This window comes from Azotobacter chroococcum (assembly GCF_004339665.1).
GTDB classification, from domain to species: domain Bacteria; phylum Pseudomonadota; class Gammaproteobacteria; order Pseudomonadales; family Pseudomonadaceae; genus Azotobacter; species Azotobacter chroococcum.
Window position 1 is genome coordinate 77,290 of record NZ_SMMU01000012.1, and the last position, 56,617, is coordinate 133,906.

The window sequence follows — 56,617 nt, forward strand, 5'->3', positions numbered from 1 at the left end:
CACGGCGGCGCCATCACCCTGTTCGCCGACAGCGCCACCCAGTTGAGCGGCAAGGACACCGATGGCCACACGGTGTTCACCATCGCCATCGTCGACATCGGCGGCGGCGAACTGCAGCTGCGCACCACCCTGTTCGAGGCCCTCGACAACGGCAACGACACCCTGTTCGACGAGGCCGTGGCGCTGCTGCTTCCCTCCGGCGCGCTGGAGCTGCAGTACCAGGTCACCCGCAGCGATGCCGAGGGCGACACCGTCGTCGCTTCCGACACCATCCTGCTCGCCGACGACGAAAACTCGGTGTTCGGCTTCGACGACGACGGGCCGCTCCCCCTCTCGCCGGTGGCGGGCAGCATCGTCAACGCCGCGGGCAAGTCCGAAACCTTCGCCCTGGATGACGGCTCGCCGGCGAGCTTTGCCGCCAACTTCGGCTCGGACGGCAAGGGCAGCCTGGTGTTCACCGGCATGAACGACCAGACACTGGCGAATGGGGCCCTGCTGCGGGATACGGCCGGCGACGCCCTCACCTCCAACAACGTGGCGATCACCCTCAGTGGCTTCGGCACCCACCAGCTCACCGCCTCCGCCGGGGCGACAACGGTGTTCACCATGACGATGGACAGCACCAGCGGCCAGTACACCATCGAGATGTTCGCCAGGATCGATGATGGCTCGTTCGACTTCGACAACTTCGCCACGGCCAAGGCGGGCAAGTTCAGTTGGCTGGGCGTGGGCGGCGACGAGTTTCCCGCCAAGGATCTGCTGGTCACTGGCGGTATCCCGAACGAGACCACGGTGAACAACGACTCGGACGACCTGGCGGCCAACAACCAGTGGATCAACGCGGCCACCAGCGATACACCGGCAGAATTCCTGCGCCTGGACTTCGTCGATCTGGGGATTTCGGCCAACCAGGGCGGCAGCGATATCAACACCATCCCGACCGCAACGCACTATGACGCCAACAATGTCGGCTTCACCATCATGCAGACCCAATCCAGTCGACCGGTGGATGTGCGGATCACGGCGATCGATACCGAGGAGGGTCGCGGGATCGGCGGCAACGACATCGCGGCGGATCTGACGACCGGCACCCCCGACGAGATCATAGCCGTCACGGTGATCACCAACACCCAGGACCCGGAAAACAACACCAAGACCTACCTGAAACACGACGGGATAGATGACAGCGGCTTCGTCGTCTGGGGAGAGAACGACGTGATCGTGCTCAACCTGGAAGGCGCCAACGCCAACCAGGCCCATCTGCGCGACCAGGTCTTCGTCAGCACCGCCGACGGCTTCAACCGCCTGGAGATCGGCAACGCCGAGGCCGTGGGCAGCAAGGACGCTTTCGCCATCGGCGACGTCGAGGTTGGCGCGGTCGGCCAGGCGATCGATCTCGCCTTCAACGGGCAGATCATCGACGGCGATGGCGATGCTGCTAGCATCGGCCTGGTCGGCGTGACCCTGGAGCCGGCCCCCGTGGTCTGACGCTCATGCCCCCGGGCGCCCGCCGCCCGGAAACGACGCTGGCCGGCGGTGGCTCGTTCCACCGCCGGCCTCTTTTTGTCTGCTCTTTCGCCCACCCACGTCGCCCTGTACTGTGCGTCGATCGGCGTTCCCGCGGGTCCATCAGGCGGCTTGCGGCTCATTCGAGGCAGTGTCATGGAGCAGTTGAAGCAGAAAATCCGCGAGCACGGCAGCGTGCTCTCCGAGCAGGTCCTGAAGGTGGATGCCTTCCTCAACCATCAGGTCGATCCGCCGCTGATGCAGGCGATCGGCCGGGAGTTCGCCCGGCGCTTTGGCGGCCAGGGCATCGACAAGGTGCTCACCCTGGAGGCGTCGGGCATCGCCCCGGCGCTGATGACCGCGCTGGAGCTGGGCGTGCCGCTGGTGTTCGCCCGCAAGCACCGCTCGCTGACTTTGACCGACAACCTGCTGACCGCCCGGGTCTACTCCTTCACCAAGCAGGTGGAGAGCACCGTGGCCGTGTCCGCCAGCCATCTGGCGGCCGGCGAGCGGGTGCTGATCGTCGACGACTTCCTGGCCAACGGGCAGGCCGCGCTGGGGCTGGCCGCCATCGTCCGCCAGGCGGGGGCGCAACTGGTCGGGATCGGCATCGTCATCGAGAAGTCCTTCCAGAGCGGGCGCGGGGCGCTGGAGGAGCAGGGCTACCGGGTCGAATCCCTGGCGCGCATCGCCTCGCTGGCGGGCGGCCAGGTCAGCTTTCTGGAGTGAGCAGAAACGACGAAGCCGCCCGCAGGCGGCTTCGTCCTCGACCAGGTCGCGATCAGAGACCGGACATCTTGCCGATGGCGGCCTTCAGCTCGTCGTCCGAGCAGTCGGCGCAGGTGCCTTTCGGCGGCATGGCGTTGAGGCCGGCGATCGCCGACTTGAGCAGGCCGTCGAGACCGCCCTTGGCATCGGCGCGGGCCGTCCAGGCGGCGCCGTCGCCGACCTTCGGCGCGTTCAGCAGGCCGGTGCCGTGGCAGGCGTTGCAGTACTTGGCGACGATGTCGTCGCCGCTGCGCGCACCACCGCCGGCGGCGCCGGCAGCCGCGGTAGCGACGCCCTTGCATTCCTGACCGGCCACGCAGACCTCGCCGACCGGCTTGAGACGCTCGGCGATTTCCGCGTCGGTCGCGGCCTGGACACTCGCCGCCCACAGGGACAGCACGGCGACCGGGGCCGCCAACATCTTGATCAGATTCACCCTTACCCCCCTCATCGTGGCTGGTTACGTGCGCCCGCGGCCACGGGTTTTCGCGAGCGGGCGGCAGTATAACCTTATGAAAGGCAGGCCGAAACAAGTCGACACAAGGCGGGCCTGCGGCCCGGCGACCCAGCGCGCCGCTCAGCAATGCGCCGGCGTGGCGGCGCTGAGCAGTCGCGCCGGCGCCGCGAAGGGATTGCAGAAGCGGTGCGGCTGGCCGGCGACCAGGTAGTAGCCATCGCCGCTCTCGAGGAGGTAGCGCTGCTCGCCGACCTGCAGTTCCAGGCGCCCTTCGACGAGGATGCCGGCCTCCTCGCCGTCGCGGACCAGCAGCGTCTCGCCGCTGTCGGCCCCCGGCGGATAGGTCACCGAGAGGAAGGCCAGCGCCCGGTCGGGATGGTCCTTGCCGACCAGGCGCATGCTTAGCGGTCCGCGCGACAGCTCGACCTGCTCGGCGGCACGGTAGACCACCGGGGCGCAGGTTTCCGCCTCGAAGTCGAGGGAGAAGAACTCCATCAGCGACATGGGAATGCCGCCGAGAACCTTCTTCAGGGAGCTGATCGAGGGGCTGACGCTGTTCTTCTCGATCATCGAGATGGTGCTGTTGGTGACGCCCGCACGCTTGGCGAGTTCACGCTGGGAGAGGCCTTTGAGCTTGCGTATGGATTGCAGTCGAATGCCGACGTCCAAGACGGGACTCCTCTCGGGGCCTGAACAAGTGAAGTTAATGATGGCAACGGCGTTCAGTATTTACAACGCTCCGCCGCAAATTCCATTCAGTCGTGCCACGCGCGGGCGACCCGCCGCACGTTGCAGAACAGCTGGTAGGCGATGGTGCCGGCCGCCGCCGCCACCGTGCTGGCCGGCACCTGGGCGCCCCACAGCTCGACCCGGCTGCCGAGGCCGGCCCGGGGCAGGTCGGTGAGGTCCACGGTGAGCATGTCCATCGACACCCGGCCGATCAGCCGCGCCGGCCGGCCGTCGACGGCCAGCGGCGTGCCGTCCGGCGCATGGCGCGGGTAGCCGTCGGCATAGCCCATGGCGACTACTCCGACGCGGGTCGGCCGCGGGCTGACGAAGCGCGCGCCGTAGCCCACCGGCTCGCCGGCCGGCAGCTCGCGCACGCTGATGATCTTCGACTCCAGGGTCATCACCGGGCGCAGCCGCGCCGCCTGCGCCTGGTAGTGCTCGAAGGGCGTGGCGCCGTAGAGCATGATCCCCGGTCGCAGCCATTCGCCCTCATGGCCGCGACGGAACAGCTGCGGCCAGCCGAGCAGCGCCGGCGAGTTGCGCAGGCTGTATTCCCCGTCGAAGCCCTCCGTCGCCGCCGCGAACTGCGCCAGTTGCTCGGCGACCCGCGGGCTGTCCAGTTCGTCGGCACGGGCGAAATGGCTCATGGCGACGATCCTCGTCACCTTGCCGCAGGCCGCGAGGCGCGCATGGGCCGCCCGGTAGTCGTCCGGCGCGAAGCCGACCCGGTGCATGCCGGAGTCGAGCTTCAGCCAGCAGGTCAAGGGCCGCGCCAGGGCGGTACGCTCGATGATGTCCAGCTGCCAGGACGAATGCACCACGCACCACAGGTCGTGGCGCTGGATCGGCTCCAGTTCGTCCGCCTCGAAAAAGCCTTCCAGCAGCAGGATCGGCGCGCGGATGCCGGCCTCGCGCAGCTCCAGCGCCTCCTCGATGCAGGCCACCGCGAAACCGTCGGCCTCGCCTTCCAGAGCCTGGGCGCAGCGCACCGCGCCATGCCCGTAGGCATCGGCCTTGACCACCGCCAGGGCGCGGGCGCCGCCCAGTTCGCGGGCCAGCCGGTAGTTGTGGCGCAGGGCGGCAAGATCGATCAGGGCACGGGCGGGGCGCATGGGATGTTGCTCTCGAAGGGGTAAGGGTAAGCCTCAGGGCAGCGCGGCGACGACCGTCATCTCCACCCGGGCGTCATCGCTGTACAGCCGCGCCTCGACGCAGGCCCGCGCCGGCGCGCAGCCGGCCGGCAGCCAGGCGTCCCACACCGCGTTGAGGCCGGCGTAGTCGGCGGCCATGTCCTTCAGGTAGATGGTCACCGAAAGCAGCCGCGACCTGTCGCTGCTGGCCTCGGCGAGCAGCCGGTCGACGTTGGCCAGGGTCTGCCGGGTCTGCTCCTCGATGCCGCCGCCGTAGTCGTCCGCCAGTTGCCCGGCCAGGTAGACAGTGCCGTTGTGGACGACGATTTCGCTGTAGCGCGCTTCAGTTCGCAGGCGCCGGATGGACATGGGTGGAGTTCTCCTGGGAGTTGCCGTAGCGGGAAATGTCGAGGCCTGCGGCGCTGATCTGCGGGCGCTTGCGTGCCAGCAGGTCGGCCAGCAGGCGGCCGGAGCCGCAGGCCATGGTCCAGCCCAGTGTACCGTGCCCGGTGTTGAGGAACAGGTTGCGGTAGCGGGTCGCCCCCACGATCGGCGTGCCGTCCGGGGTGGCCGGGCGCAGGCCGGTCCAGAACTCGGCGCGGGCCAGGTCGCCACCGCGGGGATAGAGGTCGCCCACCACCAGCTCGAGGGTTTCGCGCCGGCGCGGATCGAGCGACAGGTCGAAGCCGGCCAGTTCGGCCATGCCGCCGACGCGGATGCGCTGATCGAAGCGGGTGATGGCGACCTTGTAGGTCTCGTCGAGGATGGTCGAGGTCGGCGCCAGAGCCGGATCGACGATGGGAATGGTCAGCGAGTAGCCCTTGAGCGGATAGATCGGCGCGCGGATGCCCAGCGGCGCGAGCAGCTGCGGCGAATGGCTGCCGAGAGCCAGCACGTAGTGGTCGGCGGCTTCCAGCCGGCCGTCGATGCGCACGCCGCGGATGCGCTCGCCGTCGCTTTCCAGACCCTCGATGTGCCGGCCGAAGCGGAACTCCACGCCGAGCCCGGCGGCCAGCTCCGCCAGGCGGCTGGTGAACAGCTGGCAGTCGCCGGTCTGGTCGTTGGGCAGGCGCAGGGCGCCGGCGAGCCGGTCGGCGACGCCGGCCAGGGCCGGCTCGACGCGGGCGATGCCGGCGCGGTCGAGCAGTTCGTAGGGCACCCCGGAGCGCTCCAGCACGGCGATGTCCTGGGCCGCGGCGTCCAGCTGCTGCTGGGTGCGGAACAGCTGGGTGGTGCCCAGCTGGCGGCCCTCGTAGTCGAGGCCGGTCTCGGCGCGCAGCTCGTCGAGGCAGTCGCGGCTGTACTCGGAGAGACGCACCATGCGCTCCTTGTTAACCGCATAGCGCGCGGCAGTGCAGTTGCGCAGCATCTGCGCCAGCCAGAGGTACTGGCGGGGATCGGCGGTCGGCTTGATGGCCAGCGGCGCGTGGCGCTGCAGCAGCCACTTGAGGGCCTTGAGCGGCACGCCGGGCGCCGCCCAGGGCGAGGCGTAGCCGGGCGACACCTGGCCGGCGTTGGCGAAGCTGGTTTCCATCGCCGGCCCCTCGGCGCGGTCGACCACCGTCACCTCGAAACCGGCCCGGGCCAGATAGTAGGCCGTGGTGGTGCCGATCACTCCGCTGCCCAGTACCAGTACGCGCATGACGGTTTCCCCCTGCGAGCTGCAAACCTTGAATGTCTCCAGTATAAGAAGCCCAAGCCAGTGGCTTACACTATTTGAACGTCTATATTCAGGTGATTTTCCGGAAACGGTCACCTTCGCCCGGAGAAATCCATGTGAGAACCCAGCACCAGAGCCGCCGCGAACTGGACCGCATCGACCGCCACATCCTGCGTATCCTGCAGCAGGAGGGACGTATCTCGCTCACCGAGCTGGGCGAGCGGGTCGGCCTGTCCACCACGCCCTGCACCGAGCGGGTCCGCCGCCTGGAGCGCGAGGGCTTCATCCTCGGCTATGCGGCGCGGCTCAACCCGCAGTACCTGGGCGCCGGCCTGCTGGTGTTCGTCGAGATCAGCCTGGCCTACAAGTCCGGCGACATCTTCGAGGAGTTCCGCCGGGCGGTGCTGAAGCTGCCGCAGGTGCTGGAATGCCATCTGGTCTCCGGCGATTTCGACTACCTGCTCAAGGCACGCATCTCGGAGATGGCCTCCTACCGCAAGCTGCTCGGCGACATCCTGCTCAGGCTGCCCCATGTGCGCGAGTCGAAGAGCTATATCGTCATGGAAGAGGTCAAGGAAAGCCTCGAACTGCCAGTGCCGGAATGAGGAGTCGCCGATGAACGCATCGCCAGCGGGCTCGCCCGCCCCTGCGGACAACCACGCACCGTCCTACTACGCCGCCACGGCCGGCCCGCTGCCGGCGTTTCCGGCTCTGGAGGGCGAGCTGCGCGCCGACGTGTGCGTGGTCGGCGGCGGCTTCAGCGGGCTCAACGCCGCCCTCGAACTGGCCGAGCGCGGCCTCTCGGTGGTCCTGCTGGAGGCGCGGGTGCTCGGCTGGGGGGCCAGCGGGCGCAACGGCGGGCAACTGATCCGCGGCCTCGGCCACGATCTGGAACGCTTCCGCCCGCTGCTCGGCGCGGACGGCGTGCGCGCCCTGAAACTGATGGGGCTGGAGGCGGTGGAGATCGTCCGCCAGCGGATCGAGCGCCACGCCATCGACTGCGACCTGATCTGGGGCTACTGCGACCTGGCCACCCGGGCGCGGCATGTCGCGCACCTGCAGGCGGAGTGCGCCGAGCTGCAGGCGCTCGGCTACCGCCACGAGCTGCGCCTGCTGGAGGCCAGGCAGATGCACGAGGTGATCGGCTCCGAACGCTACTGCGGCGGCCTGCTGGACATGGGCTCGGGCCATCTGCATCCGCTCAGGCTGCTGCTCGGCGAGGCCGCCGCGGCGCAGGCGCTCGGCGTGCGGCTGTTCGAGCGCTCGGCGGTGACGAAGATCGACCATGGCCGCGAAGTCTGCGTGCACACCACCCGCGGCCGGGTCCGCGCCGCCAGCCTGGTGCTCGCCGGCAACGCCCATCTCGGCGACCTCGAACCGGCGCTGGCCGGCAAGGTGCTGGCGGCCGGCAGCTATATCATCGCCACCGAACCGCTCTCCCCCGCCCTGGCTGCCGAGCTGCTGCCGCAGAACCTGGCGGTCTGCGACCAGCGCGTGGTGCTCGACTACTTCCGCCTGTCCGCCGACCGCCGCCTGCTGTTCGGCGGTGCCTGTCACTATTCCGGGCGCGACCCGCGGGACATCGCCGGCTACATGCGGCCGAAGATGCTCAAGGTGTTCCCGCAGCTGGCCGGGGTACGGATCGACTACCAGTGGGGCGGGATGATCGGCATCGGCGCCAACCGCCTGCCGCAGATCGGCCGGCTGCCCGGGCAGACCAACGTCTACTACGCCCAGGGCTATTCCGGCCACGGGCTGAACGCCACCCACCTGGCTGGCCGGCTGCTCGCCGAGGCCATCGCCGGGCAGCAGGGCGGCGGCTTCGACCTGTTCGCCCGGGTGCCGCACCGCCGCTTCCCCGGCGGCCCGCGCCTGCGCGCACCGCTGCTGGCCCTGGGCATGCTGTGGCAGCGGCTCAGGGAGCTATGCTGACACGCAGCGATCGGCGTTTTTCCGGAGGATCGATGTGCGCATCCTCGTCCTGCTGGCCCTGCTCTGCCTGACCAGTTGCATCGGCCAGGTTCCGCGGCAGCCCAGCGCAGCCTTGCCGGCCCAGGGCACCTGGCTCGGCGCGACCGTGCAGGCCGCGGCCGGGCGTCATCCGGCCGGGCAATCCGGCTTCCGTCTGCTGAGCGACGGCAACGAGGCCTTCGCCGTCCGCGCCGAACTGCTCCGCCACGCCCAGCGCAGCCTCGACCTGCAGTACTACATCGCCCACGATGGCCTCAGCACACGGCTGCTCGCCATGGAGCTGCTGCAGGCCGCCGACCGCGGCGTGCGCATCCGCCTCCTGCTCGACGACACCACCAGCGACGGCCGCGACCGCCAGATCGCCGTGCTGACCGCCCACCCGAACATCCAGATCCGCCTGTTCAGTCCGCTGCATCTCGGCCGCAGCCACGGCGTCACCCGAACTCTCGGCCGCCTGCTGCACCTGGCCCGGCAGCACCGGCGCATGCACAACAAGCTCTGGGTGGCCGACAGCAGCGTGGCCATCGTCGGTGGCCGCAACCTCGGCGACGAATACTTCGACGCCAAGCCGCAGCTGAATTTCGCCGACATCGACCTGCTCGGCGCCGGTCCGGTCGCCGAGCATCTGGCGCATGGCTTCGACCAGTACTGGAACAGCGCCCTGAGCGTGCCCATCCAGCAGTTCCTGTACCGCCCGCCCTCGACCCGGGCGCTGGCGCGGCTACGCGCCCGACTGCAGCGCTCGCTGGCCCGCGCCACCGTCGAGCAGCCGGACCTGCACGGCGCCCTGACCGCCTACCGGCGCGAGCCGCGCCTGCGGAACTGGCTGGAACGGCTGACCTGGGCCCACAGCGTGGCGCTCTGGGATGCCCCCGCCAAGGTGCTTAGCCAGGGAGTCCCCGAGCCGCATCTGCTGCTCGGCACGCAACTGGCCCCCGAGTTGCAGCAGGTCTCCCGCGAGTTGATCCTGATCTCCGCCTACCTGGTGCCCACGGCCAACGGTCTCGTCTATCTGACCGGCCTGGCCGACGGCGGCGTGCGCGTCAGCCTGCTGACCAACGCGCTGGAGGCCACCGACGTGCCCATCGTGCACGGCGGCTATGCGCCCTACCGCAAGCCGCTGCTGGAACATGGCGTGCGCCTGTTCGAGCTGCGCCGGCAGGGCGACGGCAGAGGCTCGCGCTACAGCTGGAGCGGCACCTCGGCCTCGGCCCTGCACAGCAAGGCAGCCATTCTCGACCGGCGCAAGGTATTCATCGGCTCGCTCAATTTCGACCCGCGCTCGCTGCTGTGGAACACCGAGGTCGGCGTGCTGGTGGACAGCCCGGTGCTGGCCGAACGGATGCGCGAACTGGCCCTGGCGGGGATGCGGCCGACGATCAGCTACGAGGTGCGCCTGGTCGAGCGCGACGGGCGTCGGCGGCTGGTCTGGATCGCCGAGGACAACGGTCGACGCCACGAGCTGGAACAGGAGCCCGGCAGTTTCTGGCGGCATTTCCACGCCTGGCTGGCGGAGCTGATCGGCCTGGAGAACCTGCTCTGACTGCAGCGATCTTTGGGCGCGCGGCCTTCAGCTCCCTCTCCCCCAGCCCCTTTCCCATGCCTGAGGCCGGGCATTCCTTGAGCCCGCGTACAGTGAAACGGCTCTAGGCGGCCTCGCCGGCAGCCGTGCGGCGCAGTTCCAGCAGGAGAAAGCCGGCCGCGCCGGCAGCCATCAGCAGCGGCAGCGCATGCCCGCTCAGCCACTGGCTGGCCGCGCCGGTGGCCAGCGGTCCGAGCAGGCAGCCGATACCCCACAGCTGGGCCACATGGGCGTTGGCGCGGACCAGCGCCGCATCGCGGAAGCGCTCGCCGACAAGGATCAAGGCCAGGGTGAACAGACCGCCCGCGCTGGCGCCGAACAGGATCAGCAGCCCCCAGATGAAGGCGCTCTGCAGCAGCGCCGGAATCGCCAGGCTGACCAGCAGCAGGACCAGGCCGCAGGTGCGGAACAGGGCCCGGCGCGGCACCCGGTCGGCGAGCCAGCCGAGCGGCAGCTGCAGCAGCGCATCGCCGATCACCACCGCGCCGGCCATGCGCAGTGCGGTCGCCTGGTCCAGCCCCTGGCGCAGACCGTAGACCGGCAGCAGGGTGAGGATCATCGTCTCGAAGGCGGCGAACAGCACCACCGCCCAGGCCACCGTCGGCAGGTGCCGGCAGAATCCACGCAGACCGCGCCCGACGCCCGGGCGGGCATCCATCCGCGGCGCACCGCGCGCGCCGAGCAGAAGCAGCGCGCCGCCGAGTATGAGCAGCACCGCGCTCCAGAAGCCGGCATCTCCGGCGGTTCCCAGCCAGCTCAGCAGCAGCGGGCCGGACAGCTGGCTCAGCGCATAGCCGGTGCCATACAGCGCCACCAGCCGGCCGCGCCAGGCCTCCACGGCCAGCTGGTTGATCCAGCTCTCGCCGAGGATGAACACCAGGGTCAGGGTCACGCCGAGCCACAGGCGCAGCGCCAGCCACAGCAGGTAGCTCGGCAGCAGGGCCAGCAGCGCCACCGACAGCGCCCCGACCAGCAGGCTCAGGCGCATCAGCCGCGCCGCCCCGCAGGCTGTCGCCAGGCCTCCGGCCAGAGACGCGCCGAGCAGCACGCCGATGCCCGGCATCGCCGCCATCACGCCAATGGCGAAGGGTCCATGGCCCCAGCCTTCCAGGCGCAGGGAAACCAGCGGCAGACTCAGCCCGAGGGCCAGCCCGACACTGATCACCGCGGCACAGACGGCGAAATAACTGGCCCAGGGCATGGACGCCGCCAGCGGAGCCGGCAGGCGTTCCGGGCGGGCCATGTCAGGGAGGCGCCGTCACAGCTTGATCCAGGTGGCCTTCAGCTCGGTGTACTTGTCGAAGGCATGCAGCGACTTGTCGCGGCCGTTGCCGGACTGCTTGAAGCCGCCGAACGGCGCGGTCATGTCGCCGCCATCATACTGGTTGACCCACACGCTGCCGGCGCGCAGCGCCCGGGCGGTGCGGTGGGCCTTGGACAGGTCGCGGGTCCAGATTGCCGCGGCCAGGCCGTAGCTGGTGTCGTTGGCGATCTGCACGGCCTCCTCGGGAGTGTCGAAGGCGATCACCGAGAGCACCGGGCCGAAGATCTCCTCGCGGGCGATCTTCATGGCGTTGCTCACCCCGTCGAACACCGTCGGCTCGACGTAGGTGCCGCCGGTCTCCTCGAGGACGCGCCGGCCGCCGGCCAGCAGGCTGGCGCCCTCGCCCAGCCCGGCCTCGATGTAGCCGAGCACGGTGTCCAGCTGCTGGCGGTCCACCAGGGCGCCGACGTTGGTCGCCGGGTCCAGCGGATGGCCGGGCCGCCAGGCCTTGAGCGCCTCCAGCAGCAGCGGCAGGAACTCATCCTTGATCGAGCGCTCGACCAACAGGCGCGAGCCGGCGGTGCACACCTCGCCCTGGTTGAAGGCGATGGCGCCCGCCGCGGCCTCGGCCGCGGCCCTGAGGTCCGGCGCGTCGGCGAAGACGATGTTCGGGCTCTTGCCGCCGGCCTCCAGCCAGACGCGCTTCATGTTCGACTCGCCGGCGTAGACCATCAGCTGCCTGGCGACCCGGGTCGAGCCGGTGAACACCAGGCAGTCGACGTCCATGTGCAGCGCCAGCGCCTTGCCGACCGTGTGGCCGTAGCCCGGCAGCACGTTGAGCACGCCGGGCGGGATGCCCGCCTCGAGCGCCAGCTGGGCGAGGCGGATGGCGGTCAAGGGCGACTTCTCCGAGGGCTTGAGGATCACCGAGTTGCCGCTGGCCAGCGCCGGCCCGAGCTTCCAGCAGGCCATCAGCAGCGGAAAGTTCCACGGCACTATGGCCGCCACCACGCCGATCGGCTCGCGGGTGACCAGCCCCAGCTCGTCGTCGGGGGTCGCGGCCACCTCGCCGTAGAGCTTGTCGATCGCCTCGCCGCTCCAGCGCAGCGCACGCGCCGCCGCCGGCACGTCGATCCTCAGCGCGTCCGTGATCGGCTTGCCCATGTCCAGGGTTTCCAGCAGGGCCAGCTCCTCGCGGTGGATTTCCAGCAGCTCGGCCAGGCGGATCATCACCGCCTTGCGCTTGGCCGGCGCCAGGCGCGACCAGCGGCCGCCCTCGAAGCTGCGCCGCGCCGCCGCCACCGCCAGCTCGGCATCGGCCACGTCGCAACTGGCCACCTGCGCCAGCAGGCGTCCGTCGATCGGACTCAGGCAGTCGAAGGTCGCGCCGTCGACGGCCGCCAGGTAGTGGCCGTCGACGAAGGCGCGGCCCTCGAGGGTCAGGCTGCGGGCACGTTCTTCCCAGTCGGTGCGCGTCGGGGTGGTCATGGGGGCATCCTCTCGTCACTGAAGCGATCGAAACACCCTACCCCCCGCCCCCGGGGCTTTCAATACGGGCGCGCGGCCCGAAAACGAAGAAGCCCGCCAAAAGGCGGGCTTCTTCGTCAGGCAGCCGGATCAATCACTTGATCTTGGCTTCCTTGTAGATCACGTGCTTGCGCACGACAGGATCGTACTTCTTGATCTCGATCTTGTCGGGGGTGGTGCGCTTGTTCTTGTCGGTGGTGTAGAAGTGGCCGGTACCGGCGCTGGACACCAAACGGATCAGATCACGCATGACTATCTCCTCAAACCTTTTCGCCGCGAGCGCGCAGCTCGGACAGTACGACGTCGATACCGCGCTTGTCGATGATGCGCATGCCCTTGGCGGAAACGCGCAGACGCACGAAACGCTTCTCGGACTCGACCCAGAAGCGGTGATGCTGCAGGTTCGGCAGGAAACGACGGCGGGTTTTGTTGTTCGCGTGGGAAATGTTGTTCCCGGTAACCGGACCCTTACCGGTCACTTGACAGACTCTCGACATGCCTCAGCCCTCAAAAACCACATGCCCAACCCGGCATGGGTTGGCCGCTTATCTTTCAGTCATTCGGCGCCCGGCGATTCGTGCGAAAGGCTTCCGCACGCCAGTTGCGCCACGATTCATCGGGGTCTGACCGGCTGTCACTGCCAACGCAGGAAGCGGGCCCCTAGAAAAGAGCGCTGCTTTATATCAGAAAGCCTCCCATTGGGCAAGAATCGCAAGGCTTCGGGCGGCCGCCGGCGGGCCTTCGCGCCATCCTGTGCTCATGCCGTCGATGCCCGGCTCGCCCCGGCATCCCGGCCACCGGCAGAACACAAATAAATCCGCCCCTCCCCCCTCTCGTGGAGCCTTCAGTCCCGATAGGAAGCATCCAGCGCGTCGACCTTCCGCACCCAGGCATCGAACACCGCCTTGCACAGCTCTGGCTGCCGGGCGCCTGCCTGGAGACGAGTCCGGGCCAGCACATCCGCCGGCAGGCGCGTCATGCGCCCGACAGAGGCGGCGGCGATCTGGATGTCGCAGGCGCGTTGCAGCAGCCACAACCACAGGAATGCCTCCTCGAGCGTCTCGCCCCAGGTCAGCAAGCCATGGTTGCGCAGGATGACCACGCGCCGGTCGCCAATGCTCGCGAGCATCCGCTCCCGCTCCTCGAGGTTCACCGTCACGCCTTCGAAGTCGTGATAGGCGACCTGACCATGCAGCTGCGCCCCATAGAACGAATCATGGGACAGCCCGTCCTCCAGGCAGGCGACCGCGCTGCCGGTGATCGAGTGCGTGTGCATGACGCAATGGGCGGCCTGGATATGGCCGTGAATGGCGCCATGGATCACGAAGCCGGCCAGGTTGACCGGATGCCCGGCTGGCCGGACAGGTCGGCCTTCGAGGTCGACGGCGACAAGATTCGAAGCCGTCACTTCGTTGTAGTGCAGCCCGAACGGATTGATCAGGAAGACCGTCTCCGGCCCGGGAACGCGCAGCGTGATGTGATTGAAGATGGACTCGGTCCAGCCCAGATGGTCGAAAACGCGATAGCAGGCGGCGAGCCGCACACGGGCCTGCCGTTCCGCCTCGGAGATCGGCAGCAGACGGTCGCCGAGGCGGGGCGCCCGATCCATCAACAGATCCTTGGGCTTCGAGGTTTCGCTCACGTCCGTTGCCCTCCCGCGCACCCTGATAAATGTTGAAGGATAGCTTCGCTACGGCGCCCGATGCGGCATGAAGGCAAAATCCGCTTACCGAAACGTACGGGGATAGCCGGCCACGGGTGAGCCACTTTCCAGGAAAACTGCTCCAGAATAGCCCTCCTCCCCGAAAACCCGCCCGTCCGCCCCTTTCAGGAGCCCCGCATGCGCCTCGCCCTTCTTCCGCTGTTGTTCGCCCCGCTGCTGAGCCAGGCCGCCAGTCTAGTCGTCTGCACCGAGGCCAGCCCGGAGGGGTTCGACGTGGTGCGCTACAACTCGCTGACCACCACCAACGCCTCCGCCGACGTGCTGATGGACCGTCTGGTCGAGTTCGACCCAGAGAGCGGCCAGCTGCAGCCGGGCCTGGCGCAGAGCTGGCAGGTGTCCACGGACGGTCTGGTCTACGACTTCCGGCTGCGCGAAGGCGTGGCCTTCCACCAGACGCCCTGGTTCACCCCGAGCCGGACGCTGACTGCCGAGGACGTGCTGTTCAGCTTCCGGCGCATGCTCGATCCGACCCATCCCTGGCACAGGACGGCGCCGAGCGGCTATCCGCACGCCCAGTCGATGCAGCTCGGCGAGCTGATCCGCAGCATCGAGGCGGTCGGGCCGCAGCAGGTGCGCTTCACCCTCGCCCGCCCCGACGCCACCTTCCTCGCCACCCTGAGCATGGGCTTCGCCTCCATCTATTCGGCCGAGTACGCCGCCCGGCTGCTGGCCGCCGGCACCCCGGAGCAGCTCGACAGCCAGCCGGTCGGCACCGGCCCCTTCGTGCTCAAGCGCTACCAGAAGGACGCGCTGGTGCGCTATCTGGCCAACCCCGACTACTTCGCCGGAAAGCCCGCCGTCGACGGGCTGGTCCTGGCCATCACCCCGGACGCCAACGTGCGCCTGCAGCGCCTGCGCCGCGGCGAGTGCCAGATCGCCCTGTCGCCGAAGCCGCAGGACGTGCGCGCGGCGCAGGACGACCCGAGCCTCGAGGTGGTCGCCACGCCGGCCTTCATGACCGCCTTCGTCGCCCTCAACAGCCAGCACCCGCCGCTGGACAGGCCCGAGGTGCGCCAGGCGATCAACCTCGCCTTCGACAAAGCGAGCTACCTGAAGGCGGTGTTCGAGGGCAGCGCGCAGCCCGCCGACGGCCCCTATCCGCCGACTACCTGGAGCCATGCCGCCGATCTGCCGGGCTATCCCCACGATCCGGCCCGGGCCCGCGAACTGCTGGCCAGGGCCGGGCTGGCGGAAGGCTTCAATACCACGATCTGGACACGCCCAGCCGGCAGCCTGCTCAACCCCAATCCGGCGCTCGGCGCCCAGCTGCTGCAGGCCGACCTGGCCAAGGTCGGCATTCAGGCAGAGATCCGGGTGATCGAGTGGGGCGAGCTGATCCGCCGCGCCAAGGCCGGCGAGCATGACCTGCTGTTCATGGGCTGGGCCGGCGACAACGGCGACCCCGACAACTTCCTCACCCCGCAGTTCGCCTGCGCCTCGGTCGCGTCGGGACTGAACTTCGCGCGCTACTGCGACGCCCGGCTGGACCAGCTGATCGCCGCGGGCAGGCGCAGCAGCGACCAGGCAGAGCGCAGCCGGCTGTACCGGGAGGCACAGAAGCTGATCCGCGAGCAGGCGCTGTGGCTGCCGCTGGCCCACCCCACCGCCGCCGTGCTGGTCCGCAAGGCCGTCGAGGGCTATCAGGCCAACCCGTTCGGGCGCCAGGATTTCAGCAAGGTGCGGCTGGGCCGCTGAGAGAGAGGGGAAAACTGAGACGGCGGCAGCTGCGCAGCCGCCGGTGGGTTACGGCCTGTGGCCTAACCCACCCTACGGGTACAAACCCTGCGAGCGAAGGGATCAAGCCAGAATCGAGCCCTTGAGCTTGTTCAGGGCGCTCTTCTCCAGCTGGCGGATGCGCTCGGCGGAAACCTTGTACTTGGCCGCCAGGTCGTGCAGCGTGGCCTTCTCCTCGGCCAGCCAGCGCTGGTAGAGGATGTCGCGGCTGCGCTCGTCGAGCCCGTCCAGCGCCTCGTGCAGGTTGGCCGCGGAGCTGTCGCTCCAGTCGGCCTCCTCCAGCTGGCGCGCCGGGTCGTAGCGCTGGTCCTCGAGGTAATGGGCCGGCGCCTGGAAGGCGCTGTCATCGTCGGCATCGGTCGCCGGGTCGAAGGCCATGTCCTGGCCGCTCAGGCGGCTTTCCATCTCGCGCACCTCGTGCGGCTCGACGCCCAGGCTCTCGGCCACGGCCTCGACCTCGTCGTTGTTCAGCCAGGCCAGGCGCTTCTTCTGGCTGCGCAGGTTGAAGAACAGCTTGCGCTGCGCCTTGGTGGTGGCGATCTTGACGATGCGCCAGTTGCGCAGGATGAACTCGTGGATCTCGGCGCGAATCCAGTGCACCGCGAAGGACACCAGGCGCACGCCCATTTCCGGGTTGAAGCGCTTGACGGCCTTCATCAGGCCAACGTTGCCTTCCTGGATCAGGTCGGCCTGGGCCAGACCGTAACCGGAGTAGCTGCGGGCGATGTGGACGACGAAGCGCAGGTGCGCCAGCACCATCTGCCGCGCGGCTTCCAGGTCCTGCTGGTAGTAGAGACGATCGGCCAGTTCGCGCTCCTGTTCGGGCGTCAGCAGCGGGATGCTGTTGACCGCGTGCACGTAGGCCTCCAGGTTGGCGCCGGGGACCAAGGCGGAAACAGGTTGCAGGGAATTGGTCATGCGAATCCTCCGACTCACTGGGAATGGCCAGTGTAGCATCGGAGACTCTGACTGCAAGCCGCCGTAAAAGCTCCGTTACAGCCCAGCCGAAGCGCCTGCCGATCAGCGCGGCGCCAGCTCGCTCAGGTGCCGCGCCACGGCCAGCCAGGCACCGACATAGCCGAGCAGGATGGCCCCGAGCAGCAGCGACAGGCCGTCCTCCAGCGGTACCCCGCCGAGGGCGAAATCGCTGCCGTAGAGCCCGGCCAGGCTCAGCACCGACGCGTTCAGCCAACCGAGCCCGTAGACCAGCACCAGCCAGGCCAGCAGCCCGGCGCCGCCGCCGTACAGCGTGCCCATATAGAGGAAGGGTCGACGCACGTAGCCGTCGGTGCCGCCGACCAGCTTGATCACCTCGATCTCGCTGCGGCGGTTTTCGATGTGCAGGCGGATGGTGTTGCCGATCACCAGCAGCAGGGCCAGCACCAGCAGCAGGGTGAGACCGAAGACGAAGCGCTCGCCGAGCGCGAGGATCGCGCCGAGGCGCTCGACCCAGAGCAGGTCGAGCTGCGCCAGCTGCACGCCGGACAGATCCGCCAGCTGCTCGCGCAGGGTTTCGAGACCGGCCTTGTCGATCTGCCGGGGGGTGACCAGGATCACCCCGGGCAGGGGGTTCTCCGGCAGCCCGCGCAGCGCCTCGCCGAGTCCGGACTGGCGCTGGAACTCCTCCAGTCCCTGCTCGCGGCCGATCCACTCGGCCTCGGCCACCTCCGGCAGCGCGGCGATCCTCGCCCGCAGGCGCTCGCCCGCCGCATCGTCCACGTCCAGCGTGGTGAACAGGGAAATCTGCGCGGCGCGCTGCCAGGAGCCGCCGAGCTGCGCGACGTCGTCGAGCAGCAGCGACAGCCCCATGGGCAGGCTGAGGGCGACGGCCATCGCCAGGCAGGTGAGGAAGCTGCCCACCGGCTGGCGGCCGAGCCGGCGCAGGCTGTCGACCAGGCTGGCGCGGTGGCTGTCCAGCCAGGCCACCAGCAGCGTGGCGAAATCCGGTTCGGCGCTCTTCACCTCGGCCCTGGGCAGAGCGCCGACCCGTTCGGACGGCCGCGGCTCGGGCAGGTTGGAATCGCTCATCAGGCGGCCTCCCCGTCGGCGATCAGCCGCCCGCGCTGCAGGGTGAGCAGGCGGTGGCGCATGCGTGCGATCAGCGCCAGATCGTGGCTGGCGATCAGCACCGTGGTGCCGAGACGGTTGATGTCCTCGAACACCTTCATGATCTCCGCGGCCAGGCGCGGGTCGAGGTTGCCGGTCGGCTCGTCGGCCAGCAGCAGGGCCGGCTGGTGGACCACCGCACGGGCGATGCCGACCCGCTGCTGCTGGCCGGTGGACAGGTCGGCCGGGAACTGCTCGGCCTTGTCGTGAAGGCTGACCCGCTCCAGGGCGAGCAGGGTGCGCCGGGCGATCTCGTCCCTGCCCAGGCCGAGAATCTTCAGCGGCAGGGCGACGTTGTCGAACACGCTGCGGTCGAACAGCAGCTGGTGATTCTGGAACACCACGCCGATCTGCCGGCGCAGGAAGGGGATCTGCGCGGTGGTGATGCTCGACAGATCCTGCCCGGCGAGCAGCAGCCGGCCGCTGGTCGGCCGCTCCATGGCCAGCAGCAGGCGCAGCAGGGTGCTCTTGCCGGCGCCGGAATGGCCGGTGACGAACAGGAACTCACCGTGCCGCACGCGGAAGCTCAGCTCGTGCAGGCCGACATGGCCGTTGGGATAGCGCTTGCCGACCTGTTCGAAGCGGATCATTGCGCCGGCTTCTCCGCGAACAGCGCGCGGACGAACTCCTCGGCGACGAAGGTGCGCAGGTCGTCGACGCCCTCGCCGACGCCGATGTAGCGGATCGGCAGGCCGAACTGCTTGGCCAAGGCGAAGATCACCCCGCCCTTGGCGGTGCCGTCCAGCTTGGTCAGCGCCAGGCCGGTGACCTCCACCGCCTGGTTGAACTGCCTGGTCTGGTTGATGGCGTTCTGGCCGGTGCCGGCGTCCAGCACCAGCAGCACCTCGTGGGGCGCCGCGTCGTCCAGCTTGCCGAGCACCCGGCGGACCTTCTTCAGCTCCTCCATGAGATTGTCCTTGGTGTGCAGGCGACCGGCGGTATCGGCGATCAGCACGTCCATGCCGCGCGCCTTGGCGGCCTGCAGGGCATCGAAGATCACCGAGGCGGAATCCGCGCCGGTGTGCTGGGCGATCACCGGAATCCGGTTGCGCTCGCCCCACACCTGCAGCTGCTCGACGGCGGCGGCGCGGAAGGTGTCGCCGGCGGCGAGCATGACCTTCTTGCCATCCTGCTGCAGGCGCGCGGCCAGCTTGCCGATGGTGGTGGTCTTGCCGGCGCCGTTGACGCCGACCACCAGGATCACATAGGGGCGCTGCGCGGACTCGAGCGCCAGCGGCTGCTCAACCGGCTTGAGCAGCGCGGTCAGCTCCTCCTGCAGCGCGCGGTACAGCGCCTCGCTGTCGGCCAGCTCCTTGCGCGCCACCCGCAGGGTCAGGCTCTGGATGATCGCCGTGGTGGCCTCGACGCCGACGTCGGCAAGCAGCAGGCGGGTTTCCAGCTCCTCCAGGAGTTCGTCGTCGATCGCCTTCTCGCCGAGGAACAGGCTGGCCATGCCCTCGCCGAGAGTCGAGCCGGTCTTCGCCAGCCCTTGGCGCAGACGGGCGAAGAAGCCGGATTTGTTCGGCCGCGGGGCGGGCTGGGCGACCGGGACGGCCGGCTCGGCCTCGACCGCCGGCTGCGGCTCGGGCTCGCTCAGCGGCGCCGCTTCCGCGGCGGGAGCCGGCGTGCCGTGCGCGGCGCCGCGCCAGCGGCTGGAGAAGACCACTTCCTCTTCGGGTGCGGCAGGCGCCTGCTCGGCGACCTCGGGCACGGACGATGCGACAGCTGGGGTCTCCGGCTGCGCCTCGACCACCGGCGCCTGCACCTCGACCACCACCGGCTGCGGCTCGGGCTCGGCCGGGCGGGCGGCCTCGGCGGCTTCCTCCGCCGGCGACGGTTCGCTGCCGGCTTCCGGAGCAGCTTCCTCGGGGACGGGCGCCGGTGCGGATTGTTCCTTCTTGCGGAACCAGCCGAACAGGCCTTTCTTCTCTCCGGCCTCGGCCGGCTTCTTGTCGTCGTTTGAACCAAACATGCAGACGGCTTTCTCAGGGGGGCGATGAGACCGGCGGGGTTGGCCGCCGGCGAAACGGATGGTTATCCTAGCACCTCCCTGCCCGCCGGGCTAAGCTCGCGGGCCGCCCCACAGGTCCGACATCAATGAACGTGATCGCCCGCCATGCCGCCGCCCTGCTGCTCGGCATGCCGCTGACGGCGCTGGCCGCCGCTCCCCAACCGACCCACGAATACACCCTGGACAACGGCCTCAAGGTCATCGTCCGCGAGGACCACCGCGCCCCGGTGGTGGTCTCGCAGCTCTGGTACAAGGTCGGCTCCAGCTACGAGACGCCCGGCCAGACCGGCCTTTCCCACGTCCTCGAACACATGATGTTCAAGGGCAGCCGCAAGCTCGGTCCCGGCGAGTCCTCGCGGATCCTGCGCGAACTCGGCGCCGAGGAGAACGCCTTCACCGGCGACGACTACACCGCCTACTACCAGGTGCTGGCCCGCGACCGCCTGCCGGTGGCCCTCGAGCTGGAGGCCGACCGCCTGGCCAGCCTGCGCCTGCCGCCGGAAGAGTTCGACCGCGAGATCGAGGTGGTCAAGGAGGAGCGCCGCCTGCGCACCGACGACCGCCCCAGCGCCCAGGCCTACGAGCGCTTCAAGGCCATGGCCTACCCGGCCAGCGGCTACCGTACCCCGACCATCGGCTGGATGCCCGACCTCGACCGGATGAGCGTCGACGACCTGCGCGCCTGGTACCAGGCCTGGTACGTGCCGAACAACGCCGTCCTGGTGGTGGTCGGCGACGTCAGCGGCGACGAGGTGAAGGGCCTCGCCGAGCGCTATTTCGGCGCCATTCCGGCCCGCCCGCTGCCGGTCGCCAAACGCCCGCTGGAGCCGGCAGAACCCGGCGAGCGGCGCCTCCGGCTGAACCTCAAGGTGCAGTTGCCGAGCCTTTTGTACGGCTTCAACGTGCCCGGCCTGGCGACCGCCGAAAATCCCCGCGAGGCCCATGCGCTGCGCCTGATCGCCGGCCTGCTCGACGGCGGCTACAGCGCGCGCATCCCGGCCCGCCTGGAGCGCGGCGAGGAGCTGGTGTCCGGCGCCGGCGCCGGTTACGACGCCCACGTGCGCGGCGACAGCCTGTTCGTTCTCAACGCCACGCCCAACGTGCAGAAGGGCCGCAGCCTGGAAGAGGTCGAGGCCGGCCTCTGGCGCCTGCTCGACGAACTCAAGGAAACCCCGCCAACCGCCGAGGAACTGGAGCGCGTGCGCGCCCAGGTCATCGCCGGCCTGGTCTACGAGCGCGACTCCATCGCCCGGCAGGCGACCACCATCGGCCAGCTGGAAACCGTGGGCCTGTCCTGGCAGTTGATCGACGAGGAGCTGGCCGCCCTGGAGTCGGTCACCCCGCAGGACATCCAGGATGCTGCACGCCGCTACTTCACCCGCTCGCGCCTCACCGTCGCGCACGTTTTGCCCGAGGAGGCCCACCATGACTGATGAGCGCACCCGCCTGAGTTACGGCCTGATCGGCCTGATCCTGCTGCTTCTGCTCGGCCTGCTGGCCTGGCTGGCCAACCTGCCGCCGCGTCCGTCCGCCCCCGCTGGCGAAGCACCCACCGGCCCGGCCCGGCTGGAGTCGCTGGCCAACCTGAACGGCGAACCGCCGGTCCATCGTGCCCTGAACATCCAGGACTGGCGCACTGCCGAGGGCGCCCGGGTGCTCTTCGTCGAGGCCCGCCAGCTGCCGATGTTCGACCTGCGCCTGACCTTCGCCGCCGGCAGCAGCCAGGACGGCGACACCCCCGGCCTGGCCCTGCTGACCAACGCCATGCTCAACGAAGGCGTGCCCGGCAAGGACGCGACCGCCATCGCCGAGGGCTTCGAGGGCCTCGGTGCCCAGTTCGGCAACGGCGCCTACCGCGACATGGCCGTCGCCAGCCTGCGCAGCCTGAGCGACCCGGCCAAGCGCGAGCCGGCGCTCGCCCTGTTCCGCGAGGTGCTCGGCCGCCCGGACTTCCCGGCCGACGCCCTAGCGCGGATCAAGAACCAGATGCTGGCCGGCTTCGAGATGCGCAAGCAGAGCCCCGGCAAGCTGGCCAGCCTCGCACTCAACCGCCAGCTGTTCGGCAGCCATCCCTACGCCCACCCGAGCGACGGTGACACCGAATCGATCGCGCCGATCGGCCGCGAGCAGCTGCAGGCCTTCCACGCCCGCGCCTACAGCGCCGCCAACGCGGTCATCGCGCTAGTCGGCGATCTGTCCCGCAGCGAGGCCGAAGCCATGGCCGCGGCCATTTCCGCCGCGCTGCCGGCGGGTCCGGCGCTGGCCAAGCCGGCCGCCCCGGCGCCGCCTAAGCCGGGCCTGCAGCACATCGAATACCCCTCGCAGCAGACCCACCTGATGCTCGCCCAGCTCGGCATCGCCCGCGACGATCCGGACTACGCGGCGCTCTTTCTCGGCAACCAGATCCTCGGCGGCGGCGGCTTCGGCGCCCGGCTGATGGAGGAGGTGCGCGAGAAGCGCGGGCTGACCTACGGGATCTACTCCGGCTTCACCCCGATGCAGGTGCGCGGCCCCTTCATGATCAACCTGCAGACCCGCGCCGACTACAGCCAGGGCACCCTGGAGCTGGTGCAGCAACTGGTCCGCGCGTTCATCGCCGAGGGACCGACGGCGAAGGAGCTGAAGGACGCCAAGCGCGAACTGATCGGCAGCTTCCCGCTGTCCACCGCGAGCAACGCCGACATCGTCGGCCAGCTCGGCGCCATCGGCTTCTACAACCTGCCGCTGAACCACCTGGAGGTCTTCCTGCAGCAGGTCCAGGCGCTCACCGTCGAGCAGGTGAAGACGGCCATGGCCAGGCATATCGATCCGGACGGCTTCGTCGTGGTCAGCGCCGGGCCGACCGTCGAGCAGAAACCGCTGCCGCCGCCGACCGCGCCCGCCGAGCGCCCCGCCGTCACGCCGGAGCACTGATGCGCCAGCCCGCCCGCTCTTCCCGCCCGGCCGCCCGTCCCCACGGCGGCCAGGGCCTGCTGCGCATCATCGGCGGCGAATGGCGCTCGCGCCGCTTCGCCTTCCCCGAGGCGCCGGGCCTGCGCCCGACCCCCGACCGGGTCCGCGAGACCCTGTTCAACTGGCTGGCGCCCCATGTCGAAGGTGCCCGGGTGCTCGACCCCTTCGCCGGCAGCGGCGCGCTCTACCTGGAAGCCCTGTCGCGCGGCGCCGGCCAGGCGCTGGCGCTGGACCTCAACGGCGAGGCCGTCGCCAGCCTGCGCCGCCACCTCGACAGTCTGCGCTGCGGCAACGGCCAGCTGCTGCAGGGCGATGCCCTGCGCTACCTGGAGCACCAGTCGCCGAGCCCCTTCGACCTGGTGTTCCTCGACCCGCCCTTCCACCAGGACCTGCTGACGCCTGCCTGCCGGCTGCTCGAGGAGCGTGGCTGGCTGGCCCGCGACGCCTGGATCTACACTGAAAGCGAAGCTCCGCCCTCCGCCCTCGGCCTGCCGGACAACTGGCGCCTGCACCGGGAAAAGCAGGCCGGCCAGGTGTATTACGCGCTGTGGCAGAGGACCGGCTGAAGCGCCAAGCCGCCTTGGCGCTGTCATGGACGAACCTGCGGGTTCCGCCGATGAACGACGTACCCTTTCGCCCCGCCTGGTGGCTGCCCGGTCCGCACCTGCAAACCCTGTGGGGACCGCTGTGCCGCCGGCTGCCGCCGCTGGAGCGCCGCCGCGAGCGCCTCTGGCTGGCCGACGGCGACTTCCTCGACCTCGACTGGCACGGCCCGAACAATCCGCGGGCGCCGCTGGTGCTGGTGCTGCACGGCCTGACCGGCTCCTCCCGCTCGCCCTATGTGCTCGGCCTGCAGCGGGCCCTGGCGGAGCGTGGCTGGGCCAGCGCGGCGCTGAACTGGCGCGGCTGCTCCGGCGAGCCCAACCGGCTGCCGCGGGCCTATCACTCCGGCGCCAGCGACGACCTCGCCGCGGCCATCGCCCACCTGCGCAGGCTGCGCCCGCACGCTGCGCTGCATGCGGTCGGCTACTCGCTGGGCGGCAACGTGCTGCTCAAGCACCTCGGCGAAAGCGGCGCCGACTGCGCCCTGCAGGCGGCCGTGGCGGTGTCGGTGCCGTTTCGCCTGGACCAGTGCGCCGACCGCATCGGCCAGGGCTTCTCGCGGCTCTACCAGGCGCACTTCATGCGCGCCATGCGCCTCTACGTGGAGGACAAGCAGCGCCAGTTCGCCCGCCTCGGCCAGGCCGAGCATCTCGCCACCCTGGAACGCCTCGGCCCGCTGCAGGGCCTGCGCACCTTCTGGGAGTTCGACGGGCGCATCACCGCACCGCTGCACGGCTTCCTCGATGCCGGCGACTACTACCGGCGCGCCTCCAGCCGCTACTTCCTCGCCGCCATCCGCGTGCCGACGCTGATCGTCCAGGCCGCCGACGACCCCTTCGTGTTCCCCCACAGTCTGCCGCCGCCGCACGAGCTGTCGGCGAGCATCCAGTTCGAGTTGCAACCAGGCGGCGGCCATGTCGGTTTCGTCGAAGGCTCGCCGCACCGCCCCGGCCTCTACCTGGAGCGGCGCATCCCCGCCTGGCTGGCGGCTCTCCCGCGCTGAGCCCGGCTTGGCCGCGGGGAACGGCTGAGCTACCATCCGGGCCTCCATGAACCCGCCAAGGACGCCGTGATGAACCGCGTAATCTACCCGGGAACCTTCGACCCCATCACCAAGGGACATGGTGATCTGGTCGAGCGCGCCGCCAAGCTGTTCGACCAGGTGATCATCGCCGTGGCCGCCAGCCCGAAGAAGAACCCCCTGTTTCCCCTCGAGAAACGCGTCGAGCTGGTCCGGGAAGTCACCCGTCACCTGCCCAACGTCGAGGTGGTGGGTTTCTCCAGCCTGCTCGCACAGTTCGCCCGGGACCAGAAGGCCAACGTGCTGCTGCGCGGCCTGCGTGCGGTGTCCGATTTCGAGTACGAATTCCAGCTGGCCAACATGAACCGCCAGTTGGCCCCGGAAGTGGAAAGCCTGTTCCTCACCCCCTCGGAAAAGTACTCCTACATCTCCTCCACCCTGGTCCGGGAAATCGCCGCGCTGGGCGGCAACATCGACCAGTTCGTGCATCCCGCGGTGGCCACCGCCCTGCGCGAGCGCTTCCGCACCTGAGCGGCCACAACCGGCGCATCGCGGCCAAATTGCTGGCCAGGCCGGGAATAGCCGAAGTCAAGCGTTTACTCGGCAAGCCAAACGGCTATAATGGCCGCCCTTTCTAGCCGGTATAGCTCAGCAGGTAGAGCAACTGACTTGTAATCAGTAGGTCCCGGGTTCGATTCCTGGTGCCGGCACCAATTAAATCAACGACTTAGGCTCGCAGCGATGCGGGCCTTTGTTGTTTTTGGCTTCTCAGCAGGCAGATTTTCCCCGTTCGTTCCCCGTTTCGCGATTGAGCCTCCCTGCTTTCCCCGTTCGCTGGCGCTGGCGCTGGCGATCGTCGTCACTCCTTCGCCTCGGGGGGGTTGTTCCGCCAATGGTGGATGACGTTCTCGCCGCAGGTGGTGATGCGGTGATCGGCACCGGCATGGCGGCAACCAGGGGGGGGGGCGGCGATTCCCCGGCCCCTCGCGTGCGTGCGCGTACGGGTCGCGAAACTCGGGCAGGCGGTCGGCTACCTGCTCGGCATGGGTGCCCCAGACCGGGGCAGCCCTCCAGGCGATCATCCATCAGCAGCCGGCGTGCCGAACATCTCCCGAGTTCTCGGGCGATCACTACAAAACTTTGGGGAGGCCGACCATGTTCACCTGAGGGTGACATACCCGCCGAAAGTGGCTCTCTCGAAGCGGGTGAACAGCGTGAAAGGCGCATCCAGCCGCCGAATGAAGCAGCTACACCCTGAGTTGGTCGCACCGGCATACCGCAGCAATGCCTTGCGGAGCCCCAGCTATTTTGCCGGCAGCGTCGGCGGCGCTCCTCTTGCGGTGTTCAGGCAATACATCGAGCAGCAGGCAAGGCCGCTATAGGGAGGTGCGCCATTCACCCCCGCATTAGAAGTACGAGGCTTTCCGCGCATTTCAGTAACTTCCGACGGACCTGCCGCACTCGTGCGATGGCGAACGCCACGACAGCGAAAGCTTGACGCCAGCCCTCCATGACGCTGTTTCACCGCCAAGGAACTGCCTGAATATTTCAGGCCCGCCCATGCAGTTAGTTTGCAACCTTCGGGACGAACATCGATCCCAAACAAGGCTTTCACACTTGGCATCCCGCCCTTTACCCAATTTTCACAAACCCGAATATTTACCCTACAAAAGATACAAGTATTGGTTTGAGTTCGAAAACGGGACACAACCGTTCGTCGCCAAAGTCGTCTACGGGAAGAGCTGGCGTCATTTCGATACTTAACTGTTAAAGTCGAGCAGGCTCGATCAACCTAATAAGGCATCAAGCTCTGGAGTTCTCTGAAATGGATGGATTTGCACGCTGTGCTTATAGGCGCCTTGAACTGGCACATGTCTATCGCGACACGGCCAACGAGCTGTGCAGTGAAGATGACCATAACCCTTCAGTAAAGTTTTTCAGAAACAAAGCCTACTACGAGAAGGTCCGTGCCAGCGCCCTGCTGGAAATGCTGGCGGATATCGCCCACAACAAGTCAATGGAATCCCAGCAAGCTGCCAACAGTCAATTAACGAGCCCTCCGGAAACCGAACGCTTTTTATGTTAGGCCGGCTTGATCGGCTGGCAGCCGGAACAAGCGCAGGCCTTGTCCAAGCTGGGGACAAGCCTGGCGGGCTCTGCGTCGAAACAAGGTCACTTCCAACAACGCCTGTTCAGGATTGACCGGACTTCGTTGCGGTCTTTCCGAACTCCATCCCTGCGGATTGTTCGCGGCCGGGCCGCGAACTACCTGCACGTGTATTGAAAACCGGCGCTGCCGGACTTCCGCTACCTGAACTGCACGCCCCGGCAGGCGGGCAGCGGCAGGTCATGGAGCGATCGGGATTCGCCTCGGCCCTGCCCCGCTGAAAACACCGCCGATCTTCCAGACGAATGGTCATTCCCATCCTCCCAGCCGGAAGCCGGGACAAGAGGATACGCACGGACAGCGCCGACTTGCCGCAGGAGGCTGGGGAGTCATTCGAAAGAGTCTCCCTGTAGCGACTGCGCCAGCAGTACCGCGAGGCTGATCCCCTGACAACCAGGCCAGCTGGATGCCAATAAAGCCCACTGGTGAATCGATTTACCAAGCGCTAGACTCAAATAATCGAGCCACTTGCCAAACGAAATCCCAGAGACTAAGGTAGCGCTACCTCAGCGATACGAGCCTGCGTTAGGACAGCGCTCCATCCCGAGGGGCCGCTCCAAAATCGAGATAACGTTAAAGCGGCAATCGACAAGAACAACAAGCAGGATGGCAGCAACGCTCTGTTGTGCGATGGGTCTGACCTCGCAAAGATAGCGCTGTCCTCCGCAGGCGAGGTGTCTCATGTGCTCATCTACCGCTACGTTGATCAACCCAGGGGCCGCCGGCCGTGGCCAGCCCCGCCCCCCTCAGGCACCTTGCCTGCGCAGCACTGCAGGCTCCCGAAGGCGCCGCTTCCGTTCCTCCCGCGGCGCCAGCTCGCGCGTCGCGCGATCGGTGGCCAAAGCCGACTGAGCGATCGCCGCCTGAAGCAACCCTCACCCGGCGTTGCGGCAAGACGGCGACCTCCCGACCTCGCTCCCCCGGAAAGACGCAAGCCCAGGCTGCCGGCAAGGCTTCCCGAAGCACCGCCGAGCGGCAGGCAAGCGCCCCGACATGACCGGACGCGACATCCCTTTGGCGGGCCTGGCGCGTCAAAGACGGCAGGTCCGGCCTGCGGCAGGAAGCCGTACCGAATTTGATCCGGGAATGCCGTTCCCGGCTCGAAACCTTGCTTGGGCTGCGTTCTGCGCGCCCGGCAGAAGGCTCCTTGAAAGCAACAATCACAACAAGAGGAAATCCACGATGACGACGGTAGAAACAACCTTTAGCGGAGCTGACTCGGGCAGCCTGGCAACAGCCCAAACGAAGAAACTGAGCCTGTACGTGTTTGCCCTGTTCTTCATTTTCGGCGGCCTGACCAGCCTCAACGACGTACTGGTTCCCAAGCTGAAAAGCCTGTTCAGCCTCAGCTACACCGAGGCCATGCTGGTGCAGTCGGCGTTCTTCTTCGCCTACTTCGTCGCCTCCATCCCGGCCGGCCTGCTGATCGCCCGGATCGGCTACATGAAGGCCGCCGTTATCGGCCTGCTGACCATGGCCGCCGGCTGCCTGCTGTTCATACCGGCGACCCTGTCGACGCTGTTTCCGGCCTTCCTGGGCGCCCTGTTCATCCTGGCGGTGGGCGTCACCACCGTTCAGGTCGTGGCCAACCCCCTGCTGTCGCTGCTGGGGCCGGGCTCGACCGCGCACAGCCGCCTGACCCTGGGCCAGGGCTTCAACTCGCTGGGCACCACCGTGGCCCCCTACATCGGCGCCATCCTGATCCTCGGCGCGCTGAACGAAGTGGACCCGGCCACGCTGTCGGGAGCCGAACTCACCGCCTTCCTGGCCCATGAGGCCAGCGTGATCAGCAACACCTATGCCGGCATCGCCCTGGTGATCTGCCTCATCGCCGCCATCGTCTGGCTGCAGCGCAACGCGCTGAAGTCCACCCGCAAGCCCGAGCGCCTCAATCCGTTTTCCGCCCTCGACCTGCTGAAGCAGCCGCGCTTCGCCTTCGGTGCCGCCTGCATCTTCCTGTACGTCGGCGCCGAAGTGGCAATCGGCAGCCTGCTCACCGACTACCTGATGCTCCCGACGACCCTGGGCATGGCCGCGGAAGAGGCCGGCAAGCATGTGGCCTTCTACTGGGGTGGCGCCATGGTGGGCCGCTTCATCGGCGCGGCCCTGATGCGCCGCTTCGCGCCCGGCAAGCTGCTGGCCTTCGCCGCCACCACCGTCATCGTGCTGCTGACCCTCTCCGCGATGTCGACCGGCACCCTCGCCGGCTGGTCGCTGCTGGCCGTCGGCCTGTTCAACTCCATCATGTTCCCGACCATCTTCACCCTGGCCTCCGAAGGGCTCGGCGAGCGGGCGGCGGAAGGCTCGGGGCTGATCTGCTGCGCGATCGTCGGTGGCGCCATCATCCCGCCGATCACCGGGTTCGCCGCCGACCTGTCGACCCTGGCCCTGGCCCTGGCCGTTCCGGCCATCTGCTACGCCGGCATCGCCTACTTCGGCTGGTACGCACGCCGCCCGCACGCGACGGCCTGAACGGACGGCGATCCCGAGGGCGATCCGAAGGCCGGCGGACCTTCCTCGCCGGGGCGAATCCAGCGCCCCGGCGAGCGTCGGCAAGGATCGGATCCGGCGCGGCGCGACGAGGGCTTGGCCCCTCGCCGCGCCGCAGCCATGACGGACCGACACCGCCTCCTGCTCGCACGCCCATTCAACCACTTCATCAAAGCAACAAGAGCACACGATCCATGACTGTCGAAACCTACGTCCCAGCCCCCAGCTCGACTTTGACCATCATGCACATGGCGTGCTCCACGTTGCCGGAGGAACTGCAATGAAACTGGCACTGGTCGGTGACATCGGGGGCACCAATGCGCGCTTCGCCCTCTGGAAAAACGGTCGGATCGAGTCGGTGCGCACGCTGGCCGCCGCCGAATTCGCCACCCCGGAGCGGGCCATCGAGGATTACCTGTCCGCCCTCGGCCTGCCGCTGGACAGCCTCTCCAGCCTGTGCCTGGGCTGCGCCGGGCCGGTGTCCGGCGAGGACTTCCGCTTCACCAACAACCACTGGACCCTCAACCGCACGGCCTTCCGCAATGCGCTGCAGCTGGACAACCTGCTGCTGATCAACGACTTCACCGCCATGGCGCTGGGCATGACGAGCCTGCGTGAAAACGAGCGCATCCAGATCTGCCCCGGCGAGGCGGAGGCCGACCGTCCGGCACTGGTGATCGGCCCGGGCACCGGGCTCGGCGTCAGCACCCTGCTGCCCGACGGCGAGCGGGGCTGGCGGGTGCTGCCGGGCGAAGGCGGGCATGTCGACCTGCCGATCGGCAGCCTGCGCGAGGCGGCCCTGTGGCAGCAGCTGTTCGCCGAACTCGGCCACGTGCGCGCCGAGGACATCCTCAGCGGCAGCGGCCTGGTCCGGCTCTACCGCTCGATCTGCGCCCTGGACAACCAGGTGCCGCACCTGAGCTCGCCCGCCGAGATCAGCAGCGCCGCCCTGGCCGGCGATCCGGTCGCCGAGGAAGTGCTGAGCCTGTTCTGCATCTGGCTCGGACGCGTCGCCGGCAACGGTGTGCTGTCCCTCGGCGCGCGCGGCGGGGTGTACATCGTCGGCGGGGTGATTCCGCGCTTCTCGGCCTTCTTCCAGTCCAGCGGCTTCGCCAAGAGCCTGTGCAGCAAGGGCTGCATGAGCCACTACCTCGAGGGCGTGCCGGTCTGGCTGGTGACCGCCGAATACCCAGGCCTGGAAGGCGCCGGCGTCGCCCTGCAGCAGATGCTCGACGCGCCCGGCGCCGCCTGACCCCCTTCCCCCCGCCCTCTCCCCGCCCGGGAGAGGGCTGCGCACGCTGCCGCCCCGGCCTTCGCCGGGGCGCGTTCCCCTAACGTTTCACCAGGCGCAGCTTCGGCGGCGACGCCACGGGCGCACGGCGCGCATCGGCGGCGTTCGCGCGGATGAACTCCACGATGGCGTAGTGGCAGGCGTTGAACAGCGGGCCGTCCTTCCAGGACTCGCCCTGATGCTCGGCGCTGTCCTCCAAGGCCTCGACGAAGACAACCTCCAGCAGCCTGACAGGCCCCTCACCACGGAGCGCGACGCGCTGGACCGGATTCACGTTCAGCAGGTCGCAAAGGCCATCGAAGCCCAGGGCCCCGGCGATCTCCTTGCGCCCCAGCACCAACAGGCGCCCGAAGCTCGCCAGTGCCTGGCACAGGTCGTTCATGGCGTCGTAGCGGTGGCTGGCGGCCTGTCGCTCCAGATCGGCCACGGCGAGCTTGGTGAACGGCAGGAAGGGCCGCAGCCTGCCGGCCTGGCGGCGCAGCGCGCGGCGCTCGGCGCGAATGACGTCCAGTTCCTGGGCGAGAACCCGGCAGAGGCGGCGGATCGCGATCAGCCGGGTACGCACAGTAGCTGTCGGCCGGTCGGAGAGCTCGACGAGAAGACGCAGGTGTTCGGCTTTCATGGGAACTACTCCATCCTGGATTGCAGGGCACCGTGCGTGAGCGCACGGTCAGCAGGCCATCTCCGTCTCAGTCTTGTCCCTCGTTCCGCTTTCGGCCAGTGCCGACACCTGCTGTCCGTCGCCCCGCCGGCCGGGCCGCACGGGCCGCACGGGCGGAATTCCGCCTTCCGCGGCGGGTTTGCCACCCCCCCAATGGCGACATTTCGCCACATACCCCGCAAAAAATGCCCAACCCTTGCTCCAGAGCATGGATTTTCGGCGCTTTCAGGTGAATGGCACACATCCTGCTCCTTGCACCTTCGTGCGATGCGGGACGGCCCTGCATCCACCGACGAAAGCCTTCCGGAAACGGAGGCCAGCGCATCGACGGGTGCGCGCCCGACCGCGGTCGGGTGCCGCCCTCCAGGAGAAGCAGGTTCTGACGGCCTTGCGCGCCCGCGCGGCCGTTCTGGACGTGCCGAACAAGAACAACAGTTGATCCGGATGCGACAGCTTCATCGACAGTAGCGGCAGGCCATGTCGGCGATCCCGACCGGCCATCGGCAGCGCGCCAACCCGTGCCCGCCGGAGCCTTGCGAAACCTACTTACAACTTCAACGGGTCCGTCTTATGAAAAAACTGTTACTGACTTTCCTGTGCGCCAGCATCGTCGGCTGTGCCAAACAGGACGACGCGGAAAAGACCGTGGACGTCCTGCTGATCGGCGGCGGCATCATGAGCGCCAGCCTCGGCACCTACCTCAAGGAACTGGAGCCCGACTGGACGATCGACATCTACGAACGCCTCGACCAGGTTGCCGAGGAGAGCTCCAACCCCTGGAACAACGCCGGCACCGGCCACGCGGCGTTCTGCGAGCTGAATTACACCCCCGAGAAGCCCGACGGCCACGTCGACATCAGCAAGGCGCTGGCGGTCACCGAATCCTTCGAGATCTCCCGGCAGTTCTGGGCCCACCAGGTCGAGAAGGGCGTGCTGAGCAATCCGAAATCCTTCATCAACGACGTGCCGCACATCAGCTTCGTCTGGGGCGACGAGAACGTCTCCTTCCTGAAGAAGCGCCACGAGGCGATGCAGCACAGCACGCTGTACCGCGGCATGCAGTACAGCGAAGACCACGCGACGATCAAGCAGTGGGCGCCGCTGGTGATGGAAGGCCGCCCGGCCGACCAGAAGGTCGCCGCGACCCGCATGCCGATCGGCACCGACGTCAACTTCGGCGAGATCACCCGCCAGCTGATGGGCGCATTGACCAAACACGACGACGTCACGCTGAACCTCAGGCACGAGGTGCGCGACTTCGAGCGCAACGACGACGGCACCTGGAGCGTGACGGTCGCCGACCTGGCCAAGGGCGGCGAGGAAAAGACCATCAAGGCCCGGTTCGTGTTCATCGGCGCCGGCGGCGGCGCGCTGCCGCTGCTGCAGAAGACCGGCATTGCCGAGGCCGACGGCTACGCCGGCTTCCCGGTGGGCGGCCAGTTCCTCTACACCAGCAACCCCGAAGTCGTCGAGCGTCACCTGGCCAAGGTCTACGGCAAGGCCTCCGTCGGCGCCCCGCCGATGTCCGTGCCGCACCTCGATACCCGCGTGATCGACGGCAAGCGGGCGCTTCTCTTCGGCCCCTTCGCCACCTTCTCCACCAAGTTCCTGAAGAACGGCTCGCTGCTGGACATGCCGCGCTCGCTGAGTTCGGACAACTTCATGCCGATCATGCACGCCGGCCTCGACAACCTGCCGCTCAGCACCTACCTGATCGGCCAGCTGATGCTCAGCCAGGAAGAGCGCATCGAAGAGCTGCGCGAATACTTCCCGGAAGCCAAGTCCGAGGACTGGAAACTGCTCGACGCCGGCCAGCGCGTGCAGGTCATCAAGAAGGATGCGGAGAAAGGCGGCGTCCTGCAGTTCGGCACCGAGGTCGTGGCCGCCGCGGACGGCAGCATCGCCGCGCTGCTGGGCGCCTCGCCGGGCGCCTCCACCGCCGCGCCGATCATGCTCACCGTGCTGGAGAAGACCTTCAAGGACAAGATCAAGACCGCCGAGTGGCAGGCCAGGCTGAAGGAAATCATTCCCTCCTACGGCCAGAAGCTCGACAACAACCTCGAGCTGACCAACAGCGTCCGCGCCATGACCAGCGAGCGCCTGCAGCTGAACTTCATGCCGGTCGAGCCGGAAGCCGCCGAGGCCCAGGCCGAAGCCGCCGCTCCGCAGCTCACCCAGGCGGCCCTGTAAGCCGCCCCGCCCCGATCTCCCCCTCGCCCTGAGGGGGATGTTTTTTTCGGCCTCCCGAAACAGACACCGTCCCCATCGACAAGGAACTCCCGATGCGTCCCCTGCATATCCTCCTGACGCTGCTGCTGGCCTTCCTCATGGCCGGCCTGCAGCCGGCCCTGGCCGAATCCGCTCCAGGGCAGACCAGCCCGAAACCCAAGGTCATCTTCTTCGATGTGAACGAAACCCTGCTCGACCTGGAGTCCATGCGCCAGTCGGTCGGCGCCGCCCTGGGCGGCCGGCAGGAGCTGCTGCCACTGTGGTTCTCGACCATGCTGCACCACTCGCTGGTCGAAAGCGCCACCGAGAACTACCACGACTTCGGCACGGTCGGCAGCGCCGCGCTGATGATGGTGGCCAGGAACAACGGCATCGCACTGACCGAGCAGCAGGCCCGCAGCGCGATCGTCACCCCCCTGCTCAGGCTGCCGGCCCACCCCGAGGTGCGCGAAGGCCTGCAGGCGCTGAAGAACCAGGGCTACACCCTGGTCACCCTGACCAACTCCACCCGCCGCGGGGTGCAGACGCAACTCGAGAATGCCGGGCTGGCGGACCTGTTCGCCGACAACCTGAGCATCGAGGAGATCAAGCTCTACAAGCCGCACCTGCGGACCTACCGCTGGGCCGCCGAACGGATGGGCGTCAAGCTGGAAGAAACGCTGCTGGTCGCAGCCCACGGCTGGGACGTCGCCGGCGCCAAGGCCGCCGGCATGCCGGCGATCTTCGTCGCCCGCCCCGGACAGACCCTCTATCCGCTGGCCGCCGAGCCAGACCGCACGGTCAAGGACATCCGCGAGCTGGCCGCAGTGCTCGGCAAGCGTCCCTGAATGATGAACTGAACAGAGCGGGAGAGCCGGCGGGACTTCACCGGGCAAAGCCTTCAGGCCACCCCGCTCTCCTCCAGCGTCACCACGCAGCACGGATCGAAGGCGACCTGCTCGCCCGCGTAGCCGCGCGGATTGGAGATCACCCGGGTGCCGGCGACCTGGTAGTCGACCGCGTAATGGGTATGGCCGTGAATCCACAGATCGAGGCCATCGCCCATCAGCTCGTCCCAGGCGTTGACGAAGGCCGCATCGAGGGGCGTGCCGGCGTAGGGATGGCCGGCGATCGAGCGCAGCGACGGCGCATGGTGGCTGATCACCACCGTGGGTCCGACGAAGGGCTGCGCCAGCGAGTCGCGCAGCCAGTCGTGGGAGGCCGTGGCCAGGGCGGCGAAATCCTCGGGCATGGGTTCGCGCGCCTCCGCGCCCCAGCGGATCTGCCGGAAGTCCGAGACCCGCCGCTGCGCCACCTGCCGCGCCGCCGCCTCCTCGCCGGTCGCCCGGTAATCCGTCCAGGCGGTGACGCCGAGAAAGCGCACCCCGCCCAGCACCACCTCATCGAAATCCAGCACCCGCACCTGCTCGTCGGCCGCCTCGCGCAGCTGCGCCAGAATCGCCTGCAGATCGCCGCCGTAATACTCGTGATTGCCCGGCACATAGAGCACCGGGCAATCGAACGCCCGCCGCGCCCACGCCACCCCCCGCGCCCCGACGTCGATATCGCCGGCCAGCACCACTACATCCGCCGCCACCGGCGCCGGGGTGAAGGGGGACAGTTCGTTGTGCAGGTCGGAGAGGATATGGATGCGCATGGGACTGCTCCTTGACGTCTCAGAGGACTATAGCCGGGCAGTGTTGCGGGGAGGTGGATGGCCGCGGCTACTTATACGAAGTCGCCGCTGCTCACAGCGGCAGAGTCGCCGATACCGCTATCGACGAACACATGCTGCCGATGCCAGGCGACGAAGCGGGCCTCTGGCCTGAAGCGCTCCGGCAGCCTGATCGGGCGACCGGCCAACGGTTGCAACACCTGGCGCACGAAGGGATCGGCATTTCGACGCAACGGCTCGGCGAGCAGGATGCGGTAATCGTCGTCCAGGCTCAGCAGGCCCTGATCGAAGGCCCGGTCGTGCAAGGCCGAAAGGCATAGTCCATTGGCGGGGTTGAGGCGGTTCGCTGGGTCCTGGCGCCAGGGGACGATATGGCTGGCGATGAGCAGGCCGGGCTCGGCCAGGTCGGACATGCAGCAGCGCCCCGCATAGCTGCCGAGCACCGCGCGGCGGAAGAACTGCTGCTTGATCCGCTGCTCGATGAGCACCTGCCGGGTCGCGCCGGTGAAGTCTTCGGGCATGTCGATCGCCTCGTCCTCTTCCTCGGGCGGAAGCCCACGCTCGGCGCGCAAAGCCTGGCGCAACTGCACGCATTCCACGGCCAAGCCCTCCCAGTCGGCCTGAAAAAGCTCCCAAACCTGTCGATCCAGCCGGGAGGCCCCCGCCAAGCCCTTACGCCCACTGGCAACGATGGCCGGGTCGAGGCTGGCGAAATTGCACAGCTTCATCGCCACCGCCGAAGGCGTGCGATCGATCAAGCCAGCCAGTTCGACAACCTCGGGATTTCCCTGATGCAACTGACCGAAAGACAAGCGGCAATACAGGTGAAAAGCCAGCTTGAGCTGATCGATGGTCCAGCGGTTCGAGTTCATCGTTTTTCGCTTCTCAGCCCATCACCTCGAACACCACACTCATCGGCCCGCTGCCGCTATGACTGCGATAGCGCACCGGCCCGTGATAGACGAAAGGCGCGGCCTTGCCGTTTTCCAGTCTGTTCTCTCGCACGAACAGGTGGATGGAGAGGCCACGCTTCTCGTGGTCGATGATTTCCCGACCGCGCTTGCCCTCCGGAGTAGTCTTGTTCTGGCTCTGCCAATGAAAGGTTCGCTCGTCGACCCAGCGATCCAGATAGCGGTGCTCGTCGGCCTTGCCCTGTTTGTTCAGCGTGACCAGCAGCACATGGGCCTTGGCTTCCGGCAGGAATACATGCCCGGAATTCCAGTTGCCCGGATTGAACGTCTCGCCGAACAGCGCCGGAATCTCCTCGCGCAGCAGCCGTTGTCCGACTGCAAGCTGCAGCGGGTCGAGCACCGCCTTGAACCGGGCGAAGGTGCGCAGTTGTTCGGTCAAGCCATCGTCGACCGCTATATCGGCATAGTCGGGGTTGTTGGCGCGCAGGAAGTAGCTGCCGTCCACCGCCTTGTGGATCACCCGCAGCAGGTACTGGTTATCGCCCGCTTCGTCCTGGCGCTCGATGGCCAGGGTAGCGCCGGTGATGGAGCCGGCGCTGCTCGGGCTGACATGCTCCAGCAGCAGATAGTCGCCGTCGCGGATCGGGTGTTTGCCGCCGTTCATCGAGTTGCCCGAGGCCCGGGCGATAAAGTGACGGATGGGATCGAGGCGGCCGAAGCCCTCGCCGAGCAGGCGGTACTCCTCGCAATCGGCGCGGCCGGTCTTGAAGTGGCCGCGGGCGATCTTCAGGTTGGGGAAGTACGGCAGCTCGGTGCCCATCTGTGGGACGACGGGCAAGGCGACCACCGGTGCAGTCCGGACAGACTGGCGTCCTGCATAAGCCGCCAGACGGTAGTCGACCAACTCCTGCACCCATTCGGCGAAGCGCTCCCGATCCTCTTCGGCCACCTGAAATAGCGGCGCGAAGCGTTCATCTTGTGCCGTGAAGTAGCGTTTTTCGCCGGCTTTGCGGTTCTCGCCAATCCAGGCATTGACCGGGTTACTCATCCAATAGCGCAGCCATTGCGGCTCGCGGCCGCTGGCCAATTGCGCCTGCTCGGGCGGCAGGTCCGCCAGCAAGGGCCGGCGCCGCCGCAGCACCTGCCAGGAGCGCTCCGCCAGCTCGGCGAACGCCGGCGCCTGGCGCCAGCCATCCAGCTCCTGAAAGGCCTCCAGCAAGACCATCTTGAAGCTCTTGGTCATAGCGGTGATTTCCAGCTCGCGCAGGAACTCCCGATGGGCCGCGAGTAGCGCGCACTCCGCTTCGTCGAGATCACCCATGTTCTCCAGCAGCGAGAACCAGTCGCCGAACTGCTGGCGCATCTCCTTGAGGTTCGCGCCGGAGCGGTAGAACTCGCTCAGCGTGGGGCGTCGACCCAGGCTTTCGCGCAGGGCCTGGTAGTTTTCGCGCAGGCCTGGTAGTCCTGCTGGAGACTGCTGCCGTCCAGGGTCTTGAGGAAGTCGATCAGTTGCAGGTCGTAGTTGACGAAACAACCGTCGGGCAACGCCAGCCGGCGCTCCTCGGCGGCACGCGCGTATTCGGCCAGTTGCCGGTGGTTCATGCTCCGGCCCATCAGGGCCTGGGGCTTGTGCAGGAAGCTCTGGTGGTTACCGATGAAGTCGAGCACCACCAGCTTGTCCTTGCCCGTTTCCGGCGATTTGCGCAGGCCGCGGCCAACTGCTGCAGGAAGAGAATCTTCGATTCAGTGGGTCGCAGCATCATCACGGTGTCGATGGCTGGCAGGTCAACGCCTTCGTTGAACAGGTCGACCGAGAAGATCACCTGCAGGCGGCCGTCGGCCAGTTGCTCCAGCGCTTCGCCCCGCGACAGCCCGGAATGGGCGTAGACCGCTGCCGCCGCGACCCCGTGCTTGAGGAACTGCGCGGCCATGAACTCGGCATGGCGGATCGACACGCAAAACGCCAGGGTCTTGCGCTGGGCATGCAGGCGCCAGCTGTTCAGCGCATGCCGGGCACGGCCCAAGGTGGCGAGCTTGTGGGCCAGCAGCTCGGGGTCGAAGCGGCCGTTGCGCCAGGGAATCTCCCGGTAGTCCACGTCCTCGTCGAAGACCCCGTAGTAGTGGAAAGGCACCAGCAGCTTGCTCTCGATACCGCGAAACAGGTGAGTCTCGAACACCAAGTTGTCGTCGCACAACGAGAGGATGTCCGAGCAGTCGGTACGGTCCGGCGTCGTCGTCAGGCCGAGCAGGAAGGCCGGGGCGAAGTGCTGGAGTAGGCGACGATAGGTCGGCGCGGCGGCGTGGTGGAATTCGTCGATGACCAGGTAATCGAAGTGCTGCGCTGCGAAGCGCTCCAGATGCGCGGCACGGCCCAGGGTCTGGATCGAGGCGCAGAGCACGTCCGCCTGGCTGTCGCGCTGCTGGCCGCGATAGAAGCCGACCCGCCAACTCGGCCGGATGCGCAGGAAGGTCTCCGCCGCCTGGTCGAGAATCTCCTCGCGGTGGGCGACGAACAGCACGCGCCGGGCACCGGCCTGGATGGCGTCGAAGGCCGCCAGCCAGGTCTTGCCAAGACCGGTGGCGAGCACCACCAGGCCGCGCAGAAAGCCGTCTTTACGGGTTTGCGCCAAGGCTTCGAGCGCTTCGACTTGCACCTCGGTCGGCGCTGGCGGCGACTCCACTTCCTGGCTGCCTGGCGCAACGGCGCGCGGCGGTGGAATGCGCCGCGCCTCGTAGTCGTTGATCCAGGCATGGCTCAGCGGCTTGGCGCGGGGCTGGGCGAATAGTTCCTCGAAGCGGCTGCGCGCCTCGAGAAAGCCGGCATCGCCGGGATAGTCGATGCGGTAGTTCCATTCCAGACCATCCGTCAGCGCCTGGCGGCTGATGTTGCTGGAACCGATGAAAGCCTGGCCGCGCAACCGACCATTCCCGTCTTGGCCGGCGAACAGGTAGGCCTTCAGGTGAAAGCTGCTAGCGCCAGTCTCGTAGACGCGCACCTGGGCACCCTGCTCCTGCAGGAGCATCAGCCGGCGTAGGGCGTCCGGGTCGGTAATGTCGAGGTAATCGCTGGTGAGGATGCGTACGCGGGCCGCCGGCCCAGGATAGCCCTCTTCGCCCGCACGCCCCAAGGCAGCGAGCAGATCGGGCAACAACAGGCGCAGACCGGTCGTCTTGACGAAGGCCACCGCCAGGTCGATCTCGTCGGCGGCGTGGATGGCGGCGCAGAGATGCGGCAGGAAAGGATCGCTGTCCCCACCTGTGACTAGGCTCGCTACAGGAGCGGCGGCGCGACGGATCAGAGCGTTGAGCCATTGCTCGCTACGCTCGGAACGCCGGTCGGCGCTGCGCCAGAACTGAATATCGGCCACCGCATCCAGGGTTGCCAGCCAGGCGCCCAGCCGCGCCTCGTCGGCATCGGTGAACTGCCGGCCCTGCTGCTCGCGCTCGCCCTGGCCGAGCTTGAAGCTGCAATAGAACACGCCGCCCGGCTTGAGCGCCCGCCACAGGCGCGCCAGCGCCTCCGGCATCTCGGCCGGGGATAGGTGCAGCAGGCTGGCGCAGGCCCAGATGCCGTCGTAGAGCGCCTCCCCCTCGAACTCGGCGAAGCGGCACACGGCTACCGGCTGGCCCAGGTGTTCGCCGGCCAGTTGCGCCAGCGCCGGCGAGGCATCGAAAGCGCTGACCCGGTAGCCGCGTGCGAGGAACGCGCGTGCATCGCGCCCCGAGCCGCAGCCGGCGTCGAGGAGATGGCCGCCGGCGGGAATGGGCGCGAGAAACCGCTCGTGCAGTTCGTCCATCTCTACCGCCACGGTTTCCTCGAAAAACCGCCGGGCATTGCGCTCGTAGTAATCGTGCGTATCGCTCAACGCTGTGCATCCTTGTACGTGTAGGGCTTCAACTGCCCGTCACCCCCGCGTCCCCCGGCACTCCGGGTAGTTCGAGCAGCTCCAGAACTGGGTACCGGCCTTGCTGCCGCGCTTGACCGTGCGCCGCACCATGGGCGAGCGGCAGAGCGGGCAATGGCGCACCGAGGCTTCCGGGGCCGAGCGGCCGGCCGCTCCGGCGATCCAGTAGTCGAGGGTTTCGCCATCGATCAGGGTCAGCTTGCAGCTGGCGGCGAACTGCCGGGCATCTTCGGTGAAGCTCCCGGAGGTCACCACGAAGCCGCCGGCTGCGCCCTGCGCCGCGACTACCCCGTAGAGTTCGCGCACCACCTTGACGCCGACCTTGAGGGCGCGCCACTGCTTGCACTGCACCAGAAACCGCTTGCGGCCCTTGCGCACGACGAGGTCGACGCCGCCGTCCGGACCGGCGTTGCCGGTTTCCTCGACGGCATAGCCCTGGCGGCGGAACACCTCGCCGACCAGGCGCTCGAACTGCTGCCAGTCGATCCCGTCGGAAACGGCTGCCGGGTTGTTCAGCGCCTTGCGAAACAGCCAGCCGCGCTTCATTTGCCGGCCGATCGACAGCAGCGCGCCGAGGCCCAGCAGGCCGGGCAGCAGGTACTGGCCGGCCCAGGCGGCGAGCGGCACGAGCGGTTCCAGGGCCTGCTGCGGATCGCGGCGCAGGTCCTGCACGAGTTTTTCCAGCTCCGCCAGGCTGTCGGGCAGGGCCAGGCTGTCCAGCGTGGGCAGCGCCCCCTGCGCGGCCAGGGGATGCAGAAACCACCACGCGCCGAGGCCGGCGGGCAGGCTCAGCCACCAGGGCAGCAGGGCGCAGAGCTGGATCAGGCCGGCGACGGGCGAGAATTTTCTTCGGGGCAACGAGGGGCTCCTGTCGGGCGGTGGTGCGCCGCTGTTCAGGAGCCTTGCCAGGAGAACATGCGGTGCGGTGGGCGACGCTGCGGTCGTCCATCCTGCCGCCGGTTCCCTGGCAGGCGAGGCAAGCGCTGGACTGAATCACTGTCCGCGGGAGATCGGGCCGCAAGATTACTGCAATATCACGGCCATTGACCACAAAACCCCCTGGCCAGCCAGGCCGGGCACAGCATTTCAACCTATTTCACCGTCCATTGCCGCAGCAGCCTCAGCTGCATTTCCAGCCGCTCGCTGCGCGCCCGCTCCGCACGCAGTTCCGAGCGCAACGCGCGGCACGTCTGCTCCAGCTCCAGCTCCCTGATGCGCAGGCGCTCCAGGGCGGCCCGGGCCTCGGCGAGCCTTTCCTTCAGGCCGCGGACCTGCTGGCCCTGCAGCAGCAGGCCCGGCACCGACAGGCTGGCCAGCAGCACGCCGCCCGCTCCCCACAGCTGCCACATGACTTCCATTCCCTCTCTCCTGCTCCGGCAGTACGTCCCGAATGACCGCGGCAGGATATGTAGCCTTAAAAGACATATCTAGAATGTAGACTTGTACAGGTAAAGTTTTCGTACGGATGGAGAGGTCATGAAACGGGAACAATCGATTGCCCAGGTGCGCTGGGACCTGGCATTGCGCTATCGGCTGATCGAGACGGTCGCCTGGTGGGAGGGGCGGCTGACCACGCAGCACCTGATGCAGAGCTTCGGCATCAGCCGGCAGCAGGCATCCAAGGACATCAATACCTACATCACCGAACATGCGCCCGAAAACCTTACATATGACCGCCGCCTCAAGGGCTATGTGCCCGCGGCGAAGTTCAAGCCTCTGTTCATCGACGACAGCGCCGACGCCTACCTGCACCTGCTGAACCAGAGCCACGAGCGTGCGCCGCACATCGAGGGCCTGGCCCTGGCCTATGCGCATACCGAGGTGCTGCGGGTGCCCGACCGCACGGTGCGCGCCGAGGTGCTGCGACCGCTGCTCAAGGCCTGCCGCGAGGGGCTGCGCCTGGAAACCGAGTACGTGTCCCTGGCCAATCCACTGCCGGAGGTGCGCCTGATCGCTCCCCATACGCTGGTCTACACCGGGATGCGCTGGCACGTGCGCGCCTACTGCGAGAAGAACCGCGCCTACCGGGACTTCGTGCTGAGCCGCCTGCGCGGCGTGCCGGGGCTGCTGGACGCCTCAAGCCACGGCCGCGCCGGCGACGAGGGCTGGAATGCCGCGGTGACCCTCCGCATCAAGCCGGACCCGCGCCTCAGTGCGGAGCAGCGGGCGATCATCGAGACCGACTACGGCATGCGCGACGGGTACCTGGCGGTCGCCAGCCGCGGCGCCCTGGTGCAGTATGTGTTGCAGCGCTTCCAGATCGACACCACCAAGATCGAGCCTAAGGCCGCCGCCCAGCAGATCGTGGTGGCCAACCTGGAGGAACTCGCACGTTGGCTGTACAAGTAGGGCATTTTCTCCCGCTTTCTGCCGCTTTTTGTAAGCCATCGGCTATACATACGGTCAGCGAAAATGGATGAAAGCCCCGCCATAACCATACCGGCTAAATGCCAAATCCTTGAAAGAACGGAACACTCTTATTGCAGTGCAACACAAGAGGCGGCCGGGCAGCCATTTTCGCCCGGTTGTCGCGGCCGGCCGCGGCGCTAATATCAATTCCAGGTCGACGGAGCGACTCAGGCTGGCAAGGATGGCGGTCAGGGACATCGCAGGACGGCGATTCACCAGGATGGTGATACAGGGAAGCGCGAAACAGACAAGGAGGCGGGGTTACCCCCGCCTCCTTTGTTTTGTCCGCGAGAAAATCTCCCGACCGACGGCTGCCGGAGCGCGCGGCCAAGCCCGCCGGCGACCGACCAGCTAACACATCAGAAACCACCATCGCTACACTACCTTCATCTCGGTATCGCCGGATGCGGCAGGATGGGGTTCGTCCAAGGCGGGCTTTCCACTCTAAAGAAACGATAAGAGCATGGTCGGTCCGCCAGGATGCTGCCGCCTGCTAAGGATTCGGTGTGAACAGGCTGTATTTTCACCCGCTGCCTTGCCTTGCAGGTCTGCTCAGCGCATTGCTGCTCGCTCCCCTCGCCAGCGCCGAGGCCCTGCAGTTCGCGCTGCTCGCCAAGCGGACCGATCAGCATTTCTTCCTCGAGGTCGGCCAGGGCTGCGCCGAAGCCGCCGCGGCCGAAGGCGACACCTGTCTGTTGCTGGGCGCCTCGGGTCCGGCGCATTTCCGCCGGCAGAACGAGGCCTTGGAGCAGGCCCTCGGCCGCGGCCTGGACGGCATCGCCCTGTCGGTGACCCATTCCCGCTGGCTGGCCGAGCACGCGCTCAAGCACCTGGGCCGGACGCCGCTGATCACCTTCGATTCGGACCTGGCGCCGGCCGAGCGGCATCTGCGCCGCGGCTACGTCGGCATCGACAACCTGGCCTTCGGCCGGCAGCTCGGCCTGCTCGTCCAGCGCTTCAGACCGCAGGGCGGCAGGCTGTGCATCCTCAACAGCAGCCAGCAGGACCCCAACCTGCGCGAGCGCCTGGCCGGCATCCGCCAGCAGCTGCGCGGCGTCCAGGGCGCGGACGGCGCCGAACGGCTGGCCGGCGAGAATGGCTGGCGCGAGGTGAAACGCTGTCCGCTGTACACCGCCGACAATCAGGAGAACGCCCTGCGCCAGCTCGCCACCCTGCTGCAGGCCACGGAACTCGATGCGATCGTCGCCGTCGGCAGCTGGCCGATCTACGACGCCGAAGCCTTCCGCCGGCGACTCAGCCCGCTGCTCGCCGAACTCGACGCCAGGGGCAGGCGCCCGGCCATCGTCATCACCGCCGACGAGCCCGACGCGCGCCAGCTCGCGCTGCTCGACGACGGCCTGGTGCAGGCCTATGTGGGGGCGAAGAGCCGCGAGATCGGCCGGCAGAGCTACCACATGCTCAAGCGTCTGGCGCAAGGCCAGCCCGTCGCCGGGCAGATCCTCGTCGACAGTCAGGTCTACCTGCCCGGCACTGCGCCGGCAGAGCCCTGAGACACCCGCTCGGGCCGGCTGCACTCGCCCAGGCTGCGCAGGTCGGCCTCCAGGTGGCGCGGAATGTAGTCGCGCAGGAACTCCACCCAAGTGCGGATCTTGGCATCCAGATACTGCCGCGACGGGTACAGCGCATAGACCCCGAGCGGATAGAGGGTGTACTCCGGCAGCACGCGCACCAGGCTGCCGTTCTGCAGGCTCTCCAGCGCCGAGTAGACCGGCAGGGCGCCGATGCCCATGCCGGCCTTGAGCGCCACGGTCATGGCGTCGACGGTGTTGACCTGGAAGTGGGTCTGGCTGATGGTCACCAGCTCCTCGCCATGGGGGCCGTCGAGCAGCCACCTGTCGAGGCTCATCACCGGATAGACCAGGCGCAGGCAGCGGTGCCCGGCCAGCTCGGCGGGCGTCTGCGGCAGGCCGTGGCGGGCGAGGTAGGCCGGCGAGGCGCAGAGCACGCTGTAGATCCTGCCGAGCTGCTTGGAGATGAAGCCGGAGTCCGGCAGCTCCGGCGCGGTCACCACAGAGACGTCGTAGCCTTCCTCGAGGATGTCGGTGGTGCGGTTGGCCAGGGTCAGGTCGAAGCTGACCTCCGGATACTGCTCGCTGTATTCGGCGACGGCCTTGATCAGATAGTGGTGGCCGATGCCGGTCACCGCATGGACCTTCAGGTTGCCGGCGGGGCACGCATGGGCCTGGCTGGCCTCGGCCTCGGCCTCCTCGATGTAGCCGAGGATCTGCTCGCAGCGCTGCAGGTAGCGCTGGCCGGCCTCGGTGAGGGCGATGCGCCGGGTGGTGCGGTGCAGCAGGCGGGTGCGCAGGTGGGTCTCCAGGGAGGCGACCGCCCGCGAGACGTAGGAGGTGGTCAGGTCGAGGCGGGTCGCAGCGGCGGTGAAGCTGCCGGTTTCCGCCACGCAGGCGAAGATGCGCATGTGGGAGAGGATGTCCATGGATCGCTGTTCCGCTGGGGAGGGGCGGCACGCCGCAGGCTGCTACTGGCAGGAAGTCTGCCAAGGATTATGGCTTTTTAGTACAGAATTCATCATCAAACTGTCGCCTTATTCTCTTGCGTTCATCCACCTAAAATTGACCTAACGCAAGATCTTCCGCCTCCTCCCGCACATCAGGATCACTACAGTGCCTCGCAATCTGTGGTCGGGCCTCTGCCTGTCCAGTCTGCTCGCTGTGCTCTCGACACTCTCCGGCTGCATCAACAGCCAAGGCATCCTTCCCCAGGCGCTGCGCCTGAACGACGACAAGCTGCTCACCGACAAGCCGATCCGCAAGGCCGCCAGGAAGGCGGAATGGCCGCGCGACCAGTGGTGGCAGGCCTATGGCGACCCGCAACTGAACGCCTGGGTCGAGCTGGCTCTGGCCGACAGCCCCGACCTGGCCACGGCCGCCGCGCGCGTGCGCCAGGCGATGGCGATGGCCGGGGTCGCCGAGTCCGAGCATGCGCCGCAGGTGAAATTCGACGCCTCGGTGCAGCGCAAGCACTGGCCGGCCGACCAATACTTCTACGGCCCCGGCCTGCTCGGCGACACCACCGGCTGGAACAACACCTCGTCGCTGGGCATGAACTACGACCTCGACCTGTGGGGCCGCCTGCACAGCGACACCGAGCGCGCCCTGAGCCTGGCCGAGTTGGCGGCCACCGAGGAACGCGCCGCGGCGCTGGAACTGCAGAGCAACGTGGTGAGCGCCTACATCCAGCTGGCCCTGCACCATGCCCGGCTGGACATCGCCGAGGCCGAGCTCAGGCAGCGCGAACAACTCCTGGAGCTGGCCCGCGAGCGCCTGGCGATCGGCATCGGCACCCAGCTGGAGATCAGCGAGGCCGAGGCGCCGCTGCCGGAAGCCCACCGCCGGATCGACCTGATCCACGAGGCCATCGCCCTGACCCGCAACCAGCTGGCCGCCCTGGCCGGCAAGGGCCCCGGCGAGGGCGCGCGGCTCGAACGGCCGAAGCTGTCGCTGCACGGCGAGCCGGCGCTGCCCTCGAACCTGCCGCTGGAGCTGCTCGGCCGCCGCCCGGACGTGGTCGCGCGGCGCTGGCAGGTGGCCGCCGAGGCGCGCGGCATCGAGGTGGCCAAGGCGGACTTCTATCCCAACGTCAACCTGGTCGCCTTCCTCGGCTCGGGCTCGACGACCGGCGACGTGCTGAACTTCCTGACCAACGGCAGCAAGCTGACCTACGGCATCGGCCCGACCCTGAGCCTGCCGGTGTTCGACGGCGGCCGCCGGCGCGGCAAGCTCGGCGCGGCCACCGCCGCCTACGACATCGCCGTCGAGCAGTACAACCGGACCCTGGTGGAGGCGCTCAGGGGCGTGTCCGACCAGTTGATCCGCCTGCACTCGCTGCACGAGCAGGAGATCTTCGTCGGCCACGGCCTGGAGACCGCCGAGCGCCGCTACAAGCTGGCCGAGGAGGCCTACCAGCGCGGCCTGACCGACTACCGCAGGGTGCTCGAGGCGCAGAGCGCGCTGTTCGACCAGCAGTTCCTCGAACAGCAGGTGCACGCCGAACACCTGACCGCCCAGGCCGGTCTCTGGGTCGCGCTCGGCGGTGGCGTACTCACGGAAGACCGCGGCCCCGCCACCGAGCAACTGGACGCTCACGAGATTTCGCTGCACCTCCCCGGCCGTCACTGAGGACCCCCCATGAAAACCGTGGCTGACGCACCGGTCGGCGCCTTCCGCCGTGCCCTGGGCGACTGGGCGCTGAGCGAGGGCCTGACTTGGGTGTTCGTGTTCAAGGCCCTGTTGACCGCCTTCGTCGCCCTCTGGCTGGCCTATCGCCTGGAGCTGCCGCAGCCGAGCACCGTGCTGGCCACGGTGTTCATCGTCATGCAGCGGCAGAGCGGCGAGGTGCTGGCCAAGAGTTTCTACCGCATCATCGGCACCCTGCTGGGCCTCGTGGTGATGGTCACCCTGATCGCCCTGTTCAACCAGGAGCGCGTGCTGTTCCTGCTCTGCCTGGCGATCTGGGTCGGCCTGTGCACCGCCGGCGCGGCGCGCTACCGGGACTTTCGCGGCTACGCCTGCGTGCTCGCCGGCTACACCGCGGTGATGATCGGCCTGCCGGCCACCTTCGACCCGGACGGCGCCTTCATGCAGGCCCTCTGGCGGGTGCTGGAGATCACCGTGGGGATTCTCTGCACCGGCCTGGTGATGGGCCTGATCCTCCCGCAGACCAGCGGCGCCACCCTGCGCAGCACCCTCGCCACGCGCTTTCGCGACTTCGCCGGGGTCGCCTGCGCGGGGCTGGCCGGCGAGCTGGAGCCGCAGCGCATGGAGGAGGTCAGCGCACGCCTGGCCGCCCAGGCCGTGGCCCTGGAGAACCTGCGCAACGCCAGCGCCTTCGAGGACCCCAACATCCGCCTGCGCAGCGGCCGCCTGGCGCGCCTGAACAACGAGTTCATGGTCCTCTCGACGCGCTTCCATGCCCTCTACCAGTTGCTCCAGCGCCTGCAGGGCGAAACCGGCGTCCGCGTGCTCGAAGCCCTGCAGCCATGCCTGGCGCAGGTCGGCTCGGAGCTCGCGCCGCTCGCCGGACGCCTGTACAGCGATCAGGACGCGGCGAACCTCGCCCTGGGCCTGGCGACCAGCAAGCAGGCGCTGATGCAGCGCATCCGCGACGGCCGCCAGCAGCTCGTCGAGCAGCAGGCCGACGAGGCGCAGCTGACCGATTTCAACACCGCCGCCGAGCTGCTGTTCCGCTTCACCGACGACCTGCACGGCTATGCCCAGACCCAGGCCTCGCTGGCCGACCAGCACCACAGCCGGGAAAAATGGAAGGGCAACTTCACCCCGCGCGCCAACGGCCTGGCCGCAGCGGTGGCGGGCATCCGCTGCGCCCTGCTGATCCTCGCGCTCAGCGCTTTCTGGCTGGCCAGCTCCTGGCCCAGCGGCAGCACCTTCGTGCTCACCGCCGGACTGGTCTCGGCGCTCAGCTCGACCTCGAGCAACCCCGCCCGCCTGAGCCGCCAGCTGCTGATCGGCGCGAGCGGCAGCGCGGTGGCCGGCTTCGTCCTGCAGTTCTGGGTCTTCCCCTGGCTGGACGGCTTCGCCCTGCTCTATTGCTCGCTGGTGCCGGTGATCGCCTTCGGCGCCTTCCTGCTCGCCCGGCCGCAGACCCTCGGCTACGGCGTCGGCCTGCTGATCTGGTTCTGCATGCTCGCCCTGCCGGCCAACCAGACCCACTACCTGCCCTACCGCTTCTTCAACGAGTACCTGGCGGTGCTGTCCTCCATGGGCCTGGTGGTGGTGTCCATGCTGATCCTGCCGCCCGACCGCCCCTGGCTGTGGCGGCGCCTGGAGCAGGACCTGCGGATGCGCGTGGTGTTCGCCGTCAGCGGCAAGCTCAAGGGCCTGGTCGACGGCTTCGAGAGCGGCACCCGCGACCTGCTCAACCAGGCCTACGGACTGGCCGCGCGCCGTCCGGACGTGCAGCGCCAGCTGCTGCGCTGGATGTTCGCGGTGCTGGAGATCGGCCATGCGGTGATCGAGCTGCGCCAGGAGCAGGCTGCCCTGCCCGACGAGCCCTGCTACGCCGCGGACACGCCCTGGCAGCAGGGCGTGCGGGCCATGGGCCGCGCCCTGGTGCGCCTGTTCATCCAGCCCGACGAAGCCAACCGCCAGCGCGCCCTGGGCGCGGTCGAGCAGGCCATCCAGACGGTGCGCGACACCCCCGAGCCGCGCCCGCCGCAATTCGACAGCTCGCCGCTGCGCCGGGTGCTCAGCTACCTGCACTTCATCCGCAGCTCGCTGCTCGATCCCAATTCGCCGCTGGCCGCGGGTTCCGCCAGCACCGCCGGGAGAGTCGTCCATGCCCCGTGAAATCGCCCTGTTCGGCGTCTACCTGCCGAGCCTGACCCTGCTGTTCCTGGCCACCCTGGCCGCCGGCTGGGCCCTCGACCGGCTGGCCGCCTGGTTCGGCCTGTACCGCCACGCCTGGCATCCGACGCTGCTGCGCATGAGCCTGTTCACCTGCCTGTACGGGCTCGTCGCCCTGTACATCTATCGCTGAATCGTCACCCCACATAGGCCCGGATATGTCCTGGAAAAGAGTCATCAGTGTCGTCTTCACCCTGCTGGTGTTCGCCGCCGCCGCCTACATCGTGCGCACGCTGTGGGTGCACTACATGGATTCGCCCTGGACCCGCGACGGCCGGGTGCGCGCCGACGTGATCAACATCGCCCCCGACGTCGCCGGCCTGGTGGTCGAGGTGGCTGTGAAGGACAACCAGCAGGTCAGGAAGGGCGACCTGCTGCTGCGCATCGACGACGAGCATTACCGCCTGGCGCTCAAGCAGGCCGAGGCCCTGGTCGCCGCACGCAAGGCCCAGTTGCAGATGAACCAGGAGAACGCCCAGCGGCGGACCGACCTGGACGCACTGGTGGTGTCGAAGGAAAGCCGCATCAACGCCAGCCACCTGGCCCATGCCGCCCAGGCCGACTACCAGGAGGCGCTGGCGCAGCTCGAGGTGGCCAGGCTCAACCTGAGCCGTACCGAGGTGCGCGCGCCGGTGGACGGCTACGTCACCAACCTCAACGTCTTCGAGGGCGACTTCGCCAACCGCGGCGAAGCAGCCCTGGCCCTGGTCGACAGCCACTCCTTCTACGTCTACGGCTACTTCGAGGAAACCCGCCTGCCGCTGATCCGCGTCGGCGACCAGGCCGAGCTGCGCCTGATGAGCGGCGAGCGCCTGAGCGGCCGGGTCGACAGCATCGCCCGCGGCATCTACGACCGCGACAACCCGGAAAGCCGCGACCTGGTCGCCGACGTCAACCCGACCTTCAACTGGGTGCGCCTGGCGCGCCGCATCCCGGTGCGCATCCGGATCGACGAGGTGCCGGAAGGCGTGACCCTGGCCGCCGGCCTGACCTGCACGGTGATCGTCACGCCCCCCGCCGACCGGCCGCGCCCGCTGCCGGATCGCTGGTAATCCGGCTCCGGCAACCCGGCGGCGTCGCGTTTCCGGACGCGCACGCGCGCAGCGGGCAGGAACGCCGCTTGAAACTGTCCGGCAATAATCGCCGGAAAGAGAAAAGTTGTTCGCCCGGTAAATCTTCTATTTGCCGGGCAACTTTTGCTGCGCGCCTCTCGCTATTTCCCAAAACTTCTGACGGATATGTTCCGCCGCGCCTGCGTGCGCCATGGACATATAAAAAGTTACTGCAGCACTGTTGCACAGCGTGCCTCACGCCCCCTCGCCAAATATCCGCCCAAAGTCGGCGAGCCAGCCGCTCCGAGCAGTGAAACCTGAACATCTACCGCCAAGCCATTGCCATACATGGCTTTTTCGACAACGCCCGGAGCGGCCAGCATCCTTGGCCATTATTGCTCATCTACTCAACAGTCCTTGTGGTTATTGCCTATGTAACGTGATTTTCACAAACATTAAAATGAACTCACCTTCCGGAAAGAAGTTAAAAAACCGGAAGCAACCCGTTGCCCAACCGCAGTATCCACACGTTGGACAAGTACTTGTTCCGGCTCGTGCGAAGCCAGGCAAGTTCTCGATAAAGTTTCGCTCTACAGGTGAGTCTCGATGAAAGCGTTGGCCTTGCTGGCTTTGGCTGGGGTTTCGTGCATGGTGGTGGCCGAGGAACAGTCCACTCCCGCGCATACCCAGGAATCGTTGGAAGTGGAACGCTACGAATACGCCATGGATCTGGATATCGCCCGGGTCATCGAAAGCCCCGACATTCCCGACGTCTGCCAGGTAGTGCCGGTGCAGATGACCTACGAGGACCATCAGGGCAAGCGCCACGTCCTCGAATACCTGGTCATGGGCAAGGGCTGCTCGAACGGCTGATCGGCCGCGCTCCGGCAAAGAACGCCGAGAGGGACGGGCATGATTGTTGCCGATCCGCTCAAGGGTCCTTGTCGCAATCGGCCATATGACCCGCTCCCCGCACTCTTTAAAGTGAACGGGCCTTCCGGGAGTGACGACGACACTGGAAGGCTTTCTGCCCAACGGCCGCTTCTCTGCGCATGTTGAGCATCCGCGCCGACCGGTCCACAAGACCGGTCGACGCGACCTGATGCGGCCCTCCCCTGACAGGTAACTCCGATGAAAGCCCTGACCCTGCTGGCACTGGCCGGTTTTTCATGCATGGCTGCCGCCGAAGGGCGGATGCTGGCCATGCACGACACGAGTGCGGCGAACGCCGAGCGCTACGACTACTCGATGGATCTGGATATCGCCCGGGTCATCCGCACCGACGAAATTCCCGACGTCTGCGCGGTGGTGCCGATCCGGATGGTCTACGAAGACAGCCGCGGCGAGCGGCACACCATCGAATACAGCGTCATGGGCCGCGGCTGCGGCGGTTTCTGACACCGCCCGGCTTGCCCTTTCCCCGCCTGCGCGCGAACCTCGGCGCGGGACGGACCGGCGCCCTGCCGGCCCCGCCCGGAAACGCAGCGAGGGAAACGCCATGCCGAAGATCTATCTGGCCGGTCCGGACGTGTTCCGTCCCGACGCCGTCGAACGCGGCGAGCATCTCAAGCGGCTGTGCGCCCGGCACGGCCTGGAAGGTCTCTATCCCCTGGACAACGCCCTGCCTGCGGGACTTTCGCCGGCCGCGACGGCGCAATGGATTCTCGAAGCGAACCTCGCCCTGCTGCGCAGCGCCGATGCCGTGCTGGCCAATCTCGAACCCTTCCGCGGCGCGGAACCGGACTCCGGCACGGTGTTCGAGGCAGGCATCGCCGTCGCCCTCGGCAAGCCGGTGTGGGCCTGCTTCGCGCCTGCCGGCGACCTGCGCGCCCAGGTTCCCCACGGAGCGGACGGCCGCGATGCCCAAGGCTGGCTGGTGGAGGACTTCGGCCTGCCGCGCAACCTGATGCTCGCCTGTAGCTGGGCGGGGCACAGCGCGACGGTGGAAACGGCGATCGCCGACCTGGCCCGGCACCTCGGCGTCTGAGGCGGGGGCGCCAGAGCCGCCGCCGAAAGGTGAAATCCGCCGCGGGGGCGGCCGCGCCCGCGCTGTCGCCTGTCGAAGCCGCTTCCCCGGCGCCGGCTCAGCCCTTCGGCCGGACAGCGCCGGCCGCAACGCGGCCGGCCTCGCGACTCAGGCGAAACACGTTGTCGGCCAGCGCCACGCCCTGTCCGGCAGCCTTCAGGCTACGCCCGTACAGGCAGTCGACACCCTTCGCCGTGGTCTCCAGGACACTCACCAGCGGCTCGGCATCCGCCGGAGCATTCTTCGCCACTTCCGCGACCATGCCGTGCAACTGCCGGGTACCGCTATCCATCTGCTGCCGGGCCAGATCGAAAAAGACCTTCTGGCCCGCCGCGGCCAGCTCCTGGACCTGCCGGCCGTACTCCAGCAGCCGCTCTGCCTGGGCCGCCGGCGACAGCTCGGCGGCCGCCTCCGGCCCGCGTACCGAGAGCAGCCGGCGCCAGCCGGCGAAGAAGCCGTCGCTGGCCAGGCGCAGCGCCTGGAACTGCAGGCGGACGAGCCGCTCGCCGCTGTCGATCGTCTCCTCGCCAAGGCGCTGCGCGGCATCCAGTCCGGACAGCTGGCCGTTCTGGAACGCTTTCGAATCAAAGATGGACATGTCTGAATCTCCCAAAGGCAACGACCGGGTCGGCCAGGCGCGCCGGATCGCGGCGGGCCGTCTGCCGCATTATTGCTTTCCTTATGCCTTGCTGCATGAGTTTTTGCATCGCAAAAAAGGTTTGATCCCTCGAGCCCCCTCCGCTATAAGAAACGGGCCATTGTCCCCGAGCCTCCATGGCCCACGAATCCACATCTGCTGGCTTCCCTGGAGGAGCGCACTGCTTGGCCTTACTCCAACACGAAGAGGGTGATCATGAGCCAGGAGACTTTTTTTGCGCAGCAGGAAGACTGCTTCTCCTCTTTCCACAACTACCTTCAGCATATCGGCAAGCTGCAAAGGCTGCAGGCGCGCAACCTGCAGGACAATCTCCGCCGGCGCCAGGCAGACTCGCTGCAGGCGCTGGCCGAGTGCTCCGCGCAGCCGCCCGGCGCCGCCGACTGGACCGACTACCTGACCGACTTCAACCAGCGCACCCTGCTGTTCTGGGACACCCTGCGCCAGCGCGCCGACAACACCCTGCACCACCGCCAGGCCGGCTACCCGGTACTGCTCAAGTTCGACCACGAGCTGCTGCTCGACGGCCGCGACCTGCCGGCCCCGGTGAACTACTCGCTGCTGCGCATCCTGCCCGGCCCGAACCAGATGACCGACGTCTCCCTGCCGCCGGTGATCGTCATCGATCCGCGCGGCGGCCACGGCGCCGGCATCGGCGGCTTCAAGGAGGAGTCGGAGATCGGCGAAAGCCTGCGCGCCGGACACCCCACCTACTTCATCTCCTTCAGCCACAGCTCGGAGCCCGGCCAGACGCTGAGCGACATCGCCCTCGCCCAGGCCCGCTTCATCGAACTGGTCACCGAGCGCCACGCCCAGGCCGGCAAGCCGGTGCTGATCGGCAACTGCCAGGCCGGCTGGGCGCTCATGGGGCTGGCGGCCCTGCGCCCCGAGCTGCCGGGACTGCTGGTGGTGGTCGGCGCCCCGCTGTCCTACTGGGCCGGCGTCAACGGCCGCAACCCGATGCGCTATGCCGGCGGCCTGCTCGGCGGCGCCTGGATGACCCGCCTCGGCAGCGACCTCGGCAACGGCCGTTTCGACGGCACCTGGCTGGTCAACAACTTCGAGATCCTCGACCCCAGCCACGCCCTGTGGAGCAAGTACTACGAGCTTTTCTCCAGCATAGACAGCGAAGCGCCGCGCTTCCTCGATTTTGAGCGCTGGTGGGGCAGCCCCAACCTGTTCAACAGCGAGGAGATCGAGACCATCGTCGACGAGCTGTTCATCGGCAACCGCCTGACCGGCGGCCAGGGCACCCTCACCGACCTGCGCCAGATCGAGGCGCCGGTCGTGGTGTTCTGCTCCTACGGCGACAACATCACCCCGCCGCAGCAGGCCCTGAACTGGATCGCCGACCTCTATCCCTCCGACCTGGCGCTGCACTCGTCCGGGCGCACCATCATCTACCTCAAGCACGCCAGCGCCGGCCACCTGGGCATCTTCGTCTCCGGCCAGGTGGCGCGCCGCGAGCACCGCCAGCTGATCGGCGCCATCGACGCGATCAAGGCCCTGCCGCCCGGCCTGTTCGAGCTGATCATCGACGACGTGCCGCATCCGGATGGCGGCACCCAGGCCTACAAGGTGCACTTCGAATCGCGGCGGATCGCCGACATCGTCGCCGAGGACGACGGCTGCGACGACGAGCGCGAGTTCGAACTGGTCAATCGCGTATCGGCGATCAACAGCACCGTCTACGACTGGACGGTACGCCCCTGGCTGAGCCGGGCGATCAACGAACCGACCGCCGAGCGGCTGCGCCAGAACCATCCCTTCCATCTGCAGCGGCTGGCCTGGAGCAGCCTGAACCCGGCGTTCTGGTGGCTGTCCGGAACGGCCGAGCTGGTCCGCCACCAGCGCCATCCGGTGCGCCATGACAACCCGCTGCTGGCCTGGCAGGACTTCGTCTCCGGCTGCGTGGAAAACACCCTGGACACCTGGCGCGACCTGCGCGACGCCGGCCAGGAGCTGGCCTTCCACATGTTCTACGGCGGGCTCAGCACCCTCGCCGGCGGTCAGCGGGCGAGCGCGGCCGAGAAGTTCGTCAGCGAACGGGAGCGGGCCCTGCTCGAGCGCCTGTACGAGGCCCTGCCACTGGGCGGCGCGCGGGAGGCGGCGATCCGCATCCTGCTGCTGCTCGCCCGGGCCAGCGGCCGGCTGGACAAGGTGATGCTGGAAAGCATCGTCAAGGACTACCGCCGCCGGGCCAGCGCCGACCCGCACATCCCGGACGTCGCCAGCCTGCGGGAAATCACCCGCCAGCAGAACCTGCTGGTGTTCGCCTATCCCGAGGAGAGCCTGCAGACGCTGCCCGAACTGCTGCCCGAAGCCGCCGAACGCCGGCGGATCCTCGCCGAGGTGATGGACATCGAGCCCGTCTGGCAGCGCAGCGACGGACCGCTGGGCACGCTCTGGCGCCGGCTGTTCGAGGTGCTGGAGCTGCCGCCGGCGGACTTCGCCCGGCTGCCCCTGGAGGAACCCGAGGCGGTCGCGGCGCCAGCCCCCGCCGAGGCGAGCGCGGCCACACCGGCCGTTGCCCCGGAAAGCGCGCCGCCGGCCCTTGAGCCGAAGGTGCGCCCCGCTGCCGAAGCCGCCGCCGTGCCGGCCAGCCGGCAGGAAGCGCTGATCGAGCCGGCCCCGGCCGTCGTGCCGGAAATCCCGACTGGCGCGCCTGAGCCCGAGGCGGTCGAGCCGGCTGCGGCGCCGGTCAAGGCCGAGCCTGCTGCCGCCGAAGCGCCGGCCGAGGCCACACCGGCGGAAGCAACGCCCAAGCCGCACATCCGCATTCGCGCCAATACGGTGATCGCGGAGCCGGCGGAAGCGCAGCCCGCCGGCGCAGCTGCGCCGATCGCCGCCGAAGCCTCCCCCGCCCCGCTCGAAGCCGCGCCGACCAGCGCCGAAGCCTCTCCGGCCCCGGTCGAAGCCGCCCCGGCCAGTGCGGAAGCGGCCCCGGCCCAAAGCGCGCCGGCGCCGAAGACCGCCAAGCCGCGCCAGCCCCGTCGGCCGCGCAAGCCCACCAGCACCAAGCCCGGCGACAAGTAGCGCACGAAACCGGTAGGAGCCAGCTTGCTGGCGATCAGCGACAAAAATTATCAGCGGGGACGCGACGTCCCCCTGGCTCCTACCGCCGCTCCGCAAACTCCCACCTATCCTCCACTGGCATTCATGAAGCGCAGCACCTGGACTTCGCCGCTCGCGGAGAAGTCGTGCTGCTGCGGCTTGTGCAGCAGGGCGCGGTCGATGGCGTCCACGAGCGGCCGGTCGTCGGTCGGGTGGCGGCGCAGCAGGGCGCGCAGGTCCAGCGACTGCTCATGGCCGAGACAGAGCAGCAGGCGGCCCTCGACGGTCAGCCGCAGGCGATTGCAGCTGGCGCAGAAGTTGTGGCTGTGCGGCGAGATGAAGCCGATGCGGCTGCCCGGATGCGCCGGCAGGCGCACGTAGCGCGCCGGCCCGCCGCTCTGCTCGGCGCAGTCGAGCAGCGCGTAGCGGCTGGCGATCCGCGCGCGCACCTCGTCGCTGGAGCAGAAGGCCTCGCCGCGCGAGCGGCCGACCTCGCCCAGCGGCATTTCCTCGATGAAGCTGATGTCCAGTCCGCGCGCCACGGCGTAGTCGACCAGTTCGAGCACCTCGTCGGCGTTGCGCCCCTGCATCACCACGGTATTCAGCTTGATCCGCTCGAAGCCGGCGGCACGGGCCGCCTCGATGCCGTCGAGCAGCCGCGCCAGCTCGCCGGTGCGGGTGATGGCGCGAAAGCGCGCCGGGTCCAGGCTGTCCAAGCTGATGTTGAGGCGCTTCACCCCGGCCTCGGCCAGCGGCCGGGCCAGCCTGACCAGCTGCGAGCCGTTGGTGGTCATCACCAGCTCGCGCAGGCCGGGCAGCGCGGCGATCCGCTCGCACAGGCCGAGGATGCCCTGGCGCACCAGCGGCTCGCCGCCGGTGAGGCGGATCTTCTCCACCCCGCGGCCGACGAACAGCCGGGCCAGGCGGTACAGTTCCTCGAGGCCGAGGATCTGCTGGCGCGGCAG

General features: G+C 68.1%; 52 protein-coding genes and 1 tRNA gene (1 of these 53 cut by a window edge). 28 read left to right on the forward strand and 25 right to left on the reverse strand.

Annotation, left to right across the window (positions count from 1 at the left end; genetic code table 11):
• Together EV691_RS23360 and EV691_RS12295 are read left to right on the forward strand one after the other, a co-directional pair.
• Positions 1–1,488, forward strand: a 1,488-nt coding sequence (locus EV691_RS23360) for a hypothetical protein (RefSeq protein ID WP_165901254.1), incomplete at its 5' end; no start/stop codon positions are given.
• A gap of 174 nt (positions 1,489–1,662) precedes the next feature.
• Entirely contained in the window at positions 1,663–2,235 is a 573-nt protein-coding gene (locus tag EV691_RS12295; protein ID WP_131297246.1) for a xanthine phosphoribosyltransferase, read from the forward strand.
• 52 nt (positions 2,236–2,287) lie between these two features.
• Here EV691_RS12295 and EV691_RS12300 read toward each other — a convergent pair whose 3' ends face one another.
• The 5 genes from EV691_RS12300 to dadA all read right to left on the reverse strand — a co-directional run bounded on the left by EV691_RS12300 (position 2,288) and on the right by dadA (position 6,232).
• The gene (locus tag EV691_RS12300; RefSeq protein WP_341352477.1) at positions 2,288–2,710 is read right to left on the reverse strand and encodes a c-type cytochrome; all 423 of its coding nucleotides are present in this window, start codon (positions 2,708–2,710) and stop codon (positions 2,288–2,290) included.
• Between the two features lie 141 nt (positions 2,711–2,851).
• Positions 2,852–3,400, reverse strand: coding sequence for a helix-turn-helix domain-containing protein (locus EV691_RS12305; protein ID WP_131297247.1), 549 nt, complete (start codon positions 3,398–3,400; stop codon positions 2,852–2,854).
• Positions 3,401–3,486: 86 nt separating this feature from the next.
• Positions 3,487–4,572, reverse strand: a complete 1,086-nt coding sequence (alr, locus tag EV691_RS12310; RefSeq protein ID WP_131297248.1) for an alanine racemase — start codon at positions 4,570–4,572, stop codon at positions 3,487–3,489.
• Between the two features lie 33 nt (positions 4,573–4,605).
• Positions 4,606–4,959 (reverse strand): RidA family protein, encoded by a 354-nt coding sequence (locus EV691_RS12315; protein ID WP_131297249.1) that lies wholly within the window; start codon positions 4,957–4,959, stop codon positions 4,606–4,608.
• Positions 4,934–6,232, reverse strand: a complete 1,299-nt coding sequence (gene dadA / locus EV691_RS12320) for a D-amino acid dehydrogenase (protein ID WP_131297250.1) — start codon at positions 6,230–6,232, stop codon at positions 4,934–4,936. The genes EV691_RS12315 and dadA overlap by 26 nt, the downstream gene beginning before the upstream one ends.
• A 134-nt stretch (positions 6,233–6,366) precedes the next feature.
• Between dadA and EV691_RS12325 the strand changes: the two genes are divergently transcribed.
• From EV691_RS12325 to EV691_RS12335, 3 genes are read left to right on the forward strand one after another with little or no spacing between them, the layout of a single operon-like run.
• On the forward strand, positions 6,367–6,855 hold the full coding sequence (locus EV691_RS12325; RefSeq protein WP_090624984.1) for an Lrp/AsnC ligand binding domain-containing protein: 489 nt from the start codon (positions 6,367–6,369) through the stop codon (positions 6,853–6,855).
• 10 nt (positions 6,856–6,865) lie between these two features.
• Positions 6,866–8,182, forward strand: coding sequence for an NAD(P)/FAD-dependent oxidoreductase (locus EV691_RS12330; RefSeq protein WP_131297251.1), 1,317 nt, complete (start codon positions 6,866–6,868; stop codon positions 8,180–8,182).
• A 34-nt stretch (positions 8,183–8,216) separates the two neighbouring features.
• Entirely contained in the window at positions 8,217–9,764 is a 1,548-nt protein-coding gene (locus tag EV691_RS12335) for a phospholipase D family protein (RefSeq protein ID WP_131297252.1), read from the forward strand.
• A 103-nt stretch (positions 9,765–9,867) separates the two neighbouring features.
• Here EV691_RS12335 and EV691_RS12340 read toward each other — a convergent pair whose 3' ends face one another.
• The 5 genes from EV691_RS12340 to EV691_RS12360 all read right to left on the reverse strand — a co-directional run bounded on the left by EV691_RS12340 (position 9,868) and on the right by EV691_RS12360 (position 14,236).
• A complete protein-coding gene (locus EV691_RS12340) occupies positions 9,868–11,004 on the reverse strand; it encodes an MFS transporter (protein WP_131297291.1) in 1,137 nt (378 codons plus the stop codon).
• A gap of 57 nt (positions 11,005–11,061) precedes the next feature.
• Positions 11,062–12,555, reverse strand: a complete 1,494-nt coding sequence (locus EV691_RS12345) for an aldehyde dehydrogenase (RefSeq protein ID WP_131297253.1) — start codon at positions 12,553–12,555, stop codon at positions 11,062–11,064.
• A gap of 133 nt (positions 12,556–12,688) precedes the next feature.
• A complete protein-coding gene (gene rpmG, locus EV691_RS12350; protein WP_014854577.1) occupies positions 12,689–12,844 on the reverse strand; it encodes a 50S ribosomal protein L33 in 156 nt (51 codons plus the stop codon).
• Between the two features lie 10 nt (positions 12,845–12,854).
• Entirely contained in the window at positions 12,855–13,091 is a 237-nt protein-coding gene (gene rpmB / locus EV691_RS12355) for a 50S ribosomal protein L28 (protein WP_039806568.1), read from the reverse strand.
• A 347-nt stretch (positions 13,092–13,438) separates the two neighbouring features.
• Entirely contained in the window at positions 13,439–14,236 is a 798-nt protein-coding gene (locus EV691_RS12360) for a class II aldolase/adducin family protein (RefSeq protein ID WP_242672473.1), read from the reverse strand.
• Positions 14,237–14,434: 198 nt separating this feature from the next.
• Between EV691_RS12360 and EV691_RS12365 the strand changes: the two genes are divergently transcribed.
• Positions 14,435–16,012 (forward strand): ABC transporter substrate-binding protein, encoded by a 1,578-nt coding sequence (locus EV691_RS12365; protein ID WP_131297254.1) that lies wholly within the window; start codon positions 14,435–14,437, stop codon positions 16,010–16,012.
• Between the two features lie 102 nt (positions 16,013–16,114).
• Here EV691_RS12365 and rpoH read toward each other — a convergent pair whose 3' ends face one another.
• The 4 genes from rpoH to ftsY all read right to left on the reverse strand — a co-directional run bounded on the left by rpoH (position 16,115) and on the right by ftsY (position 20,129).
• Positions 16,115–16,969, reverse strand: coding sequence for an RNA polymerase sigma factor RpoH (gene rpoH, locus EV691_RS12370; protein WP_131297255.1), 855 nt, complete (start codon positions 16,967–16,969; stop codon positions 16,115–16,117).
• Positions 16,970–17,071: 102 nt separating this feature from the next.
• Complete coding sequence (ftsX, locus tag EV691_RS12375) at positions 17,072–18,079, reverse strand: permease-like cell division protein FtsX (protein WP_131297256.1); 1,008 nt, start codon at positions 18,077–18,079, stop codon at positions 17,072–17,074.
• Positions 18,079–18,747 carry a cell division ATP-binding protein FtsE gene (gene ftsE, locus EV691_RS12380; RefSeq protein WP_131297257.1) on the reverse strand — a complete coding sequence of 223 codons (669 nt, stop codon included), beginning with the start codon at positions 18,745–18,747 and terminating at the stop codon, positions 18,079–18,081. Before ftsE ends, ftsX begins: the two co-directional genes overlap by 1 nt.
• Positions 18,744–20,129: a signal recognition particle-docking protein FtsY gene (ftsY, locus tag EV691_RS12385; RefSeq protein ID WP_131297258.1), complete on the reverse strand. Its 1,386-nt coding sequence runs from the start codon at positions 20,127–20,129 to the stop codon at positions 18,744–18,746. Before ftsY ends, ftsE begins: the two co-directional genes overlap by 4 nt.
• Before the next feature lie 125 nt (positions 20,130–20,254).
• Between ftsY and EV691_RS12390 the strand changes: the two genes are divergently transcribed.
• The 10 genes from EV691_RS12390 to EV691_RS12435 all read left to right on the forward strand — a co-directional run bounded on the left by EV691_RS12390 (position 20,255) and on the right by EV691_RS12435 (position 30,653).
• On the forward strand, positions 20,255–21,601 hold the full coding sequence (locus EV691_RS12390; protein WP_089169503.1) for a M16 family metallopeptidase: 1,347 nt from the start codon (positions 20,255–20,257) through the stop codon (positions 21,599–21,601).
• On the forward strand, positions 21,594–23,081 hold the full coding sequence (locus tag EV691_RS12395; protein ID WP_131297259.1) for a M16 family metallopeptidase: 1,488 nt from the start codon (positions 21,594–21,596) through the stop codon (positions 23,079–23,081). Before EV691_RS12390 ends, EV691_RS12395 begins: the two co-directional genes overlap by 8 nt.
• Positions 23,081–23,686, forward strand: a complete 606-nt coding sequence (rsmD, locus tag EV691_RS12400; RefSeq protein ID WP_039806586.1) for a 16S rRNA (guanine(966)-N(2))-methyltransferase RsmD — start codon at positions 23,081–23,083, stop codon at positions 23,684–23,686. Before EV691_RS12395 ends, rsmD begins: the two co-directional genes overlap by 1 nt.
• A gap of 50 nt (positions 23,687–23,736) precedes the next feature.
• Positions 23,737–24,726: a hydrolase gene (locus EV691_RS12405; RefSeq protein ID WP_131297260.1), complete on the forward strand. Its 990-nt coding sequence runs from the start codon at positions 23,737–23,739 to the stop codon at positions 24,724–24,726.
• A gap of 69 nt (positions 24,727–24,795) precedes the next feature.
• Positions 24,796–25,275 carry a pantetheine-phosphate adenylyltransferase gene (coaD, locus tag EV691_RS12410; protein WP_039806588.1) on the forward strand — a complete coding sequence of 160 codons (480 nt, stop codon included), beginning with the start codon at positions 24,796–24,798 and terminating at the stop codon, positions 25,273–25,275.
• Between the two features lie 106 nt (positions 25,276–25,381).
• Positions 25,382–25,457: transfer RNA gene (locus EV691_RS12415), tRNA-Thr, on the forward strand.
• Positions 25,458–25,787: 330 nt separating this feature from the next.
• On the forward strand, positions 25,788–26,126 hold the full coding sequence (gene tnpA / locus EV691_RS24265; protein WP_377802404.1) for an IS200/IS605 family transposase: 339 nt from the start codon (positions 25,788–25,790) through the stop codon (positions 26,124–26,126).
• 443 nt (positions 26,127–26,569) lie between these two features.
• Positions 26,570–26,830, forward strand: coding sequence for a hypothetical protein (locus EV691_RS12425; protein ID WP_131297261.1), 261 nt, complete (start codon positions 26,570–26,572; stop codon positions 26,828–26,830).
• 1,344 nt (positions 26,831–28,174) lie between these two features.
• Positions 28,175–29,383: a sugar MFS transporter gene (locus tag EV691_RS12430; RefSeq protein WP_242672474.1), complete on the forward strand. Its 1,209-nt coding sequence runs from the start codon at positions 28,175–28,177 to the stop codon at positions 29,381–29,383.
• 298 nt (positions 29,384–29,681) lie between these two features.
• Entirely contained in the window at positions 29,682–30,653 is a 972-nt protein-coding gene (locus tag EV691_RS12435) for a glucokinase (RefSeq protein WP_131297263.1), read from the forward strand.
• A 79-nt stretch (positions 30,654–30,732) separates the two neighbouring features.
• Here EV691_RS12435 and EV691_RS12440 read toward each other — a convergent pair whose 3' ends face one another.
• A complete protein-coding gene (locus EV691_RS12440) occupies positions 30,733–31,314 on the reverse strand; it encodes a hypothetical protein (protein ID WP_131297264.1) in 582 nt (193 codons plus the stop codon).
• 609 nt (positions 31,315–31,923) lie between these two features.
• Between EV691_RS12440 and EV691_RS12445 the strand changes: the two genes are divergently transcribed.
• Together EV691_RS12445 and EV691_RS12450 are read left to right on the forward strand one after the other, a co-directional pair.
• On the forward strand, positions 31,924–33,543 hold the full coding sequence (locus EV691_RS12445; RefSeq protein ID WP_131297265.1) for a malate:quinone oxidoreductase: 1,620 nt from the start codon (positions 31,924–31,926) through the stop codon (positions 33,541–33,543).
• Between the two features lie 92 nt (positions 33,544–33,635).
• Positions 33,636–34,409 (forward strand): haloacid dehalogenase type II, encoded by a 774-nt coding sequence (locus EV691_RS12450; protein ID WP_131297266.1) that lies wholly within the window; start codon positions 33,636–33,638, stop codon positions 34,407–34,409.
• A 53-nt stretch (positions 34,410–34,462) separates the two neighbouring features.
• On the opposite strand, the gene EV691_RS12455 is transcribed toward EV691_RS12450, so the two are convergent.
• The 7 genes from EV691_RS12455 to EV691_RS12475 all read right to left on the reverse strand — a co-directional run bounded on the left by EV691_RS12455 (position 34,463) and on the right by EV691_RS12475 (position 41,410).
• Positions 34,463–35,218: a metallophosphoesterase gene (locus EV691_RS12455; RefSeq protein ID WP_131297267.1), complete on the reverse strand. Its 756-nt coding sequence runs from the start codon at positions 35,216–35,218 to the stop codon at positions 34,463–34,465.
• Between the two features lie 71 nt (positions 35,219–35,289).
• Positions 35,290–36,108 carry an HNH endonuclease gene (locus EV691_RS12460; RefSeq protein ID WP_131297268.1) on the reverse strand — a complete coding sequence of 273 codons (819 nt, stop codon included), beginning with the start codon at positions 36,106–36,108 and terminating at the stop codon, positions 35,290–35,292.
• 13 nt (positions 36,109–36,121) lie between these two features.
• Positions 36,122–37,510: a DUF3427 domain-containing protein gene (locus tag EV691_RS23580; RefSeq protein ID WP_207390127.1), complete on the reverse strand. Its 1,389-nt coding sequence runs from the start codon at positions 37,508–37,510 to the stop codon at positions 36,122–36,124.
• A gap of 35 nt (positions 37,511–37,545) precedes the next feature.
• The gene (locus tag EV691_RS23585; protein ID WP_207390128.1) at positions 37,546–37,815 is read right to left on the reverse strand and encodes a hypothetical protein; all 270 of its coding nucleotides are present in this window, start codon (positions 37,813–37,815) and stop codon (positions 37,546–37,548) included.
• Complete coding sequence (locus EV691_RS23590; protein WP_207390129.1) at positions 37,761–40,013, reverse strand: DEAD/DEAH box helicase family protein; 2,253 nt, start codon at positions 40,011–40,013, stop codon at positions 37,761–37,763. Before EV691_RS23590 ends, EV691_RS23585 begins: the two co-directional genes overlap by 55 nt.
• A gap of 39 nt (positions 40,014–40,052) precedes the next feature.
• The gene (locus tag EV691_RS12470; RefSeq protein WP_131297269.1) at positions 40,053–40,910 is read right to left on the reverse strand and encodes a restriction endonuclease; all 858 of its coding nucleotides are present in this window, start codon (positions 40,908–40,910) and stop codon (positions 40,053–40,055) included.
• A gap of 233 nt (positions 40,911–41,143) precedes the next feature.
• Complete coding sequence (locus EV691_RS12475) at positions 41,144–41,410, reverse strand: hypothetical protein (RefSeq protein WP_131297270.1); 267 nt, start codon at positions 41,408–41,410, stop codon at positions 41,144–41,146.
• 118 nt (positions 41,411–41,528) lie between these two features.
• Here EV691_RS12475 and EV691_RS12480 point away from each other — a divergent pair, with 118 nt between their 5' ends.
• Together EV691_RS12480 and EV691_RS12485 are read left to right on the forward strand one after the other, a co-directional pair.
• Positions 41,529–42,401, forward strand: a complete 873-nt coding sequence (locus EV691_RS12480; protein ID WP_131297271.1) for a BrxR family helix-turn-helix transcriptional regulator — start codon at positions 41,529–41,531, stop codon at positions 42,399–42,401.
• A 566-nt stretch (positions 42,402–42,967) separates the two neighbouring features.
• The gene (locus EV691_RS12485; RefSeq protein WP_242672475.1) at positions 42,968–43,972 is read left to right on the forward strand and encodes a substrate-binding domain-containing protein; all 1,005 of its coding nucleotides are present in this window, start codon (positions 42,968–42,970) and stop codon (positions 43,970–43,972) included.
• Here EV691_RS12485 and EV691_RS12490 read toward each other — a convergent pair.
• Complete coding sequence (locus EV691_RS12490; RefSeq protein ID WP_131297272.1) at positions 43,939–44,919, reverse strand: LysR family transcriptional regulator; 981 nt, start codon at positions 44,917–44,919, stop codon at positions 43,939–43,941. The genes EV691_RS12485 and EV691_RS12490 overlap by 34 nt on opposite strands.
• 187 nt (positions 44,920–45,106) lie before the next feature.
• Here EV691_RS12490 and EV691_RS12495 point away from each other — a divergent pair, with 187 nt between their 5' ends.
• From EV691_RS12495 to EV691_RS12525, 7 genes are all read left to right on the forward strand, one after another.
• Positions 45,107–46,621, forward strand: a complete 1,515-nt coding sequence (locus EV691_RS12495; protein ID WP_131297273.1) for an efflux transporter outer membrane subunit — start codon at positions 45,107–45,109, stop codon at positions 46,619–46,621.
• A gap of 9 nt (positions 46,622–46,630) precedes the next feature.
• Positions 46,631–48,808 carry an FUSC family protein gene (locus tag EV691_RS12500; protein WP_131297274.1) on the forward strand — a complete coding sequence of 726 codons (2,178 nt, stop codon included), beginning with the start codon at positions 46,631–46,633 and terminating at the stop codon, positions 48,806–48,808.
• The gene (locus EV691_RS12505) at positions 48,798–48,998 is read left to right on the forward strand and encodes a DUF1656 domain-containing protein (RefSeq protein ID WP_131297275.1); all 201 of its coding nucleotides are present in this window, start codon (positions 48,798–48,800) and stop codon (positions 48,996–48,998) included. Before EV691_RS12500 ends, EV691_RS12505 begins: the two co-directional genes overlap by 11 nt.
• A gap of 25 nt (positions 48,999–49,023) precedes the next feature.
• Entirely contained in the window at positions 49,024–49,917 is an 894-nt protein-coding gene (locus EV691_RS12510; protein WP_089169520.1) for an efflux RND transporter periplasmic adaptor subunit, read from the forward strand.
• 606 nt (positions 49,918–50,523) lie between these two features.
• The gene (locus tag EV691_RS12515; RefSeq protein ID WP_039806659.1) at positions 50,524–50,790 is read left to right on the forward strand and encodes a DUF2790 domain-containing protein; all 267 of its coding nucleotides are present in this window, start codon (positions 50,524–50,526) and stop codon (positions 50,788–50,790) included.
• 258 nt (positions 50,791–51,048) lie between these two features.
• The gene (locus EV691_RS12520) at positions 51,049–51,315 is read left to right on the forward strand and encodes a DUF2790 domain-containing protein (protein WP_131297276.1); all 267 of its coding nucleotides are present in this window, start codon (positions 51,049–51,051) and stop codon (positions 51,313–51,315) included.
• 100 nt (positions 51,316–51,415) lie between these two features.
• Positions 51,416–51,904, forward strand: a complete 489-nt coding sequence (locus EV691_RS12525) for a nucleoside 2-deoxyribosyltransferase (protein WP_131297277.1) — start codon at positions 51,416–51,418, stop codon at positions 51,902–51,904.
• 97 nt (positions 51,905–52,001) lie between these two features.
• Here the strand turns inward: EV691_RS12525 and phaP are convergent, their stop codons facing one another.
• Positions 52,002–52,541, reverse strand: coding sequence for a TIGR01841 family phasin (gene phaP / locus EV691_RS12530; RefSeq protein ID WP_131297278.1), 540 nt, complete (start codon positions 52,539–52,541; stop codon positions 52,002–52,004).
• A gap of 255 nt (positions 52,542–52,796) precedes the next feature.
• Here phaP and EV691_RS12540 point away from each other — a divergent pair, with 255 nt between their 5' ends.
• Positions 52,797–55,634 carry a DUF3141 domain-containing protein gene (locus tag EV691_RS12540; RefSeq protein ID WP_131297279.1) on the forward strand — a complete coding sequence of 946 codons (2,838 nt, stop codon included), beginning with the start codon at positions 52,797–52,799 and terminating at the stop codon, positions 55,632–55,634.
• Between the two features lie 104 nt (positions 55,635–55,738).
• On the opposite strand, the gene moaA is transcribed toward EV691_RS12540, so the two are convergent.
• On the reverse strand, positions 55,739–56,617 hold the 3' portion of the coding sequence (moaA, locus tag EV691_RS12545) for a GTP 3',8-cyclase MoaA (protein ID WP_131297280.1). It continues 114 nt past the right edge of the window; 879 of the gene's 993 nt are visible here — the last part of the coding sequence; its start codon lies beyond the right edge, outside the window; its stop codon occupies positions 55,739–55,741.

Bases quoted from the DNA above. Each gene is read 5' to 3' on its own strand.
- EV691_RS12295 (WP_131297246.1), top strand. From the start codon at position 1,663: ATGGAGCAGTTGAAGCAGAAAATCCGCGAGCACGGCAGCGTGCTCTCC.
- alr (WP_131297248.1), bottom strand. From the start codon at position 4,572: ATGCGCCCCGCCCGTGCCCTGATCGATCTTGCCGCCCTGCGCCACAAC.
- EV691_RS12315 (WP_131297249.1), bottom strand. From the start codon at position 4,959: ATGTCCATCCGGCGCCTGCGAACTGAAGCGCGCTACAGCGAAATCGTC.
- dadA (WP_131297250.1), bottom strand. From the start codon at position 6,232: ATGCGCGTACTGGTACTGGGCAGCGGAGTGATCGGCACCACCACGGCC.
- EV691_RS12330 (WP_131297251.1), top strand. From the start codon at position 6,866: ATGAACGCATCGCCAGCGGGCTCGCCCGCCCCTGCGGACAACCACGCA.
- EV691_RS12340 (WP_131297291.1), bottom strand. From the start codon at position 11,004: ATGCCCTGGGCCAGTTATTTCGCCGTCTGTGCCGCGGTGATCAGTGTC.
- EV691_RS12345 (WP_131297253.1), bottom strand. From the start codon at position 12,555: ATGACCACCCCGACGCGCACCGACTGGGAAGAACGTGCCCGCAGCCTG.
- rpmG (WP_014854577.1), bottom strand. From the start codon at position 12,844: ATGCGTGATCTGATCCGTTTGGTGTCCAGCGCCGGTACCGGCCACTTC.
- rpmB (WP_039806568.1), bottom strand. From the start codon at position 13,091: ATGTCGAGAGTCTGTCAAGTGACCGGTAAGGGTCCGGTTACCGGGAAC.
- EV691_RS12365 (WP_131297254.1), top strand. From the start codon at position 14,435: ATGCGCCTCGCCCTTCTTCCGCTGTTGTTCGCCCCGCTGCTGAGCCAG.
- rpoH (WP_131297255.1), bottom strand. From the start codon at position 16,969: ATGACCAATTCCCTGCAACCTGTTTCCGCCTTGGTCCCCGGCGCCAAC.
- ftsX (WP_131297256.1), bottom strand. From the start codon at position 18,079: ATGAGCGATTCCAACCTGCCCGAGCCGCGGCCGTCCGAACGGGTCGGC.
- ftsE (WP_131297257.1), bottom strand. From the start codon at position 18,747: ATGATCCGCTTCGAACAGGTCGGCAAGCGCTATCCCAACGGCCATGTC.
- ftsY (WP_131297258.1), bottom strand. From the start codon at position 20,129: ATGTTTGGTTCAAACGACGACAAGAAGCCGGCCGAGGCCGGAGAGAAG.
- EV691_RS12390 (WP_089169503.1), top strand. From the start codon at position 20,255: ATGAACGTGATCGCCCGCCATGCCGCCGCCCTGCTGCTCGGCATGCCG.
- EV691_RS12395 (WP_131297259.1), top strand. From the start codon at position 21,594: ATGACTGATGAGCGCACCCGCCTGAGTTACGGCCTGATCGGCCTGATC.
- rsmD (WP_039806586.1), top strand. From the start codon at position 23,081: ATGCGCCAGCCCGCCCGCTCTTCCCGCCCGGCCGCCCGTCCCCACGGC.
- EV691_RS12405 (WP_131297260.1), top strand. From the start codon at position 23,737: ATGAACGACGTACCCTTTCGCCCCGCCTGGTGGCTGCCCGGTCCGCAC.
- coaD (WP_039806588.1), top strand. From the start codon at position 24,796: ATGAACCGCGTAATCTACCCGGGAACCTTCGACCCCATCACCAAGGGA.
- tnpA (WP_377802404.1), top strand. From the start codon at position 25,788: ATGGGTGCCCCAGACCGGGGCAGCCCTCCAGGCGATCATCCATCAGCA.
- EV691_RS12425 (WP_131297261.1), top strand. From the start codon at position 26,570: ATGGATGGATTTGCACGCTGTGCTTATAGGCGCCTTGAACTGGCACAT.
- EV691_RS12435 (WP_131297263.1), top strand. From the start codon at position 29,682: ATGAAACTGGCACTGGTCGGTGACATCGGGGGCACCAATGCGCGCTTC.
- EV691_RS12440 (WP_131297264.1), bottom strand. From the start codon at position 31,314: ATGAAAGCCGAACACCTGCGTCTTCTCGTCGAGCTCTCCGACCGGCCG.
- EV691_RS12445 (WP_131297265.1), top strand. From the start codon at position 31,924: ATGAAAAAACTGTTACTGACTTTCCTGTGCGCCAGCATCGTCGGCTGT.
- EV691_RS12450 (WP_131297266.1), top strand. From the start codon at position 33,636: ATGCGTCCCCTGCATATCCTCCTGACGCTGCTGCTGGCCTTCCTCATG.
- EV691_RS12455 (WP_131297267.1), bottom strand. From the start codon at position 35,218: ATGCGCATCCATATCCTCTCCGACCTGCACAACGAACTGTCCCCCTTC.
- EV691_RS12460 (WP_131297268.1), bottom strand. From the start codon at position 36,108: ATGAACTCGAACCGCTGGACCATCGATCAGCTCAAGCTGGCTTTTCAC.
- EV691_RS23580 (WP_207390127.1), bottom strand. From the start codon at position 37,510: ATGCGCCAGCAGTTCGGCGACTGGTTCTCGCTGCTGGAGAACATGGGT.
- EV691_RS12475 (WP_131297270.1), bottom strand. From the start codon at position 41,410: ATGGAAGTCATGTGGCAGCTGTGGGGAGCGGGCGGCGTGCTGCTGGCC.
- EV691_RS12480 (WP_131297271.1), top strand. From the start codon at position 41,529: ATGAAACGGGAACAATCGATTGCCCAGGTGCGCTGGGACCTGGCATTG.
- EV691_RS12490 (WP_131297272.1), bottom strand. From the start codon at position 44,919: ATGGACATCCTCTCCCACATGCGCATCTTCGCCTGCGTGGCGGAAACC.
- EV691_RS12500 (WP_131297274.1), top strand. From the start codon at position 46,631: ATGAAAACCGTGGCTGACGCACCGGTCGGCGCCTTCCGCCGTGCCCTG.
- EV691_RS12505 (WP_131297275.1), top strand. From the start codon at position 48,798: ATGCCCCGTGAAATCGCCCTGTTCGGCGTCTACCTGCCGAGCCTGACC.
- EV691_RS12510 (WP_089169520.1), top strand. From the start codon at position 49,024: ATGTCCTGGAAAAGAGTCATCAGTGTCGTCTTCACCCTGCTGGTGTTC.
- EV691_RS12515 (WP_039806659.1), top strand. From the start codon at position 50,524: ATGAAAGCGTTGGCCTTGCTGGCTTTGGCTGGGGTTTCGTGCATGGTG.
- EV691_RS12520 (WP_131297276.1), top strand. From the start codon at position 51,049: ATGAAAGCCCTGACCCTGCTGGCACTGGCCGGTTTTTCATGCATGGCT.
- EV691_RS12525 (WP_131297277.1), top strand. From the start codon at position 51,416: ATGCCGAAGATCTATCTGGCCGGTCCGGACGTGTTCCGTCCCGACGCC.
- phaP (WP_131297278.1), bottom strand. From the start codon at position 52,541: ATGTCCATCTTTGATTCGAAAGCGTTCCAGAACGGCCAGCTGTCCGGA.
- EV691_RS12540 (WP_131297279.1), top strand. From the start codon at position 52,797: ATGAGCCAGGAGACTTTTTTTGCGCAGCAGGAAGACTGCTTCTCCTCT.